Source organism: Rothia sp. P7181 (assembly GCF_048513015.1).
GTDB lineage: Bacteria > Actinomycetota > Actinomycetes > Actinomycetales > Micrococcaceae > Rothia.
Genome location: NZ_JBLXXZ010000009.1, coordinates 1 through 57,671, shown reverse-complemented (window position 1 = coordinate 57,671; position 57,671 = coordinate 1). Strand labels below are relative to the sequence as shown.

The following is a 57,671-nucleotide window of genomic DNA, read 5'->3' as shown; positions in this document are numbered from 1 at the left end:
AATGACAACAAAGAATTGTTCGATCAGTTCTACGAGCAGGCTGAGGATATCCACCACGCGTTAGGGTTCGAACTGAGCTGGTATCGAATGGATGACAAGAAAGCCTCACGCATCAAATACATCATCGAAGGTCTGAATTTTGATGAACCAGCCAATTATCCGCAACTCATTGACGAGATTATCGACAAAATCGTTCGCATGCGAGATGTATTCCGCCTCTACCTATAGAATGCAACCCTAGCCCGAAAACTATCCTCACTCTTTAAACGTATCCATAGTCTGTGTGGAGGCAACTATTAGCACCTACTTTTGGATACAAAAGTATGATGGAACGAACCCCTCGGGTTTCGGGTTCTACCTGATAGACTCCCGAAGCCCGATGTGCTTCTATCGTGGCGTTGGTCGGGCAGGGGAGAGACGCTCGAGCCAGTTTTGAGCGCTTTGATTGGGCTACGCAGGTCAGCAATATCGCTGGAGCCTTTTTATGAGATACTCAACTATATTAGCCTGTTGCTGTTGACCGGGACACGAAAATCCCGTTAGGATGCCAACTATCAAGGTCTATGAAGAGCATCCAGGAAATCTATCATCCCTGCAGATGACTTCTCGGAATCCTCTCATCGCAGTATATGAAGCCTAGGCTATGCCATGATGTCCGAGTATGACACAGCACCAGCAGCGTTGCCGAGACCGTTGACCTGGAGCTTTATCAGAGTTTCCTTGCTTGAGTGCTTTACTTTCAGCTTTGGTGCATCCGGTAGCTTCGGTTGGGACTACTCTCGTTGCAGGCTACTAGATTGTGAGCTTCTTTAGAGAGAAGTTCCCAATGACAGAAAGGAGCTCAGATGAGCTGGATCAATGACAAGAACCCGAAGGTTGAACTTATTAATCTTTTCTTAGACTCGGATCAGCCGATGGATGCAGCACTTGCTTGGGCAAGGAACGTAGCCCAGAGAGCCGGACTTGACGTGAAAAAGGATCAGTCAGGTTCATTCGCGAGATTCGTCAAGCAGACCCCAGCATGGATTTAAAGGTAGCTACCTACCTAGCCCGTGAGGTTGCTCAGAGCTCCAAATAGTTCACATCACAACGAGTCCGACAGGTAGATACTTCACCTCAACCGGCGAAATATCTGTCTGGTACTTCATGTTAAGAGGCAGATAAATGAATATTTACGGCCAATGTCGGGTATTTTATGATGATTTGTTTTACCTAATCTTGCCCATGTATTCAACCTACGTATTCAACAGGCCTGGCAGAGCTCTTGGACAGAGAAATTTGAAGGTGTGTGTTGTCATCGAATTTGGAGCTGGCACTGCCTCATAGTATTTCCGCTCCTAACAGTAACAGTGCCACCCCTTGGATACAGGTAATCAGCAATAATACGCTGATGCTCGAAAAACACTGAGGTTTATTGTTTTAGGGGATGTGCCCTGAACTTTCGAGGTGTAGCTCTAATTCACGCCCCCCCCATAACAGCGAGAAATACTACGTGCGCGGCTACGCAAAATAGGGGAGGGCTGAGAACGAACCTACCCCTAAGAGGTCGCAAACTAACATGTTTGACTAATCGTGCTTCCTAAATGCCAAGAAGTACATGACAGAAGAACACAGACCCATGCTCAAAGAAATCATAAGAACCTTTGGTAAATGAAGATTCTCTATTTCCCGGCTCACTACCAAGAAAAGGCAGGAAAGAGAAAAAACAAGGAAAAAAGCGCCGATGCTCTGAACGCGAATACTTTTCACAATAAACCTCTCTGTTTACTGATTGTTCATCTCGACAGGTGTCTGCCTTAACTGCTACCGCCCTGTCTTTAACTAGACCGGTAAAACCCTATATTTGCCAGCAACAACATACTCTATAGAGACTTTGACCAAGGACTCGCGGTAAATTCTTGTAGCGTCTTGTTGCTTGTTAGGGATGACGTTCTCAGAACATCAGTTGGTTACCATGTTCTAAATATAGAATATCGTTCCAAGTTTCCAGCCATCAATAGGTATAACAAAAATGTTGAGGGGGGGAGAGAACTGGTGTCAGGATTCATCTGACCAGATAAAACTTCGCCTAGTTCTGGTTTGCTGGTTATGGAGTGTGGTTAAATGGTTTCAAAGAAAAATGATTGCTAGACGACTTATCGTACATGTCGGAAAGCAGGGGAAGGGCACTGATGAACGTAGCTACCGACCAAAACACACCACAACCTGAGAATACTGTCCCACCAGCACCGGCAGAGCCTGTGTATGGTGCACCACGGTTAGGTGATGTGCCCGAAGAATACCAAGTACCAGAACAATACCGGCGCCCCTACGGTGCGCACCCTGCGGATAAACGCGGAATCTCATACTTTCCGGCCGTAGTATCGCTCACCAGCGGTGTTTTTGCGCTGGTACTAACCTTTATGCTTCTTGGTGCAAGCGGTCTATCTTATATTCCGTGCATCGTTGCAACAATCTATGCAACGATTGCGTTTAAACGGTTTAAGCAGCGTCCGCAAACAGCATATTATCGAAGCAAATCAAAACTTTACGCGAACCTTGGGTTAGGGTTCGCCATCCTTTCAGCGATTTGTACGACCATCTTTTTGATTGTCTTCCCAGAGCTAGGAAACCTTGACCCAGACTGCGATAATGTCGAGCCTGGTAGCGTGGACGAAATTATTTGCGAAAGCTATGACGACTCGTCACAAGACTTATAACCTCATATACATAAAGAACACCTGCTGTTATTCCCTATCAACGAGAGGGTAACAGCAGGTGTTCTTTTTACCCATGGTGTACATGTGTTAGAACGTATTGTCTAAAGACTATTGTGCACCTAAATATTTCAACGCCTCATCATGTAAGAGAGAGTTCGTCGCCATCGCATTACCGCCAAACGGGCCGTCAACACCTTCTAAAGAGGTAAACCGCCCACCAGCTTCTTGCACAATAGGTACAAGTGCCGCCATATCATAGAGGTTGAGTTCTGGTTCGGCAGCAATATCGACAGCGCCCTCGGCAACCATACAATACGACCAAAAATCACCATAGGCGCGGGTACGCCACACCGTATCAGTGAGTTCAAGGAACTTTTCGCGTTTGCCGGCTTCTTTCCACCCCGTCATTGAAGAATACGAGAAGGACGCATCGGCAAGAGTCGACACTTGCGACACTTTAATCGGGGTAGCCTTCGCTAACGAACGCCCCGTATAAGCACCGGTACCGCGTGCAGCCCACCAGCGTCGTTGCAATGCAGGCGCAGAAACAACACCAACTACCGGTTCCCCCTGATCAATCAGAGCAATCAGAGTCGCCCATACTGGCACCCCACGCACAAAGTTCTTTGTCCCATCAATAGGGTCAATAACCCACTGACGAGGGGACGAACCGCTCTGACCAAATTCTTCACCCAGAACAGCATCACGAGTGCGCACACGAGAAAGCTGAGAACGAATCAGCTGCTCTGCTTCACGGTCTGCGTCGGTTACCGGTGTAAGGTCAGGTTTTGTCTCAACGGTAAAATCATGAGCCTGAAAACGTGACAGCGTCAACCTATCAACACTATCGGCGAGGATATGCGCTAAACGCAAATCGTCAGTATAAGAAACATTAGCCATAAAAATTCTGTCTTTCTGAGAAGAAACTGTTAGTACACAACACCAAGTTCTTTATCGGCGTTTGCAGAAGAATCTTCTGCAACACCAAGAAGCTTCCGAAGAGACTCAAGGCGAGCCTCACCCGCCTCACCAGCATGCCCCTGTTGGACGTATTCTGCTATAGCGCACTCTGTAGCATCATAACCGTGGGTGCAACCTTTAGGGCAGTGGGCGCTCGCTGGTGATAAATCTTCAAAGGCCGACACAATATTTTCAGCGGGAATATGTGCCAACCCGAAAGAGCGAATACCGGGGGTATCAATAATCCACGTACCTTCTGAAGAGTGTGAAGGTCGTAACGCTAAAGCTGAGGATGAGGTATGTCGTCCTCGCCCTGTTACCGCGTTAACATGCCCAGTGTCTCGCTGGGCGCCGGTGAGAGCATTAACAAGTGTAGATTTACCGACACCAGAATGACCCAAAAGCACGGAGACATGTTCGTCTAAAACCTGTGTGAGAGGTTCAATCAACGTTGTATCGAGTCCTTGGGCGTTTTCTTCGCTAGGTGCTAGACCATCAGAAGAACCTGAAAGCATAATCTTTAATGAGGTGTGAGCGTAGTAGTCAAGAATTTCTTGCGGATGCTTCACATCAGTTTTTGTGATGCACAGGATGGGTGTGATGCCTGCATCGAATGCGGCAACAATAGAACGGTCAATAAAGCCTGTGCGAGGTTCGGGGTTTGCTGCTGCAACAACAATAATGAGCTGGGTGGCATTTGCGACCACAACTCGCTCATAGGGGTCTGTGTCGTCTGCACTGCGACGTAGTACGGTGTCGCGTTCTTCAATACGAACAAGACGTGCAAGCGTCCCTTCCCGTCCGGAGGTATCACCGACGAGGGCAACCCTGTCGCCTACAACAATCGCTTGACGGTGTAATTGTTTAGCTCGTACTGCAAGTACTGAACGTTCTTGTGTGGTGCCTTCATCAACTATGGCGGTGTACCGTCCACGGTCTACGGTGATGATACGACCAATCATCGCGTCCTCATATTTGGGGCGTTCTTTGGTGCGTGGGCGGGAACCCTTTTTATTGGGGCGGATACGTACCGCGTGTTCGTCCCAGCTTGTGCGGTATTCTTTAGCCATTGCGCTTTACCTCTTGGGCAAATTCTTCAAGCATGTTGTGCCACATGGACGCAAAGTCGGGGAGTGTTTTTGCTGTGGTTTGGATGTTGTGCACTTGTGTACCTTTAACCGCTAACCCAAAGATTGCGCCGGTTGTTGCCATACGGTGGTCGTCATAGCTGTGGATGAGCGCAGGTTCATGGACGGGTGCGTGGATGCGTATTCCGTCGGGTAGTTCTGTTGCAGAACCACCAGCACGGTTAATTTCGGTGACGAGAGCTGCTAACCGGTCGGTTTCATGGCCTCGTAGGTGTGCAATACCGTGTAGTGTGCTTGTTCCTGGGCGAAGTGCACACAGCGCGGCAACTGTGGGTGCTAGTTCACCGGCATGTGATAGGTCAATCGTTAGTTCAGAGTGATCGTTGGCAATAAATTGTGGTGTGCCTTGGGCGATGAGAGTGCCTTCCTGAAGCCTTGTTTTTGCACCAAAGAGGGGAAGAATTTCTTGCCAATGCGCCCCGACTTGGGTGGTTTTGTTAGGCCAATGCGGGATAGCAACCTGTGTGCCGAGAACTGCTGCTGCAGCGAGGAAAGGCCCAGCATTAGAAAGGTCTGGTTCGATGAGAACATCAAAACCTGCAAATGATCCTGCTTCAACAATCCATGTTGCTGGTTCTTGATATTCGACGTTAACACCAACATTTTTGAGGGTTTCAACGGTCATCTGAATATGAGGTATTGATGGAAGTGACGCACCCGAGTGTTCAAGACGTAACCCATGAGTGAAACGGCAGGCAACAAGGAGCAATGCAGAGACAAATTGTGAAGAGGAGGAGGCGTCGATACGGAGGTTTTGTTCGTGAATATCTCCGGTAGCGTGCACGGTAAAAGGTAGCGCGTTAGTGCCGTTGTCTTCTACTCTGACACCGAGAGAGCGTAGTGCTTCGATAACAGGTGCCATGGGGCGTTTGCGTGCATGCGGGTCACCGTCAAAAGAGAAGGAGCCAGATAGCAGTGCAGCTAATGGTGGAACAAAACGCATGACGGTGCCGGCTAAGCCGACATCAATATTTTTGTGGCAGGGTGTAGTGCTAGAAAAGTTGATGGGGGTGACGCGCAAGTCTGGGCCGAAAGGGGAGTCTGTTGCAATTTCTTCGAATTTGGCGCCTAATTGTTCGAGTGCCGCAATCATCAGCGCGGAGTCACGAGAATGCAATGGCGCTCGAAGAGTGCTGGGGGAGTCTGCTATTGCTGCTAGAAGGAGGTAACGGTTGGTGAGAGATTTAGAACCGGGGATGGCAACGGTTGCTTGGGCGTGCGGATGAGAACCACCGTAGGGGGCGTTCCAGATATGAGGAGATTCTGAAGACGTACCGGGGATGTTTTTCTCAGTCACAGACACACTTTCGTTCACAATTATTGATAGAAGAATAGCTCATGCTATGGATGGGGCTGGTGATATTCTTCAAACCTGTCTTCACCATTCTACGCAGGTTCATGCTAAATACCACTGCCTGTTGAATAGGGTAGGGATGTTCGTTTAACGGAATGTACCTCGCCTACGGTGAGGCGAGGTACATTTTATGAAAAAGTTTAGAGTTTAGTTGTTGAGGAATTCTTCGGTGCGTTCACGAACATCAGCAGAAATCTTTTCAGATTTCTTTGCCATTTTTTCGCTGAACTGGTTAGCGCGCCATGCGAGGGAGGGGTTACCATCGCGGTCTACTGCTGCAATGGCGATAGCGCCAAGAAGAGAACCATTGGTGAGTGCGTGGCGGCGGCGAGAAGCACGTTCTTCTGATGAGTTTGCTTCTGTTGCTTGGTATTCAACGTATGCGTTAAGGATGCCGGTGCCCAGAAGAGTCACGGAGGATAGGCGAGGGAACTTGCCGAGAGCGAAAAGAGTTCCAGCAACGACCTGTGTTCCTGCAATGACCTGTCCAACTAGTTTTTCTTGACCTTTGAATGACTCTAGCTGAGGAACAGCTTTGGAGCTGAGCTCAAGAGCACGGTTGAGGTGCACGGTTGAGTCTGCATCACGTAAACGCTCAACACCGGAGATGATGAAGCTTGATGCCAAAAGTGGGCGTGCAAGGCGACGTACAAAAGACATTTTTCCTCCTTGGAGCGGAATTAATTCCGAGTTTTGCTAAAAGTCTGTCATAACGATACTAAGCACACGAAGTGATATACCTGCTAAATGACGCGCATAAAAATAATGTTCCGTCATAAAGTGACTCGATATGCTAGAAAAGAGACAAAAGAGCAACACACTCAGAAAGTCATTAATGAACACGCCCATAACACCAGAAGCGACGGCTCCTCCTCCTAGCGAGGGGAATCTTCAAGAGCATAAGATACGCTTTGAACGAGAAGCCATGATGTATGTGGACCAGCTGTATGCTGCCGCTCTGCGCATGTCACGAAATCCTGCTGACGCTGAAGACCTCGTACAAGAAACGTACGCTAAAGCTTTCTCTTCTTTCCATCAATACGCTGATGGCACCAACCTAAAAGCCTGGCTATATCGTATTCTGACCAATACGTATATTAACTTGTACCGCAAACGCCAGCGTGAACCGTACCAGACGCACAGTGACACTATTGAAGACTGGCAGCTTGCAAAGGCTAGCTCCCACCAGTCAACGGGTCTGCTCTCTGCAGAAGCACAAGCTCTAGAACACCTGCCAGATAGTGCCGTGATTACCGCATTACAAAACCTGCCAGAAGATTTTCGTATGGCGGTGTACTACTCCGATGTGGAGGGTTTCTCCTACAAAGAGATATCGGAGATTATGAATACTCCCGTGGGAACAGTGATGTCTCGTTTGCACCGTGGACGTAAACTCCTGCGAGACTCTCTCGCCGAATATGCCCATAGCCAAGGTTTAAAGACCCCCACTCAAAAGGAAGCATAAGATGTCTCACTCTTCTTGTTCCGAAAAACTCACTAGAATTTACGAATACCTTGATGGCGCTCTTTCCTGCGAAGATTTGCAAGAACTGCAAAATCATTTAGCAGAATGCCACGATTGTGCACAAGAATACGATCTTGAGTGCGTGATTCGTTCTGTGGTGAAACGTTCTTGCCGGCAGAGCGCACCGTCTGATTTAAAAGCTCGTATTCTAGGGACTATCAATAACCTCAAACAGGGGCATATCCTTGAATGCTCCGAAAAATCTGAATAGAATCCGCGCGAAAGTGGTATCTGTTGTGTCAGCTTAAACGACAGCTCCTCAGCTTGTAATAAGCTGAGGAGCTGAAAAGTATCAAGGTACCTTATGCGTTGGGGCGCTTACCGTGGTTTGCGCCGCCCTTACGACGGTCCTTGCGCTTACGACCGCGCTTGCTCATGAGAGCCTCCTTATAAAAGTTCAACACAAATGATTTAAGAAAATCTTGTGTTTATGTCCTGTCTCAACAAGAGACACCGTTTTCTATTTTGGCATACTCCACCGCTAAATGCACCTCAGACGAAGAATGTTCTTAAGGAAAAGAACATCACATATTCTCTCAAGGGGGCAAAAGCGGGGGGGTATAACGTGGTTTAGATAGGTTCTGGTAATTGCAACCAGTTATACCAGCCACGATGAAGGACAAGCCACGCAATAAGACCGTAACCAGACTGCCCTGGGCGCCCGTCATTAGCCGCTAAGTCATTACGCCACTGCTCATGGTGCAAAAGTGGGTTAAAAGTATCAACGTAGACGTGATTGCGGCGGGTCACAACATCAGCATACGCAGCGTTGAGGTCGGCGATACGACGGTTACGTTCAGTATCTAAGGATGGAGGAGGGCCTACAACCAAAACCTTCACATTGTTTTGGGAAGCCATATCTACCATATTTGCCAAGTTCAAACGGCTTCGCGCACTTGTAATATCAAGGTCGATATCGTAGGTAGAAGGTGCAATCACCAAGCGGTTATCTGCACCTTGAGCAAAACGACGGCTAGCTTCATCAAACCAACGTGCGTTAAGCAGTTCAGAACCTTCCCCAGGGGCGGCAAGGTTATATGCAGAAACCTTTGCAGTGTGCTGAGGTGTGCGGGCAAGAACACGACCAAACCAGCCCAGCGCACGCGGATCGCCTACGCCAGCTAAGAGGTCGTCACCAACGGCAACTAATCGAATATTTCGCTGATCCACAAGAATCTTTCTGTCAAAACTATGGGCGTAAACCTCTTTAGAGGTTCACTCTCTTGTTACTAAGAATAAACTCTATACGCACTTCTGTGTTCTAAATAGAGGTGAGTTGAGAAAAAGAACCTGAAAAAGAACAAAAATGCCACCAGAAAATACTCTTCTGATGGCATTTTTGCTACTTATCCGCAGGCTTCAGAACACACCTTGAGGACGTGTCTCATCGACTGGCAGATCTGTTTAGCTGTCAAAAACATCTTCGATGAGGCTATCAAGCTCTGCCGTATGGCGTTTACCTGTACCAGCAGCAGGAGCCGCAGCAGCTGGACGAGAAGCCAACCGCATACGATACCCAATCTCTGGTAATAGGTATAACGCTATAAACGGCCATTGACCCTGATTAGCTGGTTCATCTTGAGCCCACACAATATCTTCTGCCTGAGAATACTGAGCTAATTGAGCCTGAATCTCTTCTAACGGCAAAGGATAAAGCTGTTCTACACGAATAATTGCAGTGGTACGGTCTGCTCGTCGGGCACGTTCTGCTTCAAGGTCATAGTAGAGACGTCCACTGACAAACACCACACGCTTAACATTCTGAGGACTCAATCCTGCAGTATCTGCTAAGACCGGCTGGAAGCTACCTTGTGTGAAATCTTCCACCGAAGAGTTCGCTGCTTTGAGACGCAATAGCTGTTTTGGTGTGAAGACAACAAGCGGTTTATGCGGGCGAGATAGTGCATGACGCCGTAATAGGTGGAAGTACGATGCAGGTGTTGAAGGAATAGCCACCGTCATATTGTTCTCTGCACAAAGCTGCAAATAACGTTCTTGACGGGCTGAAGAATGATCTGGGCCTTGACCTTCGAAACCGTGCGGTAGAAGTAATACGAGTGAAGAACGTTGCGCCCACTTCTGCTCTGCAGAGCTAACAAACTCATCAATAATGGTTTGTGCACCATTAGCGAAGTCACCAAATTGGGCTTCCCAGACTACTAAGGAATCAGGGCGTTCTACCGAATAGCCGTATTCAAAACCAAGAACACCGTACTCAGAGAGCAGAGAATTATAGATGCTAAAACGTCCTTGGGTGCTGGACAGATGCTGTAGTGGGTTCCATTCACTATCGTTGTGCACATCATGTAAGACGGTGTGTCGTTGCACGAAAGTGCCACGCTGAACATCTTGACCAGACATGCGCACATCAACACCTTCTAGGAGCAAAGAGCCAAAAGCTGCCAGCTCACCAAAGCCCCAGTTAATACCACCGTCTGTAGCCATCGCTTGACGCTGTTCCATCAGCTTTTTGAGCTTCTTATGAGGGGTGAAACCTTCGGGGAAAGCGACAAAAGACGCACCAATACGTTCAATAACTTCAGTGCTAACAGCGGTTGACCCCGGTACACGAACATCATCTTCACTTTGTTGAGCGGCGGGGCGTTCAATATTAGATACTGCTGCCGCATCAGCAGTGACCAAAGGCGTTGTGGACGCTAACGCTGCGTGAGTTTCCGTGAAAATTTGTTCGAGAAGGTCTTGATAATCTTTACGTACTCGTTCGGCTTCGTCATGGGAGATATCTCCACGTCCAACAAGAGCTTCTGTGTAGAGTTTACGGGTGGACTCATGAGAGTTAATCTCGTGGTAGAGCTTAGGCTGAGTCATTGACGGGTCGTCAGCTTCGTTATGTCCACGACGGCGGTAACAGATGAGGTCGATAACAACATCTTTATGGAACATCTGGCGGTATTCAAAAGCCATTTGTCCGGCACGAACTACCGCTTCAGGGTCGTCTGCATTGACGTGGAAAATAGGTGCTTGGACCATGCGGGCAATATCCGTTGAATAGGTGGCAGTACGTCCATCATCAGGCGAGGTGGTAAAACCAATCTGATTATTAACAACGATATGAACCGTGCCGCCTGTGGTATACCCCTGAAGCTGGGACATCTGTAGTGTCTCCATCACAACACCTTGACCCGCAAATGCAGCGTCACCGTGCACGAGAATAGGTAGCACCGGGAAACCTGTGATGCCGTGTTCTTCAAGAACATCCTGTTTTGCTCGGACGATGCCTTCAAGTACCGTATTTGCGGCTTCAAGGTGTGAAGGGTTGGCTGCTAAATAGACTTGCGTTTGGTTGCCGTCGTCAGAGCTGAAAATACCTTCGGTGCCGAGGTGATATTTGACGTCACCGGAGCTGCCGCTGAGACGAGGATCAAGCTCCCCATCAAACTCACGGAAAATTTGTGCGTAAGACTTTCCAGCAATATTTGCGAGAACGTTGAGGCGTCCACGGTGTGCCATGCCGATACCAACGCCAGAGAGCCCGGCGTCGGCTGCTTCAGAGATGACAGAATCTAGCAGAGGAATGAGTGACTCTCCACCTTCGAGAGAGAAACGCTTCTGCCCAAGGTATTTGGTTTGAAGGAAAGTCTCGAACGCTTCTGCTGCGTTGAGCTTCGCAAGAACACGGAATTGTTCTTCTCGTGATGGTTTGGTGTACCCGTGCTCAAGGTGGTCTTGGAACCAACGGCGTTCTTGGGGGTCTTCAATGTGCATATATTCAACCGCCATCGTGGAGCAATATGCTTCACGAAGGAGGGTGAGGATGGTTCGTAGGGGGAGTGAGTCTTTGTCTCCAAAACCGCCTGTTGGCCAGATACGGTCAAGATCCCAAAGAGTGAGGCCGTAATTTTCGATGCGTAGGTCGGGGTGTGAGAGCATCTCATAGCCGAGGGGGTTAGTTTGGGCGATGAGGTGTCCGCGTACACGGTATGCGTGGATGAGTTGCTGAATACGAGCAACTTTAGATACTTCCGCTGAAGGGTCTACTTGGTTATCTACTGCCCACCGAACTGGTTCAAAGGGGATGCGGAGGTCTTCAAAGATTTGGTCGTAGAATCCGTCTCCGCCGAGCAGATAGTGTTCAATCTGTCGTAGGAATTCACCTGAGCCGGCACCTTGAATAACACGGTGATCATAGGTGGAGGTAAGAGTCAAAATTTTAGAGACACCGTGTTGGGCGATAGTTTTTTCTGATGAACCGCGGTACTCGGCAGGGTAATCGAGTGCACCAGCTGCAATAATGCATGCTTGACCCTTGGAAAGACGTGGCACAGAATGGACTGTTCCAATACCGCCAGGGTTCGTCAATGAGATAGTGGTGCCTTGAAAATCTTGGACGCTTAGTTGCCCGTCACGGCCGCGTTTGACGATGTCGTCATAGGCTTCCCAAAATTCGCTGAAGCTAAGTTCTTCGGCGCCTTTAACATTGGGTACGACGAGATTTCGTGAGCCGTCAGGGCGAGGAATATCGATGGCTAAACCAAAATTAATATGTGCTGGGTGGATAGCAACAGGCTTGCCTTTGTCATTTGTTCCGTAGAGGACGTTCATAGACGGTAGGGCAACTGTTGCACGAATGACGGCGTAACCGATGATGTGGGTAAAAGAAATTTTTCCGCCACGCGTTCTTTTAAGGTACTCGTTAATGGCCAGACGGTTATCAATCAGGAGTTTTGCTGGTATGGCTCGAACGGTTGTTGCGGTTGGAACGCTCAACGATTCTTCCATCGTGGTGACAACTGCTTTTGCTGGACCACGCAAAGGAACTTCTTTGTCCTCTTTGGGGGTATTGTTCTTTGGTTCAGCTGTTGTCTTGCGGGGGAGTGTTTTAGCTGCTTGAGGTGTGGGACGGGAAGCAGCTGGTGCTGGTGTTGTAGCACGTTGTGTGGGATGAGATGTTGTAGCGGCAGGAGCTTGTGCTACTGGTTTTTGAGTTGTCTGAGCTGGGGTGGTGTTCGTTTGTTCAGCCTGCATTGCCTGAAAAATAGGCCACCAGCTTTGTGATACGGAGTTTTTGTCGTGCTGGTATTGTTCAAATAGCTCTTCTACGAGCCATTCGTTGCCAGCAAATTCTTCGGGCACGTGGTGCTCTGGCAGTGTGGGCACAGTCTCTACGCCTCTTCCATAAGTGTCATGTTTCATACAGAGCAGCGAGAGCCTCGCGCTAAAACCTCAAAGGTTTTGAAGTGTCAGTGGTGGTTTCTCACTGTTGTATTGTGGGATGCTTGCACCACCAAAAACCTTGGCGGTGTGTGCTTCAACTCAGTTTAGTAATTTTTTACCTGAACTTTCCACCTTGACGCCAATCATTTCACAATAAAATGTGAACTGATGCATATTCAAGTGATATGTATGCTCCATTTCCTCAAGTAGATAGCTATCTCTCACTTTGAAACAGAATGGATGTTCCCCTCCACCTTAAGGCAGCCCCTTTGGTAGAATCTTGTGCCATGGACGAACCTTCTAGTTATCGCCATAGACCCATGACCTATGCTATTGAGCATTCGTATAACACTATGAGCGACCAATATTTCTATGCCTTTTACCCAGCGCTACCATCTCAAAACGCCCGCGCAATGAAGCCGGCGGTGCACTAACGATGGAATGGATATTACTTTTACTAGGGCTTCTACTGATTCTCGGAACAGGGTTCTTCGTTGCCGTAGAGTTCTCCTTAGTTGCACTTGACCAATCAGCAGTGCAAAAAGAAATTGATTCTGGAGATCGTGGCGGCGAAAAAGTGCTCCGTTGCCTCAAATCACTCTCTACACAACTTTCAAGTTGCCAAATCGGCATTACCATCACCACCTTGCTCACCGGCTATACTCTCGACTACGCCATGAAAAGCCTAGTGGTAGATACTATTTCGTCATGGGGACTACCCGATAGCATCGCTAATATCTTGACCCTTATCTTTGCGATGGTTATCGCCACCTTGCTATCCATGATTCTCGGTGAGCTTATCCCTAAAAACCTCGCTATCGCCGAAGCCTATAAAGTGGCACGCGCATTAGCTCCCGCACAACTTGTTTTCACAAAAATCATCGCACCCTTTGTCCGTCTCATGAACGGCTCTGCTAATAAGATTCTTCACCTCTTTGGTATGGAAGCAAAAGAAGAACTTTCTGGTGCTCGCTCACCGGAAGAGCTTTCTTCTATGGTGCGACGTTCCGCAGAACAAGGCGTATTAGATTCTGATACTGCACGGTTCGTTGGTAAAACTCTTTCATTTGCTGAACTCACCGCTGCAGACGTGATGACACCGCGACGTAAAGTTGTCATGCTAGAAGATACTGAAAGCGTCGCTGAAGTTGTGAAAGCCGCACAGAAGACCGGATATTCTCGCTTTCCTATTTATCGTGGAGATCAAGATAACGTTGTGGGCGTTGTCCACATTAAACGTGCTGTAAGTGTTCCGATTGAGGTGCGTGAAACCTTGCAAGCAGGAACCTTGATGGAAAATATACTTCAGGTTCCTGAGACTGTTCATCTGGATTCTTTACTGTTACAGCTACGCAATGGTGCACTCCAGCTAGCTATCGTCTTAGACGAATATGGTGGAACTGCTGGCATGGCGACCTTAGAAGACCTCATCGAAGAAATCGTTGGAGAAGTCTCTGACGAACATGAGCTTCTTGAAACCGAAGACAGGCCACTCATGCTCAGTAATGGAGACTGGTTGTTCTCGGGGCTACTTCGACCGGACGAACTCAACGAGTATATTAACATTCTCCACATTGAGGACGACGCCTCCTACGAAACGATGGGCGGATATGTGATGGATCGTCTGGGGCGTATTCCCAAAGTGGGAGATACTCTTTCCATTGAACAGGGCTCTTTTAAAATTGAGGCGATGGAACAGCGGCGAGTAGATCGGATTCGTTTCATCCCGCAAGGTCCCTACCGTAAAACTACTTTGGCAGCTGCTAACGAGGGTAAAAAATAATGAATGATATTACCGCAATGTTGCTTTTAGTACTGCTTTTAGCTGGTAACGCTTTCTTCGTTGCCGGTGAATTTGCGATTATGTCTACCCGTCGTTCTCAGGTAGAGCCCTTAGCGCAAGCTGGTAATAAGCGAGCGCAAACGGTACTTTATGCGTTAGAAAACGTTTCGTTGATGTTGGCAACCTGTCAACTGGGTATTACGGTTTGCTCGTTGTTGATTCTTAACGTTTCTGAGCCTGCTTTGCATCATATGGTTGCTGGCCCGTTAGAGCATTGGGGTGTTCCTCTTGCTGTGGCGGATACTTTAGGGTTCTTGCTTGCTTTGGTGTTGGTGACGTTTTTGCATGTGATTCTTGGTGAAATGGTTCCTAAGAATGCTGCGGTGTCGTTGGCGGCTGAGGGGGTAGCTTTGTGGATTGCTCCACCTTTGGTATGGTTTTCAAAGCTTTTTGGGCCTATTGTCTGGTTTTTAAATAGCATTGCAGACCGTGCGCTTAAGGCGATGAAGATTGAGCCGAAGGACGAGGTGTCTTCTACTTTTACGTTGGATGAGTTGCAGAATATTGTTGCAGAGTCGACGGCTGAAGGAACTGTTGCTGACGGTTCGGGTGTGCTTTCTGGGGCGTTAGAGTTTTCTGAGAAGAAGGTTTCGGAGATTATGATTCTGCCTTCTGATGTTGTGACGTTGCCTCGTTCGAGTACTCCTGAAGATATTGAGCGCGCTGTTGCTCATACTGGTTATTCTCGGTTTTTGATTGAATCCTCAGAGGGTGGCCCGTATCTGGGGTATGTGCATGTTAAAGATGCGTTGTCAGTGGTGGGGGAGCGTCGTAAGGAGGCAATACCATGGGGGTCTATTCGGCCGATGTCGGTTGTTCCTCCGTCGATGGAAATTGATGATGCTCTTGCTGTGATGCAACGTAAGAGTTGCCATGTGTCGCATGTTGCAACATCGGATGGTACGTCTTATGGTGTCTTGTTCTTGGAAGATGTTTTAGAACAGCTTGTGGGCGAGATTAGAGATACGACTCAGGAACATGTGCGTAAGCGTGATGTGTCTTTGCGTCGTTCGTAAGTTGGTATAAGAGTTTTTAAAGGGGGTAGTCCGGTGGCGGTCTACTCCTTTTGCTCTAGGTGGTGGGTGTTGGTGCTAAAAGTGATGTAGTACTCGTTGTGATGAGCAATGTTTAGTTGATAATGGAGTATGCTAAATGAGAACCGTTTTCAGAGGTCTATAGAGTTTGGAGCTCCCGCTATGAAAAAGTTTTTGACAGGAATCGCATTTCTTTCTATTGCTTCATTGAGTTTAAGTGCGTGTGGAAGCACCGTCGAAAAGAGTGAAGAGTCGGCGAAGAACTCCGAAAAAGGCGTTATTAAAGTTGTGACGAGCACTGATGTGTATGCAAATATTGTTGAGAGTATTGGTGGGGACACTGTCGAAGTAACTCCTCTTATTAACTCAACGAGCGAGGATCCTCATTCGTACGAGGCAACTAGTGCTGACCGTTTGAGTGTTAAAGATGCGCAGTTGGTGGTGCTTAACGGTGGTGGCTACGATCAGTTCCTTGAAAATATGGCTGGTCAAGATCATAAAGACCAGAAAGTGCTGAATGCTGTTGAGATTTCTGGTCTTCAAAAAGATGATGACCACGCTCACGAGCACGACCATGAGCACGGTGACGACCACGCTCACGAACACGGCGACGAACACGCCCACTCTCACGAACACGCTCACGAACATGGGGACGAGCACTCCCACGAGCATGGTGACGACCACTCCCACGAGCACGGACACCATCACCATCATCACGGGGACTTTAACGAACACGTCTGGTATGACTTTGTAGCTATGCAAAAACTTGCGGGAGCTATCGCAGAAGACCTCGCAGAAGAAGCCCCCGAGCACGCTGAACAATACCGCCAAGCAGCCGGAAAATTTAAATCAGAGTTGGGAGAACTCATCTCACAAACTCGAGGAATTAACGCTGAAGGCAAAAAATATATTGCAACAGAACCTGTCCCCGGATACCTACTCACCATGGCAGGATTCTCTGACGCAACACCTTCAGAACTAACCTCAGCCGTAGAATCCGGTAGCGACATTGCACCATTAATCATGAACCAGGTTAAAGAAGAACTCCAAGAAAAACAGGTTGGATTCTTCGCCTACAATGAACAGACATCTTCACCACAAACAGAAGAACTGCTCAAAGACGCTCAGGAAGCACAGATTCCTCATGTATCATTCACCGAAACCCTGCCTGAAGGGAAAGACTACCTAGGATGGATGAAAGAAAACATTGAGAACATCAAAAAATCACTAACTTCCTAAAAATATGCACAACAACATCACAAAGTCCGCCTCTAAGACTGCTATCACCATTCGCGGAGGCGGACTTTCCTACGGGCAAAGAACTCTCTGGAAAGACCTTGACCTCACGGTTGAACAAGGAGAATACTTTGCAGTACTTGGACCCAACGGCTCCGGAAAATCAACATTCCTCAAAGTTGTTTTGGGACTAGAAACCCTCAGCCAAGGAAAAATCAGCATCCTTGGCTCCCCAGCACGCACCGGACACCCCGGCGTCGGATATATTCCACAACAAAAAATGATGCCGGCACACACCCCGTTACGTGCCCGTGACGTTGTCCGTTTAGGTATCGACGGGCACCGTTGGGGAATACTGACCCACGGGCGACGAAAAGTACAAGCACAAGTCGAAGAACTTTTAGAAGCTGTCGGCGCAGAAGAATACGCAAACGTTCCCGTAGGATTACTCTCTGGTGGTGAACAACAACGTATCCGCATAGCCCAAGCACTCGCACATAACCCAAAAATTCTTCTCGCCGATGAAGCTCTACTTTCTCTTGACTTAAACCATCAATACGCTGTTGCTGAACTCATCCACCAATATAATCGCCAACAGCAAGGGACTGTCATCTTCGTAACCCACGAAATAAACCCCATTATTGACCATGTTGATAGAGTCCTCTACCTTGCTAACGGGCGTTTTACGATTGGAACAGTCGAAGAAGTCATGCGCAGTGAAGTGCTGACCAACCTCTATCAGACTCCGGTGAGCGTCATCAAAACAAATGGACGATATATCGTCGTTGGTGGAGAAAACCACGCGCCAGGAGCAACTGTTGAAGAACACACCCATTGCACTAACTCGGGAGAACTCTCATGATTAATACTCTTGCATATAGTTCCTCCCTGTTCTCACAAATCTTTGTTTTTGACAGGTATGGAGAACTGGTTGAACTGCTCATGCCTTCTATTCTGGCAGGCGCAGTACTAGGACTCATCGGAGGGTTTGTTGGCACCTTCGTCATGATGCGTGACCATGCATTCGCCGTTCACGGTATCGCTGAAATGTCATTCGCCGGTGCAGCGCTGTTTCTCCTGCTGGGATATAACGTCGTCACCGGATCTCTTGTTGGCTCAGTGCTCTCTGCTTTATTGATGGGCGTACTTGGTTCGAAAACACATAGTACAAACTCCGTTATTGGTGCATTGATGCCATTTGGGTTAGGAATGGGCATCTTATTCTTGTCCTTATACCCTGGACGTTCTGGTAACAAGTTTTATCTTCTGACCGGACAAATTGTTTCTGTTGATGAGTCACAACTGAACTACATGATAGTGGGTGCCATCTTTATTATTGGTATTCTTATCGCTATCTGGAGGCCTCTCACTTTTGCTTCTTTAGACCCTGACGTTGCTCGCGCTAAAGGCGTACCACTGCAATTTTTGTCGATGGTTTTTATGCTAGTTTTAGGAGTCGCAGTTGCCCTATCTGTGCAGATTGTAGGGTCTCTATTGGTGCTAGCGCTACTGATTACTCCTGCTGCTGCAGCTTTGCAACTAAGTGCTAACCCGTTAAAAGCGTTAGCGTTATCTATTCTTTTTGCCGAGATATCTATTGTTGGTGGCATTATGCTTGCGCTTGCTGGCTCTTTACCGATTAGCCCATACGTTACAAGCATTTCCTTCATTTTGTATCTGATAAGCCGTGTTATCAGCGCAGTACGTCGCCGTTATAGTGGCTCTGGACGTCGAACCGTGAGCGTATCATCACGGGTATAAATATCGTATAAAACGAGAGCTCTGCTAGGGGAGGTCTTTCTTCTGGCATAAGGAACACACACCGGTTACCTCAATAACATGGTCGATATCTGTATAACCGTATTGTGCTCCAATAGCTGTGGCCCAATCCTCAATAGAAGGTGCTTCTAACTCAACTGCAGCACCGCAACGGCGGCAGAGTAAATGATGATGGTGATGTTCTACTTCGCATTTACGGTAGATAGATTCTCCATCTTCGGTTTTGAGTACGTCCACCTCACCGTATTCTGCTAAAGATTGCAAAATACGGTACGTTGTCGCTAAAGAAACAGCCTCTTGACGTGAGATCATGAGCATATGTAATTCTTGCGCTGAGATAAAATCGTCTAAGCCCTCTAACGTTGCTTTAACAATGCGACGCTGCTTTGTATTGCGTACCTCAGGTTTAGCGTTCTGAGATTCAGCCATCATGCTCTAGCCCTTCATATCACCGAAAATATACTTTCAACACCTTACACTAGGGGATATAGATATGCTATATTGCGATATTTATCCCCATCTCTAGAATAATCTGAGAGACTATAAAGCACACTCATATTAGGGTGGATACATGAAACTTACGAAATACACTCATTCTTGTGTTCGTCTTGAACACGAAGGAAAAATACTAGTTCTTGACCCCGGAAACTTCTCGGAAGTATCTGAAGCTCTCGAGGGCGCCGACTATTTATTGATTACCCACGGGCATCCTGACCATTATGACCCTGAACGTGTTGACCCTTATCTTCAAGAACATCCTGAAGTGCGTATCTACGCGCCGGCGCCTGTTGCAGAACAGATGTCTCGCACCCTACCTAACTCCCAGATACAGGCTGTAGCTGGTGCAGAAAGCATCACTCTTGATGGTTTTAATATCAAAACATTTGGTGGTCAGCATGCGTTGATTCATCCGCTCATCCCAATGATTCCTAACGTTGGGTATTTTATCAACGATAACTTATACCACCCCGGTGACAATTTTGTTGTTCCTGATGGAGTCAACGTTAAAACGCTCCTTGTTCCAATCCACGCACCGTGGAATAAAATTGGTGAGGTTATTGACTTTGTGGCTTCAGTACGTGCTCCACGTGCCTACCAAATTCATGATTCCCTCTTAGCAGATTCTGGTCGAACGATGATTGGCACACACACGAAGAACTTTGCCGCACGGTATGGAACAGAATTTTCGTTACTTGAACCCAAAGAGAGCGTAGAAATCTCCTAAAGTTTTGACGAACTGCTCAAAGAAAGGCAGAACACCTGATGACCACCATCTTTACAAAAATTATGACCGGCGAACTACCTGGACACATCGTCTATGAAGATGACCAATGCGCAGCATTTTTGACGATTGAACCAGTGAACCCTGGACATACGCTTGTTGTCCCTCGAGAAGAAATAGACCATTGGGTCGATTTACCTGATGGTTTACGTAACCACCTTTTTGCTGTGGCACAGAAAATTGCACAAGCTCAACGTACAGTATTTGACTCAGAACGTAGCGCTTTGATGATTGCTGGTTTTGAAGTTCCGCATACTCACCTTCACGTGTACCCTGCCAATAGCATGGCAGATTTCTCGCCCGAAGCTATCCAACGTGACGTTCCGCCAGAAGAACTAGCACAACATGCACAGTCCTTACGTGAGGCCTTAGCAGAATAACTCGCGTCCATATGCTGTGGGGTGTGGGTAAAACTGACACTAGTTTTACCCACACCCCACAGCATTGAACAGCACGAACCGGTACAACCGTAGATGAGCTAGTTTCGAGAGGATTTTTCTAACGCTTCACGTAAAGCTTTTTTGATACGTTTTTCGGAGACCGTATATGCTGTGCCCAAATTTTGTGCAAAGAAACTGATGCGTAGCTCTTCGGTCATCCAGCCAACATCTTTTAACTCTTGGGTAACGTGCGTACCAGCTGGTAAAGATTTAACTGCCTCATCATAGGAATCTTCGAGTTCTTGTACAATGAGCATCTGCTGATGATCTCGATGTAGCTGAGACCCTAACTTTTCAAGACGGCGTGAAATACCTTGAAGATAGCGCGGAATATGCGCTAAATGCTGATACCCCGTTTGAGCGACAAACCCCGGGTAAACAAGATTCTCCTGCTGAGATTTCATATCGCTCACAGCATGGATGACCGATAAAGAGGTAGCCTTCTTTAACATTTTCTGTACAGCAGCAGACTCACGAAGAATATCTGCAACAAGCTTCGTAACCTCAAAGACAGTATCTATTAAATCGGCTCGTACACGATCATAAAGTATCTGATACTCAGCTTTCGTCCATGGCGGGTTTTCTGGGGTGAGATGATCGATAGCAGCTGCTAAACAATCTTGAACCAACTGATCTACCGAACCGTGCGGATTCTGGGTAAAAATCAGTTTCTCCTGGTGCGAAAGATGATCGCTAACATAACGAACTACCGACGGTAACTCAAGACTTAGCAGCCGTATGACCGCTTGACGTTGTGAGGAGCAGGCCTCCACCTCCTGCGAAAAAATCTGCAAACCAACGCTCTTTTGCTGATCGGTAAGAGCCGGATACCCCGTAACCTGTTGGGTTGCAATAGTGCGAGTTATTGTTCGCGGAAAATCTTCTTCTGGCCAGTGCAACAGACCTGAACGTTCACGAACTGAACTATCAGAAGCTGTCGAATCTCCTTGGCTCGCAGCGCCAGCTTTCTTCTGTGGTGATGGTTTGGGCACTGAAGACTGTGCGACCGTATGAGCCGTTTTGCCTAGAGCAGTAAGTGTCGCAATATCCTCAACACTAGCTCCTAATGACTGGGCTAACGCGTTTCGTACCTGTTCATGAAGAGAGCTTTGCAAAGCAAGAAGATCTTTTCCTTCTCCTACGATAACGTTCTGATGATTACGCACCTGGAACGTGAAACGTAGATGTTCAGGTATCTTCTGCTGATCAAAGTCTTCGGGCTGCACCGGCACTGAACGCAACTGTTTAAGACACCGCGCCACGGACTGGTCAAAAACATCTTCTATCGGAGAAAATTCTTCGTCTAAAAGTTTTATGACCTGGCGAGCAACGTCTGGTGCTGGAACAAAATTCTTGCGAATCTGTTTTGGTAATGAACGAATTAATGCTGTGACGAGTTCTTCACGAAGACCGGGAATAAGCCATTGGAAAGGTTCTGGGCTGAGCTGGTTCAAAAAGAGTAACGGTATCTGCACCGCAATACCATCAGTATGCGCAGATGATGCTGTATCGACGGGGTGAGGGGCGTACTCATATCGTAAATCGAGGTGTAGCTCACCACCGTCTGTGGTAACGGTCCACGTTCGGGGGAACTGGCTTTCATCGTAATCGGCTGCTTCTTGATCGATGAGGTGGTCGGTCGAAAAATCGAGAAGGTGTTCGTTGCGAGTACGTTCTTCTTTCCACCACCGATCAAAATGTCGTGCTGAGACCACATGGGCAGGAATACGCTGATTGTAGAAATCAAAGAGAGCTTGGTCATCGACACGTAAATCTCGTCGTCGAAGACGCGTCTCTAACTCTTCAATATCGGCTAAAGCGCGCTGATTACGTTTGAAGAAACGATGTCGTGTCTTCCAGTCGCCTTCAACAAGTGCTGAGCGAATAAATATCTCGCGACATAATTCTGGATCAATACGAGAGTACTGAACTTTACGGTCAGCAATAATAGGCAACCCCAGTAATGTTACTTTCTCGTGAGCGAGGACGGCACCAGCAGCAGCCGACCAATGAGGGTCATCATATTGTCGTTTAACGAGGTGCGAGCCGACTTCTTCCACCCATTCTGGGGATATTTTGGCGTTGGTTCGAGCCCATAGTTTTGATGTTTCTACAAGTTCTGCACCAACCACCCATTCTGGTTTTTTTGAGAATAGTGACGAAGCAGGGAAAATATGGAAACGTGTTCCTCTGACTCCACGATATTCTCCGCGTGTGCGCTCATCTTTTAACCCGATATGAGAGAGCAAACCCGAAAGAACACTCTTGTGCAAATTCTCTTCATGCGCTGCCGGCTCAATGATGCGCCCAGCGCTAACCTTAATCTTTGCTTCTTGGGCAATATCGCGTAGCTGCGCAAAGAGATCTTGCCATTCTCGAACTCTCAAAAAGTTGATATGTTCGCGGTGACAAAGCTTTCTAAACTGTGATGAGGAAAGTTCTTCTTGCTGCTCATGCAGATACTGCCATAACAATAAGAAACTGGAAAAATCAGAGTTATCGTCGACAAAACGGCGGTGGAAAGTATCTGCTTGTGCGCGTTGTTCGTAGGGACGTTCTCGAGGGTCTTGAATGGTCAACGCAGCAGCAAGAACCATCATCTCTTTAGCACATCCACGTTTTTGAGCTTCAACTATCATACGGCTCAAACGCGGGTCTAAAGGAAGCTTAGACATGGCACGCCCGATAGCGGTCAGTGGTGAGGAACCGCGACGTCGGCTATGAGAATGTTTCATACTTAATGCGCCGAGCTCTCTCAATAAGGCGACGCCGTCGTTGATGGCTCGATTCTCAGGTTTCTGCACAAATGGGAAACGCTCAATATCCCCAATGGACTGAACTACACCCATAGCGCTCATATTGAGGATGACGGCGGCGAGGTTAGTGCGTAGAATCTCGGGGTCTGTGAATTCTGGGCGTGAAAGAAAATCCTCTTCAGAGTAGAGCCGTATCGCAATACCGGCACTGGTACGGCCACTACGACCAGAACGCTGCCGTGCACTTGCCTGAGAGATTCTTTCAATCGGTAGACGCTGAACTTTGGTGCGTGCTGAGTATCGTGAGATTCTTGCCGTGCCCGTATCAATCACGTAGGTGATACCCGGTACGGTTAGCGATGTCTCTGCTACGTTTGTTGCCAGTACAATACGAGGTTTTGAACCGGTACGGAAAATACGATTTTGCTCTGTTAAAGAGAGCCGAGCATATAACGGTAAAACTTCGTAGCGGGGCAGTTGAGGGGTGTTACGGATAAGCTGTTCAATAGCTTCTTGAGCATCTCGAATCTCTCGTTCTCCGGCGAAAAAGATGAGGATATCCCCGTTTCCTTCACGTGATAGCTCAACGATGCCGTCGAGAATACCGTCGATAGGGTCTCTATCTTCTGTTGCTAGGTCTTCGGAGTCTTCGTCAGGGCGTTCGGTCTCTTCCGATAACGGGCGATACCTGATTTCAACAGGGTAGGTTCTTCCCGAGACTTCGATAATGGGTGGCGCATGAGGGGGTAGCTCGTCGTCGGCGCTGAGTTCTTCTGCACAAAAGTGTCGGCTAAAACGTTCTGGGTCAATAGTTGCCGAGGTGATAATCACCTTCAAATCTGGCCGTTTGGGAAGAATCTGTTTGAGGTATCCGAGGATAAAGTCGATGTTAAGGCTACGTTCGTGTGCCTCGTCGATGATGATAACAGAATACTTTGTTAGCAGCTTATCGTGATGTATCTCTGCAAGGAGGATACCGTCAGTCATTAATTTGATGGCAGAAGTATCGCTCACCTGTGAGGTGAAACGTACCTGATAACCGACGGTGTGACCGAGCTCTTCACCTAACTCTTCGGCGATACGTTCTGCTACCGAGCGCGCTGCAATACGTCGTGGTTGGGTATGACCGACCATGCCGTATTCTGCTAATCCCATTTCTAAACAAATTTTAGGTAGCTGAGTTGTTTTACCTGAACCAGTTTCACCAGCAACAATCACAACTTGGTGAGAGCGAATGGCATCGATGATTTCTTGTCGTTGCGTACAAACTGGAAGGTCTGCAGGGTAGGTGATACTTTCTGGTGCAATAACTCGCCGTGGCTTTGGTGGCTGTTTTGCCCCCTGCGATGATGAACGGCGGGAACGCCGTGTATTCTTTGGGGCACCAGATTTACTTGTACCGCGAGATGAACGAGGAATGTTCTTATGTGACTCTTGTGCTGATGAGCTGCTCATACGGGTCGGGGCGTGATGAATAGTAGCGGCAAGAGCGCTTAAAGAAGGGGCTTGAGGCGAAGTTTTTTTCTCAGACATGGGTACGCAACTTTAGGTGATGTTCACAGTGGGGCGGTAGAAGCCGTAATGGCTTTGTTCTTTGTAACCTTGATTCTTTGTAACGATGAATCACGTCGAATAGTTTTTGTGGTGGCGAGGTATCTTTGGGGAAGAAAAAAGTGCCCCCGAAAGGATTCGAACCTTCGACACCCAGCTCCGGAAACTGGTGCTCTATCCACTGAGCTACGGGGGCACGGTGCTACATCGTCTACGGACGATGGATGCAACGACTATCCACGATACCAGAAGCACCCGAGGAAGACGATATTTGCGATGAACAATTTAGGTGCAATATCAACAACACAAAACATCTAAAAGTGGGGAGGAGACGCCGAATCTACGATTTACCCTATAGAGAAACTTGGCTCACCGATACTTTTAGGTAAACTTATCAGCATGACACCTGAAGAACTCTCAACGGCAATTGCACAAATTCTCTCTAACACCGTTAACGCTGGTGAACTAACCCTCAATGGTGAAGAACAACTTCCCACCGTTAAAGTGGAACGACCAAAGAACCGTGAACACGGCGATTGGGCGACCAATATCGCTCTGCAACTTGCTAAAAAAGTGGGTAAAAATCCTCGAGAAGTTGCACAGATTCTTGCTCAACCCATATCAGATATTTCAGGTGTCGCATCGGTAGACATCGCAGGCCCCGGATTCTTAAACATTGTCCTCGAAGCAGGCGCAGCAGGAGAACTTGCACGCACCATCGTCACAGCTGGAGAAGCCTTCGGACACAACGACACCCTCGCCGGAAAAACCATTAACCTCGAATATGTTTCCGCTAACCCTACTGGACCTATCCACCTTGGTGGTACCCGTTGGGCTGCGGTAGGAGATTCTCTCGCACGTATTCTTGAAGCTCAAGGCGCAAACGTTGTACGAGAATACTACTTCAACGATCACGGCAACCAGATTAACCGTTTCGCACGTTCCCTTCTTGCTTCCGCACGAAACGAACCTGCACCCGAAGACGGTTACGGTGGAAACTACATCTCTGAAATTGCTCAGGACATTCTCAAAACTCACCCTCATGCTCTTGAGAGTGAAGACCCCCAAGAAGTGTTCCGCGCTGAAGGCGTCGAACTCATGTTCTCCCAAATCAAACGCTCTCTGAAAGAGTTTGGTGTGGAATTTGATGTGTTCTTCCACGAGAATTCCCTCTTCGAATCTGGAAAAGTCGATGAGCTCCTCGAAAAGCTCAAAGAATCATCAAACCTGTACTTCGCTGATGGTGCATGGTGGCTCAAATCTACCGATTACGGTGACGATAAAGATCGCGTCGTCATCAAATCTGACGGGAACGCCGCCTATATCGCCGGAGATATCGCCTACTTCCAAGATAAGATTCACCGTGCACAAAACCCCGCAGACATCGCCATTTACATGCTTGGTGCAGACCATCACGGGTACACTGCACGTCTTAAAGCTGCTGCCGCCGCACTTGGCGATGATCCACATCGCGTCGAAGTGATGATTGGTCAGCTCGTCAATCTCGTCAAAGATGGAAAACCTGTACGTATGTCTAAACGTGCCGGAACCATCGTCACCCTTGAAGACCTCGTCGAAGCAGTTGGAGTAGACGCCGCACGCTACACACTGACACGCTACTCTGTGGATTCAAATATTGATATTGACCTTGATCTGCTCACCAAGCAGAGCAACGAAAACCCCGTATTCTACGTTCAATACGCACACGCTCGTACCTGCGCTGTCGCACGTAACGCAGAACTTGCCGGGGTAAACACCGACCTCTTTGACCCGCAAGCGCTTGACTCTGAACTCGACGCTCAGCTCCTTGGTGTACTCGGAGAATACGCTAACACCGTTAAAGAAGCAGCGCTCTTCCGTGAACCTCACCGTGTAGCACGTTACGCCGAAACATTGGCTGGAACATACCACCGCTGGTACGGTTCTTCACGTGTCGCACCACGTGGTGACGAAGAAATTACCGCCGTACATAGCAGTCGCTTGCTCCTTAACAACGCCACCGCACAGGTGCTTCACAACGCGCTATACCTGCTGGGTGTAACCGCACCAGAAAGAATGTAACGTGAGCGACCAAACACCTCTTTACGTGCCGTCGTGGCTACAAATGCCCGAACACCCAGAAGTTCTTGAACCTACCATTTGGGAGCAAAACTTTTCACGGGCAGAATCTGGCGAACTACTCGTTGACGGAACACCGGTTGAACAGCTGCGTGAACGTTTTGGCACTCCACAATACGTTTTTTCGGAGTCTGTTTTTCGTCGGCGCGCTCGCACCTTTAGAGTTGCTTTTGAGCAAGCTTTTGAAGCAGTCGGGGCGCCGGTATCTATCTACTATGCTGGTAAGTCTTTTCTGTGTAGCGCTGTTGCTCACTGGGCAGATGACGAAGGGCTTTACCTTGATACTGCTTCGGGCGGGGAACTCGCTTTAGCTATCCGTGCCGGTGTGCCGGCACATAAAGTTGCTTTACACGGTAATAACAAGTCTGACGCTGAGATTCGTCGTGCTTTAGAGTACGGTGTTGGTCGTATCGTCGCTGATTCTGTGCCTGAAGTTCAGCAGATTGCTCGGATTGCTGAGTCGATGGGTGTTATTGCGCCGGTACTTTTACGTTTGACCCCTGGTGTTCATGCCTCAACTCATGATTTCATTGCAACCGCACACGAAGATCAAAAATTTGGTCAGTCGTTGGTGTCTGGGACAGCTGAACTGAGCGGGTTAGATTCGCAGACGTTAACCGGTTTGGGTATCGGTCAAGAAGATTCTTATGCCACGGTTGCAGCGGTGTTAGCTCATCAAAGCCAACACCTTGATTTTCGTGGTGTGCATTGCCATATTGGGTCGCAAATTTTTGAGGCAGATGGTTTTATCGCTGCTGCCACAAAGGTGCTTGAATATATGCAATATCTGAATCAGCGTCTAGGTATCAACCTTGCTGAGCTTGACTTAGGTGGCGGTTACGGTATTGGGTACATCTGCTCAGATACTCCGCGTGAAGCTGAACATATTGCTCAAGAACTAGCAGATTCTATTGCGCAAACGTGTGCGCGTCTGTCGATGGCTATTCCTCATATGAGTTTTGAACCGGGACGTTCTATTTCTGGTCCTTCTGGAATGACTTTATATACGGTAGGAACGGTCAAAGATGTTGCTGTTGAAGACGAGAATGGTCAGACGCGTGTCCGCCGGTATGTGTCGGTAGACGGTGGTATGAGTGATAACGCTCGTCCAGTCTTGTATGAAGCAGACTATACGGCAGTTTTAGCGAATCGTGCTCCCACGGGGGAGCAGGTGCTTTCTCGTGTGGTCGGTAAGCATTGCGAATCGGGAGATGTCGTGGTGCGTTATGTTTATCTTCCACAAGATATCCGTGCCGGCGACATGTTGGCTGTTCCGGCAACTGGCGCGTATTGCTATGCGTTGAGCTCAAACTACAACTATTTGACGCGTCCGCCGGTGGTTTCTACAGCGACTGATCAAGAGCCATCTGTGATTGTTCGCGGTCAAAGCGAAGATGAGATGCTCTCTTATGATGTAGAAATAACACAATAGTTGATGTTGATTCATATAACGACATAAAAGAACGCACTGCCGTAACGCTTGGATATCTCTAAGCTAAGGCGTGCGTTCTTTTGTAGAACCTGCAAAAATAACGATAGTTGATGAGCGCTTCTCTCCTGTGATGGGGAAGGAGACGATACACCCCTTATCCATAGAAAGATTGGTGAGTTGTACCCGATGAAAAAGATTAAGGTAGCCCTTTTAGGAGCGGGTACTGTTGGTTCTCAAGTTGCTCGTATTCTTTTAGAGGACGCTGTTTCCTTAGGGCAGCGTATCGGTGCTGATATTGAGCTTATTGGTATTGCTGTACGTGATGTAACGAGTTCTCGTGATTGGAATGCTCCTGCATCGTTGTATACAACTGATGCGGAATCATTGATTGACGTTGCGGATGTTGTGATTGAGCTTACCGGCGGTATTGAGCCGGCGCGTACTCGTATTCTTCGTGCTCTTAACGCTGGTAAGTCTGTGGTCTCTGGTAATAAGGCTTTATTGGCGCAGCATGGTGCTGAGCTTCAAGCGGCAGCGAAGGCTAGCGGTGCTCAGCTTTCGTATGAGGCAGCTGTTGCTGGTGCTATCCCTATTCTGCGTCCGTTACGTGATTCTCTTGCAGGGGATCAGATTCAACGTGTTTTGGGCATTATGAATGGGACGACTAACTACATTCTTGACCAGATGGATACCACTGGGGCGCAATTTTCTGATGCTTTAGCGCAGGCACAAGAGCTTGGTTATGCAGAGGCTGATCCGACGGCTGATGTTGAAGGTCTTGATGCTGCTGCTAAGGCTGCAATTGTGGCGTCGTTGGCATTTCATTCTGAGTTTACGCTGGCAGATGTACATTGTGAGGGTATTAGTGCTATCAGTGCGGAGGACGTTCAGGCTGCCGCATTAGATGGGTATGTTATTAAACTTTTGGCTATTTGTGAGCGTCAAGGTGAGGGGATTAATATTCGTGTTAGTCCTACGCTTGTTCCGCGTGAGCATCCTTTAGCGTCTGTGCATGATGCGTATAATGCGGTGTTTGTTCAGGCTCGTGATGCCGGTGAGCTGATGTTTTATGGGCCTGGTGCAGGCGGTGCTCCGACTGCCTCTGCCGTGTTAGGTGATTTTGTGTCGTTAGCGCGACGTATGGTTCTTGGTGGTGCTGGCGTTCCAGAATCTACCTATGCTGGTTTGTGTGCTGTTGGTATGGACGAAGTGGTGACTCGTTTCGCTATTGGTTTGCGGGTTGAAGATAAGCTCGGTGTTCTGGCTAATGTTTCGCGTATTTTTGCTGAGCATGGGGTTTCGTTGCAGGCTGTGCGTCAGGTGAAAGATCGTTCGGGGGATTCTGCGGTGATTCGTTTGGTTACTCACCGTGCAAGTGATATTTCGGTACGCCGGACGATGGCTGTTGTGGATTCTCTTGAGAGTGTTCGCGAGATTATTTCTGTTGTGGCGGTAGAAGGGGAGTAATTTTTCCTTGTGTGCTGTTGTGTTTGTGGAGAAAGTGTGACTTCTATGCCTGTTTCTTCTGGTATTTCACGTGGTTTCGTGGCGGATTATATTCCGGTGGGTCGGCGCGTTAGTGTTCGTGTTCCTGCTACGAGCGCTAACTTGGGCCCGGGCTATGACTCGTTGGGTGTGGCATTGTGTCATTACGATGAGTTGGAGGTGACTCGCATTTCTGAGGGCTTAGAATTTGATATTTGTGGTGCTGGTTCTCAGAGTGTGCCTCGTGATAGTTCTCATCTAGTGGTTCGTGCGATGATGAGGCTGTGGGAGGCTGTCGGTTTAGAGGGGTTGCCTGGTCTTCATCTTCGGGCGAAGAATAATATTCCTCATTCTCGAGGTTTGGGATCTTCTGCTGCTGCCATTGTTTCTGGTGTGTATGCGGCTAATGCGTTGTTGCCTGAGTCTTTGCGTAAGGGTGCTGCCGAACTTTTGACGATTTGTTCGGATATGGAGGGGCACCCCGATAATGTTGCTCCTTGTTTAGAGGGTAATTTTGCGTTGTCGTATGGCGAGTTGGGGCAGTGGCATACGTTGAATGTTGCTGTGCATGAAGAAATTTTTCCGGTGGTTGCGATTCCAGAGTATGAGGTGTCTACTGCTAGTGTTCGGGCGTTGATTCCGGAGGTTGTGAGCCATCGTGATGCTGCGGTAAATTCTGCGCGTACGGGGTTATTGACTCAATCTTTGCATGCTTATCCGGAGCATCTTTTTGCGGCGACCGAGGATTTGTTGCATCAGCAGTATCGTGCTGATGCGATGCGTCCGTCGTATGAACTGGTGTGTTTTTTGCGTGAGCGTGGGTACTGTGCGGTGATTTCTGGTGCTGGGCCGACGGTGATGGTTTTGGGCCGTTCGATGTCGGAGCGTAGTGAGGTGATGGATGCTATTGCTGAGGGCCTTGAGCGTTCTGATATTGGCGAATATGGGTCAGAAAAGCTTTTTTGGCGTGTATTACCTGTAGATATTGATCGAGAAGGTGCTATAGTTACTGGAGAAGAAACCGTTATCTGACCTCTTATGGTGAAGAAAAATGGTGTTTCTTTGACACAAGGCGGGATAGCTAAGAAGCAGCTATTTCGTGTTTTATGTTGTAAAGTGCTGATATTTTGTAATGGAAGACTTTACGATTCGTATGCGTTTTCAAGCATGTGCATAGCCGTGCGCTTGGACGTCTAACTTTCACATGACATTCTCTTGAGAAACTCTTTTCCTTGTTTTCTTGGAATATTGTGTCTGCCCTATCACCAACTTTTTCGATGTCGGTGTGTGGTGTGTGCGGATGCATGTGGGTTAACTATTCACTGGGCTATCTGATGTCTGGTGTGGCACTTATTCTGTTGTGCCGATCATTACCGAATCTTATTTCGAATATCGAGGGGGAAGGAACCTTCTTGGCTGAAACTACCGACCGTACCGCTGGTGCGGAGGAAACTAAATCGCCGTCTTTGAGCACTCTCAAACTTACTCAGCTTCAATCTCTAGCAGTACAGCTAGGTATTACGGGTGCACGACGTATGCGTAAATCTAATCTTGTTGAAGCTATTTCTAACCATCAGCGTGGTGGTGCAATGGCTGAGCGCGAAGAGCAAAGTGCTGAATCTCAGGAGCAGAAACCTGCTAAAGCTCAAAAAACTACTCGTAAGCGTACCGTCCGTGGTGCAAAGAAGGTTGAGGAATCTTCTGCTGCTGAGGTAGAGACTTCTAGCGAAGCGGGTGAAGCAGATTCTGCTCAGCCGTCAAAGAGCGAGAAGAGCGAAAAGAAAACTACGCGTCGTCGTTCTTCCCGTAACGCTCAGGAGAAGAACCTTTCACAGTCTTCTGAAGAATCTTCAGTTCAGGAGCAAGAGAATGGGGAAGCGGGGGAATCTGAGAAGACTACTCGCCGTACTCGTACTCGTACTGATCGTCGCCGTAAGGGTTCTGAGCAGAAGCATGATGAGAAGAAGAACGTTTCTTCTGAAGAGGTAGAGAATACTTCTGCTGAGGATGTTTCTGTTGCCGATGAGAGTTCAGAACGTTTTGAGGATGATGAGCGTCCTCAGCGTAAGCGTACTCGTAATCGTCATGACCGTAACGACCGTGACCGCGGAGACCGTAACGACCGCGACCGTGACCGCGAGCGTGGAGACCGTGACCGTAACGACCGCGGCGAGCGCGAAAATTCACATGGTCCTGATGAAGACCGCCGTGGACGCAACCGAAACAACCGACGCGAACGCCAAAACGAACGTCGCAACCGAAACAACCGACGCCATCACAATGATTACGACGAACCAGAAATCAGCGAAGACGATGTACTCGTTCCTGTCGCCGGTATCTTAGACGTCCTCGAAAACTATGCGTTTGTCCGTACCTCCGGATACCTCCCCGGACCTTCTGACGTCTACGTCTCTTTGAACCAAGTCAAACGATACGGGCTACGTAAAGGCGATGCTATTGTCGGTGCTATCCGCGCTCCTCGTGAAAACGATAAGCACAACAACCGTCAAAAGTTTAACGCGCTACTACAGCTGACCTCTATCAACGGTCTTGACCCTGAGACTTCAAAGAACCGTCGTGACTTTAGCAAACTTACCCCGCTATACCCTCAAGAACGTCTACGTCTTGAAACCGATGCGAAGAAACTGGGCACCCGTGTGGTTGACCTCATCGCACCGATTGGTAAAGGCCAGCGTGGATTGATTGTCTCGCCTCCTAAAGCAGGTAAGACTCTCATGCTTCAGTCCATCGCTAATGCGATTACGACTAATAACCCTGAAGTTCACTTGATGATGGTGCTTGTTGATGAACGTCCTGAAGAGGTCACCGACATGCAGCGCACTGTCAAGGGTGAAGTGATTGCTTCGACCTTTGACCGTCCCGCAGACGACCACACAACCGTTGCTGAACTCGCTATTGAACGCGCAAAGCGCCTTGTTGAACAGGGGCTGGATGTTGTCGTTCTACTTGACTCGATGACTCGTTTGGGACGTGCCTACAACCTTTCAGCGCCGACTTCTGGTCGTATCCTCTCTGGCGGTGTAGACTCTGCGGCACTGTACCCACCTAAGAAATTCTTCGGTGCAGCACGCAACATTGAAGAAGGCGGCTCCTTGACCATTCTTGCCACCGCATTGGTTGAGACTGGTTCTAAGATGGATGAGGTCATCTTCGAAGAGTTCAAAGGCACTGGCAACATGGAATTGCGTCTATCTCGTCAGCTGGCAGATAAGCGAATTTTCCCTGCGGTGGATGTTACCTCTTCGGGTACTCGCCGTGAAGAGAATCTTCTTTCACCAGAAGAAATTAAGATTATGTGGCGTTTGCGTCGTGTTCTTGCTGGTCTGGAACAAGAGCAGGCTCTTGGCGTACTCACCTCAAAGCTACGCGAAACCCAATCAAATGTTGAGTTCCTTTTGACTGTTCAAAAGTCCGGTTTGGGAACGAATACAGGAGACTAGAGATAGTTGGTGTGTGCCGTCTTTGGATGAGACGGCACACACGTATCATATCGACCACTATTATTTGCACTAAAAGTCGAGGGATGGACGCTCTCGCGGATAGTAAAGAAGGCATATTTTGTACGAAATTCAGTCTCTGCTTGATGAGCATGCTGATCTTCAGAAACAACTAGCAGACCCAGCAGTTCACGCAGATCAGGGTAAAGCCCGTAAACTGGGGCGACGCTATTCTGAGTTGAACGGTATCGTTGAGGCTTATCATCGTGTCAACACTTTGACTGAAGACTTGCAAGCAGCTCAAGAAATGGCTTCCGAAGACCCAGACTTCGCTGAAGAAGTCCCTGTTCTACAACAACAACTTGACGAGGCCTCCGAAAAATTACATCGTCTTCTCATTCCTCGTGACCCTGACGATGGACGTAACGTCATCCTTGAAGTCAAAGGCGGAGAAGGCGGAGACGAAGCAAGTCTTTTCGCTGCAGACTTGTTACGCATGTATTCTCGTTATGCTGAGTCTAAGGGTTGGAAGACCGAGATTATTTCTTCGACGAGCACCGACGTCGGCGGTTATAAAGATGTTCAGGTTGCTATTAAAGGGCAGTCAACAGACCCTGCAGAGGGCGTTTGGGCGCATCTCAAGTACGAAGGCGGTGTGCACCGTGTTCAGCGTGTTCCCGCTACTGAGTCTCAAGGACGTATTCACACTTCAGCTGCCGGTGTTTTGGTGTTTCCTGAAGTGGATGAGCCTGAAGAAATTGAGATTAACCAGAATGATTTGAAGATTGACGTGTATCGTTCTTCTGGTCCTGGTGGTCAGTCAGTGAACACAACAGACTCTGCTGTGCGTATTACTCACTTGCCTACTGGCATTGTGGTAGCTATGCAGAATGAGAAGTCTCAGATTCAAAACCGTGAAGCGGCGATGCGTGTGTTGCGTGCTCGTCTTCTGGCATGGCAGCAAGAACAGATTGATGCTGAGAATGCTGAAAAGCGTCATTCTCAGGTGCGTACCATGGATCGTTCTGAACGTATCCGCACCTATAACTTCCCTGAGAACCGTATTGCTGATCACCGTACTGGATATAAGTCCTATAACCTTGATGCGGTACTTAACGGAGACCTCGAAGCGGTCGTTCAGTCTGCTATTGCCATGGATGAAGCGGCTCGTTTGGAGCAGTTAGGTCAGGAAGAGAACTAGATTCTTGAGTTCAGAGTTTATGCTTATGCCCGATGAGGAGCTTGATTCCGCTCTTCGTCGGGCATCGGCGCACTTAGCAGAAGCTGGAATTGATCAGGCTGAGGTTGATGCTCAGCTACTTGTAGCGCATCTTCTTGAACAAGAAACCGGAGAGGTTATTTCTCGCGGGAGAGTTCAAGCCTTAGCGTTAGTGGGTGCGCCTGTTCCTGCCGGATACGAGAAACTGGTGTCTTTGCGGGCTGAGCGGATTCCGCTACAGCATCTTACCGGTGTTGCGTATTTCCGTTCTCTTAAATTGTCTGTTGGGCCTGGTGTTTTTATTCCTCGTCCTGAAACAGAACTTCTTGTCGAACACGCTTTAGGGCGTGTGGATAGGTTACGTTCTGTTATAGATTCTCCTATCCGTATTCTTGATTTGTGTACTGGTTCTGGTGCTATTGCGGCGGCTTTGGCAACAGAACGACACCATGTAGATGTGACAGCTGTTGAGCTGAGCGATTTGGCGTATGCTTGGGCAGAGCGTAATCTTCAAGGAACGGGCGTTCGCTTGGTGCAAGCTGATGCCAGAGATGCTCTCGAGGGAGAAGAGGGGAGTTACGATATTGTTGTGAGTAATCCTCCGTATATCCCTGAGAACGCTATTCCGTGTGATGTGGAAGTCCGTGAACACGACCCTCATATGGCGCTTTATGGTGGTAGTGAGGATGGTATGAGAATTCCGCGGGCTATTGCCTCTCGGGCTTTTGAACTTCTGAAGCCTGGTGGGTATTGCATCATGGAGCATGCTCAGACTCAGCGTGAGGTGATGGTTGAGACTTTTGAGTCTTTAGGGTTCAATGCTATTGAATCTATTGACGATTTAGCCTCTCGTGCACGACATACTGCCGGTGAGAAACCGAATTATTCGCAGAATAATTAAGAGAATATCCGTAGAGTTCTTTGAGAACATGAGAGAATAAACCACGTGAAAGCTACCCTGTATTCAACCGATACTGAACAGAACCGTACTGAGGCGCTTGCTGCTGCTCAGAAAGCTATTAAAGAGAAGAAAACGATTGTTCTTCCTACCGATACCGTGTATGGTATCGGCGCTGATGCGTTTTCTCCTGAAGCGGTTACTAAGTTACTCTCTGCTAAGGGGCGTTCACGGCGTATGCCTCCGCCGGTGTTGATTTATAGTTCTTCTGTTTTACCCGGTCTTGCTGATGAGGTCTCTGCTGATGCTTCTGCTTTGGCAGAAGCGTTTTGGCCCGGTGCACTCACCATTATTTGTTACTCTCAGCCGTCTTTGAACTGGGATTTGGGGGATACTCAAGGAACTGTCGCTCTTCGTGTTCCTGACGATGAGGTTGCTATTGATGTGCTTCGTTTAACGGGCCCGTTAGCGGTGTCTTCTGCGAATAAGACAGGTCGTCCTGCCGCGGTGGACGCGCAAGAAGCTTTAGACCAGTTAGGTGATGATGTTGAGCTAATTCTTGATGCTGGTTCTCGTGCTCTTGACGGTGAGGGTGCTGAGCATACTGTTCCGGTGGCTTCTACTATTGTGGATTGCACGGGGGAGCAGGCTGTCGTTGTTCGTGAGGGTGCTATTTCTCTTGATGCTTTACGTGAAGTTGTTCCGGAGATTGTCACGAAAGCTGAGTTAGAGTCTCGTAGCCAGTTGAAAGATCCTCAAGAGAATCATGATGAATTCTCTGAACTTGATGATGACTTTTTAGAGCCTGATGAGTCGTCGGATACTCCTAGTTATCGTCAAGCACCGGTGCCGGCTTCGGGTAGTTTACATGAACGTCTTGTTTCGGAGTCTTCACCGGTATCTGGTATTGATCAGCGTCGTTCTTTGGCTCAGCCGGTGCGTTCTGTCCGTCAGCCGTTAGATACAACTGTGACGAAGCCGTTGAGTACTGCTCAGGCTCATTCGTTGGTGTTTGACGGTGCTGAAGATGAGAGTTCAGCGAATTAATGTGTTCTCCTCATAAAAATATGGGGTGCTTCTCACGTTGGTGAGGAGCACCCCATATTTTTATGATGTTGAAGAGGAACGGTATTTTCGGTCCTTTTTACGTCCGAGGGCAAGATGAGCGCTTCTGAGAACTTCTTGGATTCTTGGTTCTGGAATGAGCCCATGATGACGTGCCCACGAGTCATCTATTCTTTGTCCGAACCACATGACTTCTACACGGCGTACAGTGCCTTGAAAACGGTCGTCTAAAAGGCGTGAGAAAGCGTAGCCGCTTCTAATGATGCCTTGGCATAGTTGATGAGGCAGGGTGAATGGGCGTCGTCGACCAGCATCAATGAGAACGGAGGAGCAGGTGCTTCCTTCCCACGGCTGAACAACGATTGCTGGTAGTCGTTGAGGGAATTGACCGACCATGGACACGAATTCTGCTAATGCGTAGGATGATGAAACAGGTGAGGATTGCTGACCTGTTCCGGCAACGGAGCCGAGGAATGAAGACGCAATTTTTGCAAAGGATTCTGTGGTTTTACGTCCTGAGCCTTGCACACTGGTTGCACGGATAATACATATTTCTGGTGTGCGAGCGTGCTGTTGTGATTCTTCTAAGAGCATGAGGAGTACTTTTTCTCCGAGTGCTTTTGAGAAAGAATATGCTGAGAAAGGTGAGGTTTTGATTTCGTTGTTGAGTACAGGGGAGGAACCTTGTACTGCGGCAGATGACATGTGAAGTATTCTTTTGACGCCGGTACGTTGGGCTGCAATAGCGATAACTGCTGGTAGCAGGGCGTTGGCTCCGATGAGAGGTGCTAACTCTTGTTGGTGTGGGGCAGCTAATCCTGATGCGTTAATGACGACGTCTGCTCCAGCAAAAGAATCAGCCAGAGAGTTGATGATTCCTTCGAGCCTATAGGCTTCTTTGATGAGTGCTTGCGGATTTGTCTGTGATGTTGCAAGACGAGGAGCTTCGATAGGGTCGCTGTCGATGCCGTCTGCTTGTAGACGTGCAATAATGGACGACCCGACGAATCCGCTTGCTCCAATAACTTTCCAGCTTGCCTCAGCCACAATGTCCCCTTTCTAGACCCGTCGATGAGGTTAATGACGGGCTGATATACCTAACATAATCATAAGTGGTGCAAAATCACTAACAGACACAGCAACCTTTTAGGTATCTTATGGGTGATAAAAGGGGTGTCACCGTCTGATGTTCAGTAAACTAGCTAGAGTTGTTCAATACTGATAAGTAGAGAGCATCGACGATTTGAGCTCTTAGCAGGTGCTTAGAGTTGTATGAATCTTAGAAAGGTTATGGTCTAGAGGTAATGTCGCATCTTCATAGCTCCCAACGAGTACCTAACTCAGCGACGAGTTCTCAGGACCATATTGTAGCGGTCGTTGTGACCTATAACAGGTTGGATCTTCTGCGTATGACCATGGAGGGAATACGACAGGGTGCTTGCCGTCCTGATTGTGTTGTGGTGGTAAATAATGATTCTGCTGATGGGACGGCTGCATATTTAGATGACCTTGAATATGACATTCCTTTAGATATTATTCATTTATCTAAAAATACTGGTGGCGCTGGTGGCTTTGCTGTTGGTATTGATCGTGCGTTGTTTACTCATCAGGCAGATTTGGTGTGGGTGATGGACGACGATACTCAGCCTTTAGAAAATACTCTTTTAGCCAGTTATCGTGCGTGGCGTGATTATTCGGTGATTCGTTCGGAACGCCCTGCTTTTGTTGCTTCTCGTGTGGTGTGGAAGAACGGTCTTGACCATCCGATGAATACGATGCGTACCATGTTTGGGGCTACTCGTCGTCAACATCAGTTGGCGCAAAAAGTGGGTGGGCGTCCAATTCGTTCTGGGTCTTTTGTGTCGTTGCTCATGGACGCTGCTGTGATGCGTCGTGTGGGGTTGCCTTGGGCTGATTTTTTCATCTGGAATGATGATTTTGAGTATTCTACGCGTTTGGCTCATCATCGGCATGCTATTGCTGTGGCTGATTCTGTGGTGGTTCACCATACTAAGACTTTCGGCACAACAGATGCTGACCCCGGGAAACGTTTTTATAATGATGTGCGTAATAAGATATGGGTGTTTACACGTTGTCGTACGCTCACTCCTTTAGAAAAAGTGCTGTACAGCGGTTCTACGGTAAGACTGTGGTGTAGTACTTTATTGCGTACTTCAAAGAAAAAAAAGTACGCCGGCTATTTCTATCATGGTATTAAAAGTTCTTTGAAGCCTTTTCGTTCTAATCAGGACGTGCTTGCTGGGGCGTATGATTTTTCAGATGTTCGTCAGCAGTGTGTGTCGTGTTCTTCGCCTGAGCAGAAGTTTTCGGTGTTGATGAGCACTTATTCTCGTGATGATGCACGTTTCCTTGACCGTGCTATTGCCTCGAATACGGTTGAGCAGAATCGAGCTCCTGATGAGTTTGTTTTGGTCAAAGATGGTGTTCTAACACCTGAGTTAGATGAGGTCATTGAGCGTTGGTGTGCTCGTTCTCGAAAAGGTGAGGTGTGCCCGATTAAGGTGGTTTCGTTACCTCGTAATGCGGGTCTTGCAAATGCTTTGAACGAGGGGCTTAAAGAATGTTCCTATGATGTAGTGGCTCGTGCTGATGCTGACGATATTTCTTTACCGCATCGTTTTGAACGTCAGCTTCCTGAGTTGGTTGGCAAGAATGTTGCGGTGCTTGGTTCGTCGATGTTTGAAGTATCTTTGGATGCTTCTTATATTGAGTCTGAACGGCATGCTGTTCTTGGTTCTGAGCAGATTCGTTCTGCTTTTGCTCATCGAAATCCGATGTTTCATCCTACGGTGATTTTTCGCAAGTCTGCAGTGGAAGCTGTTGGGGGTTATGAGGAAGTCCCTGGAGCTGAGGATTATTGGTTGTGGAGCCGTATGAATGCTGCTGGCTTTGAGTTCCAGAATATTGCTGATTCTTTGGTGAAATATCGTACTGGTGCTGGTGTGTATACCCGTCGTGGTGGTGTGGGTGCTTTTACTAAGGATGTGAAAGTGCAACAGACTCTTTATAACGGCGGTATGATTAACAAGACTGATTTTGTGACGAATTTAGGTGTTCGTCTAGTGTATCGTTTTGTTCCTGTTGGATTACGTAAAAAGGCTTTTCGGTCGTTGATCGGTAGCGGGCAGGCTGATAATAACCTGCGGAAGGAAAAATGTTCATGACGGATATGTCCAGTGATATGGTGCATGATTCTTCTGCACGCCCTGAGCGCGACCATAAACAGCGGTGGATTTATTATCGTATGGCCTTGGACGCTGGTGCTTGGATTGCCGCTTTATTCATTGGGTTCTTCTTGAGGTATGGAAGTTTTGAGCTGATTAACCCATTCGGTTTTTCTGTGGTTACTGCGATAGCTCTAAGTATTCAGCTTGGAGTTGGGTATGCCGTTGGTTTGTACAGTAATCGTTTACCGTATGGTTCTTTTGCAGAGACGAAGCTTCTGGGGTATACCGTTTTATCTGCTGTGGCAGTTATTCAGGCTGTTCTTATTCAGTTTTCGTGGCATATTGGTGTGCCTCGCTCAGCAATATTAATTGTTGCGCCTTTTGCTCTGATTATTATGTCAGTGTTCCGTTATTTTAAGAGGATGCTTCAGGAATATCAGAATCTTTCTCCTGTTGATAAGGCAGTTCCTGTGATTGTGTATGGTGCAGGTTTTCTTGGGCAACAATTAGTGACGAACCTGTTATCGGACCCGAGCTCTCTCTATCATCCTGTTGCACTTGTTGATGATGATCCTTCGTTACGTAATCAGCGTATTCAGGGTGTTCCTATTCGAGGAACCCGTGAAGATCTTCGTCATTTGGTGACGAGGCTTGGCGCATCTGCCGTTATTTGTGCAAAGAAAGAATTGCCGCTGGGGTATCAGACGGTTGCGGAGGAGATGCGAAGTTTGGGTGTGGATTTTTTGCATTATGCTGGAGTGACGGCTGGAGTGAATGGGAATCTCCATTATGAATACCCTTTAATGAGAAATCCTGAGCTTGAAATAGATCGTAGAATTATTGAGGCTGTACGCGGAAAAGTCGATTACAACGTTGAGCGCCAGGATATTTTTCAATATTTACAGGGTAAGCGTGTTCTTGTGACTGGTGCTGGTGGGTCTATTGGATCTGAGTTGTGCCGTCAGATTATGGAGTATGAGCCAGAAAAATTAATCATGCTCGATCGTGATGAGACCTTGCTTTTAGACGCCCTTTATGGAATTAAATATTCTGGTTCTTTAGCTGATGACGGTATCGTGGTTGCTGATATTCGTGACGTTGAGGCTGTGAACAATGCTTTTGAAGAACATCGTCCACATGTGGTTTTTCATGTTGCTGCGTTGAAGCATGTGGCTGCTCTTGAATCGAATCCGAAAGAGGGCTGGAAGACTAACGTTCAAGGAACGCTTAACATTCTTGAAGCTGCATCTAAAGTAGAGGTTGATGTTTTTGTGAATATCTCTACTGATAAAGCTGCTGACCCGAAGAGTGCTTTGGGGCAGTCCAAACGCACCGCTGAAAGACTGTGTAGCTGGTACGGGCAAACTACTGGAAAAAAATATGTTTCCGTTCGTTTCGGTAACGTTTTTGGTTCCAGAGGTTCTGTTAAACCGCTATTTATCAAGCAGATTCGCAATAATAAACCGTTAACGGTGACAGATGCTAAAGCTACCCGTTTTTTCATGTTGGTTGATGACGCCTGTGCATTGGTCCTTCTTGCTGGTGCCTTGGGCAATAGTGGCGAAGTTCTCGTTCTGGATATGGGACAGGCTGTTCCTATCGAGAAAATTGCTCGGCAAATACTTGAGGTGTATAAGTGCCCTGACCTTGATATTCAATACACCGGATTACGGGATGGCGAAAAGTTAGAGGAAGTTCTTTTCAGCAAAGAAGAGAAAAACGTTTCGAATGAGAAGAATAAACATATTTCTCATGCTCATGTTCCGCCGTTTGCACCAGCAGATTTAGACTATGAGCAGTGGTGTCAAAACTATATTAATCACCGTGGGTATGGGCGAAAATAGGATGACCTGCTATCCTCTCGTGTCTTTTCAGAATGGGGTGTTGTCGTGGAAAACATTATGATGTGGGTTCCTGCCTTCGTTGCTTTTATGGTGAGTCTTTTCTTGCCACGGGCAATTATTCCTTTGCTGAAAAAATGGAACATGGTGGATATTCCAACTGAACGTTCTTCGCATCACCGTCAGACGTTGAGGGGGATGGGTATTGCCGCTGCTGCTGGCACTTGTATCGCTTATATTCTCGCGATTGTTTTCGGCATGATTTCTATTGACCGTTCTGTTGCGCTTTCTGTTTTGGTGGGAATGCTTGGCTCAGTAATTCTTGGTTGGCTCGAAGATTATCGAGGCGTTCCTATTCTTTGGCGTTTTGGTATTCAACTTGCTATCGGCGTGGTCGTGACATCTTTGCTGACCTATTCTTTGCATACATCGTGGGTGTGGGTTCCTCTAGCGGTTTTGGCCATTGCCGCTTATATCAACGTTGCAAACTTTATGGACGGCTTGAACGGTATTTCTGGGTTGCACGGTTTTATTGTTGGCGGATTTTATGCTTATGCCGGTTGGGTGAATGATCTCAATTGGTTGTTTATTGGTGGCTCTGCTTTATCACTGGCGTATTTAGCATTTTTACCGTGGAATCTTAGAAGTGTTAATAATGTTTTCTTGGGGGATTCTGGTTCTTACTTTTTAGGTGGTTCTATTGCGTCAATGGCTGTTGGCGCTTTTCTCTCTGGAGTGTATTTAGAGTATTTGTTATCTCCTGTTTTGGTGTATTTGGCGGATACGGGTGTGACTCTTTGGCTGCGTATCTATCGTAAAGAGAAGTGGTATTGTCCGCATCGCCAACATGCTTATCAGCGTTTGACCGATGTTGGTTTATCCCATATCCAAAGTGCTTTAGTGGTTTCGTTGTTGACTATTTTTATTTCGGTTCTTGCTATTGTGACGTTGCCGTATGAAACTCAGGAAGCTATTTGGGCCGGTTTACTGACTTTTGTGTTGCTTGGTATGTATTTGTATTCTCCTCAGCTGGTGAAGAAATTTAAAAAAGATAGCCTTGAAAAGAGTCCGGGGCAAGGGTCTGTTGATGGGCAGTAATAGCTCTGTCTGGAAAAACATTTTCTTTTCGGTGAGTAAAATTGTTATTCCAGTAACGATCACAGGTATTATGGTGGGAGCACTTATTCAAGGGCGCTGGGGTTTTCTAGCTTTCTTGGTAGGTAGTCTCATCGTTCAGATATGGTTTAGCATAGATGTTCTTGTTGCTCATCGTGCTGAGCGTGTTTCGATGACAAATGTGGCACGCCAAATGGTGGTGTGCTACGTCATTAAAGTAATGATTGGTGCAATGTTGCTACTGATTGTTCCTTTGCCACAAGCGATGACGAATGGTTGGATGCTATCTGGCGCTTTGATTACTACATTGGTGTGGTTAGTGATGACAATGAAGAGCATTATGGCAATGCGTATCTTGTATTTTGCTAATCATGATTAAGGTAGATAGTCAGAATAAGTGTGAAGGAAATAAAAAGTGAGTAAAGCGCAGAATCCTTGGTGGCGTGGCGATAAAAAGCTTCGTACTACGGGAGAGCTTGTTGCAGGTGGCGGAATTGCTGGGGCAATCATGACTTTGCTCTATGTCATATTGGGCATTGCTATCTGGAGTTTGGTAGGCTTTGTGCTGGATCACTTTTTAGGAACTCGATGGTTAGTTTTTGCTGGTGCCCTTGTTGGCGCAATCGGAGGGTTCTACCTCGTTTGGTATCACATGACGAACCGTAACTGACCACATCATTGAGTCACACATAATTTTTCAATAACATACTTATATGTACACGGTCATTTTGACCAATACTTTGATGCAAGAAAGGACTTGCCTTGATCGTAAACGGGCTTGTTACCGCCGCGGGATATGTTCCTCCCACGGTTGAAGATACTCATCTTCCCGATATTTTCACGATTGGTTCGTTTGGTTTCGGCAAGCAGATGCTGCTGGTGATACTTTCCGTTGTCATCGTCGCAGCATTTTTTATGCATGCAGGTCGCAAGCGTGCGATGGTTCCCGGACGTGAGCAATTTATCGCAGAGAGCGGTTACCTTTTTATTCGTAACTCTCTAGCAAAAGAACTCATTGGCGCTCACGCATATAAGCCTTTTGTGCCATTGCTCTTTACTGCTTTTTTCTTCATCTTGGTTAATAACCTTTTTGGTTCTATTCCTGGTATTCAGCTACCTCCAATGTCTCACGCTGGCGCAGCGTATGTGATGGCAGGCTTCGCATGGTTTACATGGGTTGGCGTAGGTATCAAACGTAAGGGCTTTGGCACGTTCTTCAAAGATCTCACCATGCCTTCTGGTGTTCCTCCTATCTTGTACATCATTCTTGTACCGATTGAGTTCCTCTCAAATCTTTTGATTCGCCCTGTAACTCACGCCCTTCGTCTTTTTGCGACGATGTTCGGCGGACACATGGCGATTTTGGTTGCTGCATCTTTGACTCAGTACCTCATTGTTGAGGTGGGGGGATTCGGTTCTCTTGCAGCTGTAGGTTCTGGTGCTCTCGGTTTATTCTTCTACTTCCTTGAACTGATGATTCAGTGTATTCAGGCGTACATCTTCACGTTGCTTCTAGCTGTTTATCTACAAGGTTCAGTTTCAGAAGGACACTAAAAAAGTTTTCTCAAGTTCATCTAGAGCTTGAAGGATATAGCATCCCGTAACATGCGGGTAATCACCACATAATCAAAACTCTGCTCGTTGAACAAAACACATAACGGGCACTGTTGAAAGGAAACAACATGGCAATCGCAGGCTCCCTGAGTGTTATCGGCTACGGTCTTGCATCTATCGGTGGCGGTATTGGCGTTGGTCTAATCTTCGCTGCTTACATGACTAGCGTTGCTCGTCAGCCTGAGTCACAGCGCACTCTTCAGCCAATGCTCTTCATGGGCTTCGCTTTGGTTGAAGCACTTGCAGTTTTGGGTCTCATTCTCGCGTTCATTATGTAATAAAGGCTCACGCCTTATTCTCTAATCTATAGAACAGGAATTTTCCCTATGTCATATTTGATGGCTGCTGGAGAGGAGCACAGCGTTAGCCCTCTCTTCCCGAATGTTTGGGAAATGGTCATTGTCTTCATCGGGTTCCTGATCCTCCTCCTCATCGTTACCAAATACGTTATCCCGATGTTCGAAGAGATCTATCAGGAACGTAAAGAGGCTATTGAGGGCGGTCTTGCTAAAGCTGAAAAAGCTCAGGCAGAAGCGGCCGCAGCACGCGAAGAGTACAACCAACAGCTTGAAAGCGCTCGTTTGGAAGCACAGAAGATTCGCGAAGAAGCTCGTACTGAGGGTGAAGCAATTCTTGCTGAGTTCAAAGAACGTGCAACTGTTGAGGCTCAGCGCATTACCGATAATGCACAGAAGACTATCGAAGCTGAACGTGTAGCTGCTCTAGTTTCTCTTCGCTCAGAGGTAGGAACTTTAGCAACATCTTTGGCTGGCAAAATTGTTGGCGAATCCCTTAACGATGATGAGCGATCAGCTCGTGTAGTAGATCGTTTTCTTGCTGACCTTGAAACCGAGCAGCAGAACGCAGGTGTAGCTCGGTAATGGCAGGAGTATCTACTGAATCACTGAAGAAGGTGGAAGCGGTTCTTGCTGCACAGCGTGCAGTAAGTCCTGACTATCTTGCTAAAGAGCTGTTTGCTGTTGTTGACGTCCTAGACGCTGATGGCGGTCTGCGACGAGCACTGACCGACCCTTCTCGTAGCGAACAAGCACGCGAAGGAATCGTTCAGAAAGTATTTCGCGGTAAGGTCTCGGAGCCGGCACTGAACGTTTTTGTAGCGGCTGCAACTGCACGTTGGTCTGCTGAACGTGATTTAGCTGATGCTCTCGAGCATGTGGCTGTTGATGCAACAGCTCAAGCTGCAGAGGTACGCGCAGGCGCCAACGCTTTGGAGACGGTTCTTGATGAACTACTCACTTTCATCAACACTTTGAATTCTTCTGCACCAGCACAGATCGCTCTTAACGACGACCGTGCACTACCAGAAGCAAAGAAAAAACTTGCTCTCACTCTTGCTGGTTCTCCAGCAACAGCTGAAGGCCAGTTGTTGATTGAACGTGTGAGCGTCGCACCTCGCGGAATGACACCTGCACGTTTGGCAGAAAAATTCGTTGAAATTATCGTCAAACGTCAAAAACGCTCGGTTGCACGTGTTGTATCAGCCCGACCTCTAACCGACGCACACATCGAAAAGTTGCGCCGTGGGCTTTCACAAGCCTATGGACAAGAACTGAAGCTAGACATCACCGTTGATCCTCAGGTAATAGGTGGACTCAAGGTTCAAGTTGGAGACGACATTATTGACGGCACCGTCCAGTCACGTCTGAACGAACTCAACCGCTCTATCGTTGCCTAAGACCACGGATTGCATACGCAATAGTGATTTAGCAGATACAGATGGAAGGTGCGGTTCTTCTCACCACGGTGGTTAGAAGAACGTACCAACCGTAAAGCAAGTTTCGGTTTTCACCCACGACCTGTGGGGGAGAACCACACATTAGGAGAGCAGGGACAAAAGATGGCCGATTTGACCATCAACGCCGACGACGTCCGTAACGCGCTAAACGAGTTTGCAGCGTCTTACGAACCCGGCAAAGTAGAACGAGTAGAGGTGGGTCGAGTATCGTCAGCATCTGACGGTATCGCCCGCATTGAGGGTCTTCCCTCCGTCATGGCTAATGAGTTGCTTCGTTTTGAAGACGGCACTCTTGGCTTGGCGCAGAACCTAGACACCCGCGATATTGGTGCTATTATCCTTGGCGATTTCACCGGTATCGAAGAAGGACAAGAAGTACACCGCACCGGTGAAGTTCTTTCCGTACCCGTAGGCGACGCATACCTTGGTCGTGTTGTTGATCCTCTGGGTAACCCCATCGACGACATGGGACCTATCGAAGCTGAAGGTCGCCGTGCGCTAGAACTACAGGCACCTGGTGTTACCCAGCGTAAGTCTGTGCACGAACCATTGCAGACCGGCCTTAAAGCTATTGACGCAATGATTCCTATCGGTCGCGGACAGCGTCAGCTCATCATTGGTGACCGCCAGACCGGTAAGACCGCTATCGCCGTCGATACCATTTTGAACCAGAAAGCTAACTGGGAATCTGGCGATCCTCAAAAGCAGGTTCGTTGTATCTATGTAGCTGTCGGTCAGAAAGCATCGACTATCGCTGCAGTACGTAGCACCCTTGAAGCACGCGGCGCTTTGGAATACACCACCATCGTTGCTTCTCCTGCATCTGATGCAGCAGGCTTCAAATACCTCGCACCTTACACCGGTTCTGCTATTGGTCAGCACTGGATGTACGGTGGCAAGCACGTTTTGATTATCTTTGACGACTTGTCAAAGCAGGCAGAAGCATACCGTTCTGTTTCCTTGCTTCTACGCCGCCCACCAGGACGTGAAGCATACCCCGGCGACGTCTTCTACTTGCACTCTCGTTTGCTCGAGCGTTGCGCAAAGCTCTCTGACGAGCTAGGCGCTGGTTCGATGACTGGTTTCCCCATCATCGAAACCAAAGCAAATGACGTCTCCGCGTTCATTCCTACGAACGTTATTTCCATTACCGACGGACAGATCTTCTTGCAGTCTGACCTCTTCAACGCAAACCAGCGTCCTGCAGTTGACGTAGGTATCTCGGTTTCTCGTGTGGGTGGTGCCGCACAGACCAAGGCCATGAAGAAAGTCTCCGGTACTCTCAAACTCGACCTTGCACAGTTCCGCGCAATGGAAGCTTTCGCAATGTTCGCTTCTGACTTGGACGATGCGTCCAAACAGCAGCTCACTCGCGGTGCTCGTTTGACGGAGCTTTTGCGTCAGCCTCAGTACACCCCGTACGCGGTTGAAGAGCAGGTTGTTTCTATCTGGGCAGGTACGAACGGATACCTTGATGACGTTGAGGTCTCTGACGTACTCCGTTTTGAGAAAGAGTTCATCGACTACCTCCGTCGTTCCACTGGCGTCTTGACCGCTATTAGCGAGTCCGGAAAGCTTGAAGACGACACTGTAGCTGCATTGAAGAACGCGGTTGCTGAAGTCAAGCGTAACTTTTCCTCTGAAGGTACTAGCCACCTCGTAGACGCTGGTCATGAGGAGCATAAGCCAGTATCTGATGCGGACGTATCTCAGGAAACCATCGGTTAGCGATAATCCTGATGTGGTTGTGCTGTTCTGAGCCTAACAGCGTAGAACAGCACAACTGCTAGGACTGAAAGGAAGCTCTATGGGAGCCCAAATTAGGGTTTACCGCCAGAAGATTAATTCGACCTCGTCGATGAAAAAAATCTTCAAGGCGATGGAGATGATCGCGACCTCTCGTATCAATAAGGCACGTAAGAGCGCAGACGCTGCAAGCCCTTATGCTGCTGCTTTGACAAAGGCTGTTACTGCTATTGCTACTCAGCACCCCATTCAACACCCGTTGTTGACTGATACGTCTGTTAAGCATCGTCGTTCAGCTATTTTGGTGATGACGAGTGACCGTGGCTTAGCTGGATCATACTCTTCATCCGTTTTGAAAAAAGCGGAGGGTCTGATTGAGAAGTTGCGTAGCGAAGGTCGCGAGGTTCAGCTTTACCTTGTTGGCCGTAAAGCAAAATCATATTTTGAATTCCGTGAACGCCCGTATGAGCGTGCATGGGAGGGTAACACCGATAACCCCAACGTCGAAATGGCTATCGAAATGCGTGAAGCTTTGCTTGATGCGTATGAGCGTCCTTTCGAAGAGGGCGGTGTCGATGAATTGCATATCGTGTACACCGAATTTTTGTCGATGGTAACTCAGGAAACAAAGATTCTTCGTCTACTACCGATTGCTGTTAAAGAAGCACGTCGTATGGGTGAAGAAATTGTTCCAGGTGTTCGCCTTGATGAAGAGCAATTTGAACAGGACGCTATGTTCGAGTTTGAACCTAGCCCTCAGGAAGTGCTGGACGCGTTGATGCCTCGTTATGTGGCGTCTCGTCTCTACGCCTGCTTATTGCAAGCTGCTGCTAGCGAACTTGCTTCTCGCCAGCGTGCGATGAAGTCTGCTGGTGATAACGCAGATGAACTTGTCAAGAAGTACACTCGTTTGATGAACAACGCTCGTCAGGCTGAGATTACTAACGAGATTTCTGAGATTGTCGGTGGCGCTGACGCCCTCGCCGCATCTTAACAGAAGACCAACCAATAACTTTCTCTTATTAGGTAAGTGAGAACTATGACCTCCACTGTAAATGAATCGGCAGCTACGCCGACTCAGGGCGCTACTGGCCGCATCGTGCGCGTCATCGGCCCTGTTGTCGACGTTGAGTTTCCTGCCGGTCAGGTACCGGATATTTACAATGCGCTCACCGCTGATTTAACTCTCGGTGGCACTACTACTACGATTACTTTCGAGACCGCTCAGCACTTGGGCGACTCTATCATCCGCGCAATTTCTTTGAAGCAGACCGACGGTTTGGTGCGTGGACAGGCTGTTGTTGACACTGGAGCACCTATTTCTGTTCCTGTGGGCGACGGCGTGAAAGGACACATCTTCAACGTTCTCGGTGACGCTCTTGACGTCGATAACTCCGAGATTAAGGCTGACACTTACTGGCCTATTCACCGTACTGCTCCTGGCTTCGCAGAACTTGAAGGTTCTACCGAAATGCTTGAGACCGGTATTAAGTCCATTGACTTGCTGACCCCTTATATTAAGGGCGGTAAGATTGGTCTGTTCGGTGGTGCGGGCGTTGGTAAGACCGTTTTGATTCAGGAAATGATTACCCGTGTGGCTCGTAACTTCGGTGGTACTTCTGTATTCACCGGTGTGGGTGAGCGTACTCGTGAAGGTAACGACCTCTGGGTTGAAATGGAAGAAGCCGGCGTTCTTAAAGACACCGCGCTTGTGTTCGGCCAGATGGATGAGCCTCCGGGAACTCGTCTTCGTGTGGCTTTGACTGGTTTGACCATGGCGGAATACTTCCGTGATGTGAAGAATCAGGACGTTCTGCTCTTCATCGACAACATCTTCCGTTTCACTCAGGCAGGTTCTGAGGTATCCACCCTTCTCGGTCGTATGCCTTCTGCTGTGGGTTACCAGCCTAACCTTGCTGATGAGATGGGCTTGTTGCAGGAGCGTATTACCTCAACTCGTGGTCACTCTATTACCTCTATGCAGGCTATTTATGTTCCTGCGGATGACTACACTGACCCTGCTCCAGCGACAACCTTCGCTCACTTGGATGCAACAACTGAGCTTTCTCGTGAGATTGCTTCTCGTGGTCTGTACCCTGCTATTGACCCGCTTTCCTCAACCTCACGTATTTTGGATCCGCAGTACATCGGTAACGAACACTACGATACTGCTATCCGTGTGAAGGCTATTCTTCAGGAGAACAAGGAACTTCAGGACATCATCGCGATTCTTGGTGTGGACGAACTTTCTGAAGAGCAGAAGGTTGTTGTTTCTCGTGCACGTCGTATTGAGCAGTTCCTCTCTCAGAACACTTACACTGCGAAGCAGTTTACCGGTGTTGAGGGTTCAACTGTTCCGTTGAAGGACACCATTGAGTCCTTCCAGATGATTTGCAACGGCGATGTAGACCACATCCCTGAGCAGGCGTTCTACAACATTGGTGGTATGGACGATGTCTTCCGCCGCTACGAGGAAATCAAGGCACAGACTGGAGCCAAGTAATGACGGCACTAAAAGTCGAGGTTGTATCTCGTGAACACCGTGTGTGGGAGGGCGAGGCGAAATATGTTCGTGCTCGCACTGTCACCGGTGATTTGGGTATCCTTCCGGGGCATATCCCGACGTGTGTTCTTCTTGCTGAAGATGGTGAGCTGTACATTGAGCCGGTTTCTGGTGAGCCGATGACGACCACTCTTCAAGAGGGGTTTTTGACGGTTTCTAATGACCGCGTCACTATTGCTGCTAAGCACGCGAAGGTCTAAATAAACCTCATATGAGAAGAGGTGTTTGTTTCTTCTCCTTCTGTTCAGAAGGGTTAAGAAACAAACACCTCTTGTTTTAATGGTGGTGCTCTAACACTGTGAGTCTAAGAGCATGATGAATTTTTATATGGTGTTATATTTTGGGGTTTAGAAGAGTCGGTTTTCTGATTGGTCTACTCCGCGCATGGCGTCGTAGTCGAGGCTGATACAACGGATACCGCGGTCTTCTGCGAGGGTTCTCGCTTGCGGTTTGATGCGTTGAGCTGCGAATACACCTTTGACGGGGGCAAGTAGCGGGTCACGATTGAGTAGTTCGAGGTATCGGGTGAGCTGTTCAACACCGTCGATGTCGCCTACACGTTTGAGCTCTACTGCAATGGATGCGCCATTGGCGTCTCGTGCCATGATGTCAACAGGGCCGATAGCGGTGGGGTATTCTCTGCGGACGAGAGTATATCCAGCACCGAGGGTTTCGATTTGTTCGGCAAGGAGGCGTTGTAGATCGGATTCGACGCCGTCTTTGACGAGTCCGGGGTCGATGCCGAGGTCGTGGGAGAGTTCTCCGATGACCTCGTAGATTCTGATGAGAAGACGGTCGTCGCTTTTGGCTGCTTGTACCGTCCATAATTGTTGTATTTCGGGGTCTGCCAGTTCGGTGAATTGGCTGCTTCGGGTGAGTTTTTCTCCCTCTAGGACGTGCATATTGACCGGTGGGTTCATCCAGTTCAGGGGCTTATAGGAGCCTCCGTCGGAGTGGATGAGTACCGAGCCGTCATTTTTGAGCATGAGTAGGCGTGTGGCACGGGGGAGGTGGGCACGTAATCTGCCCTCATAATCTACGGAACATTCTGCTATAACAAGTCGCACGCACATAACTCTAACAGTTTGTGTGGGCGCTGGGTGTCGATTCTGTGGGTGTGTATTTGAGTGTGAGCCGGATATGTACGATAGTAGTATTTATGTCCCGCAATTCTTCTCGTCGCCGTAATGGCAATTCTGGCCGTGCTCCTAGTAAGTGGCAGCGTGCCGCTGTTTCTTCTGGCCGTGATATTTCGAGGATTCTTGATCCGTCTCCGACGGTTGAGGTCGCTTCAGATGGTCACTGGTATGTGCAGTATATGCCGGCGGTGAATGCTCGCAAGAATTATATTTGTCCTGAATGTGGGCGAACTATTAGCCCCGGTGTTGCACATTTGGTGGTGTGGCAAGAAAATCATCTTTTTGGTAAGGCTCAGGCTATTGCTGAGCGTCGGCATTGGCATCAGCGGTGTTGGCAGACTCGTCGCCGTTGATATTTTAGGTGTAATCCTGCAATAGAACGGGGTGTGGGGTATGAAGAATCGTTCTTCATACCCCACACCCCGTTGTATTGGTGTTATACGGTTTTAGTTTTTGTCTTGTCTTGGTACGAGTATTTCTTGAACGAGGATGAGACAAGACGCCGCAACAGGGATGCCGATGAGTGCACCGAGTACGCTCCAGAGGCTTCCGCCTGCAGCCACTGCAATGATGGCGATACCGCCGGGGACTGCAACAGCTTTAGACATGATGCGCGGTGAGATGAAGTACGCTTCAACTTGTAGGTAGATAAAGTAGCAGATAGCGAATGCCAGAGAGACTTGCCATCCAGCGGTCAGTGAGAATACGGAGACGATAATTCCTGCGGAGACTCCACCAATAAGGGGGATAAAGGCAAGGATGACGACGATGAGTGAGAAAAGCTCAGGGAAAGGAACCCCTACGATGAGCATGACGGTTAGCGCAAAAGTGCCGTTGAGTAAGGCTACGGCTGCTTGCCCGAGAACATAGTTACCAACGGATTCGGTGATTTTGTCGGTGAGTTTGCTGACGGTTTCACGCTTTGAGGCGGGAGTGAGTCGAACAAACCATGCTTTCATCAGGGGTAGTGATGAGAGGAAGTAGAGGCTCAAGAAGAGCACAATAATTGTTCCGGTAAGAATGTTGGCAACGGTTGAGCCAGCGTTGACGAGGGTGTTGAAGAAGGAACTGACAACGTTGGAGTCTGAGGTGAGTCCTTGGAATGTTTTTGATACTTCGTTTGTGACCCAGTTACGTATACCAAATTTTTCATCGATGGAGGTGAAAAATGGTGAGTTGAGGAAGTCTGCGAAGTCGTTGGGGAAAGAATTGACGAATTGGATGGTCTGTCGCGCAATTTTTGGGACCACCCATGAGATGAGTCCGACAACGACGAGGGCGAAAGTGACGACGACGGCGGGTACGGCGGCTGCACGTGGAAGGCCGAGACTTTCTAGCTTGCGTACGGCGGGGTCGAGTCCGAGGGCGATAAAGAGTGCCCCAACAATCCAGCCGGCGAGTGGGCCGATATTGGTGAGGAAGTAGAGTGCTAGTAGTGCTGCACCAACACCGACGGTTAGGAGGAAGCCGACACGAACAGGGTTAGCGATAGCGATAGCGGGCGCTTCGAAGGTGTTGGGTGAAGAGTCGGTTTCTTCTGCCGTGTTTTCGATGGTGTCGATGCTGGTTTCTTCTGTTAACGTTTCGGGTTCTTCTGGTGGTTCAAAGCGTGGGCGAGGTTGTGGGCTAGGTAAGCCTACGCATTTATTTTTGCATTGGTTGAGTTTTTCTTTGAGATGTTTGAAAGTTTTCTCGACTGCAGATTCTTTGGTCATAATTTTTTTATTTTCGTCTTGATATACGGTGTATCTGAGACAACTTTATACCTTATTCCTGAGAGTAGGATTCAGCCGACGGCTAGAAACACTGCTTTATGACGAGAAAAAACGGTAGATTTTAGATAACACAACATTCTTTTATTTGTAGGAGGTAAACTGTGGCTTCTTCTCATGAACCTTTTATTCCGTCGTCGGTACGTCGTGCACCTGACTTATCTCAGTTGGCTCAACAGCCGGCTTCTGCTGAGTCTTCTGCACCTGCTGGTGATACTGCGGTGAGTTACCGGTATGAGGTCACCAGTGGCGAGGATTTTCAGAAGTATGTTCAGATGTCTTCGCAAGGTGCTGTTATTTTTGTGCTGTGGTCTGCACAGTCTGCCGCTTCGGAGCAGACGTTGCGTGCCGTTGAGGAAGTCGTCAATTCTGCTGGCGGTAATTTGTTGTTGGCGTCGGTGGATGTGGGTGCTCACCCTGAGATTGCTCAGGCGTTTCAGGTGCAGAGCGTTCCGGCAGGTGTAGCAGTCCTTGCGGGGCGTCCGGCACCTTTGTTTAATACTCCGATTGATACTGCGCAGGCGACAGATGTGTTGCATCAGGTTCTTCAGATTGCTGCAGAGCACCAGCTTCCGGGCGGTTTCGCTCCTTCTGCGGGTGAGGTTGCCGAGAAGCCTTTGCCTCCGTTACATCAAGAGGCGTTAGACGCTATTGATCGTGGTGATTATGCTGCTGCTCAGCAAGCGTATCAGCGTGCTTTAGCGGAGAACCCGGGGGATAAGGACGCTAAGCTGGGGCTGTCTCAGGTGAATCTGCTATCGCGGGTGTCTGCCTATGATACGGTGCAGGTGCGTGCTCAGGCTGCACAAGAGCCGTTGAACGTTGAGGCGGCGTTGGCTGTTGCTGACCTTGATATTTCGGGTGGGCATGTTGAGGACGCGTTTAATCGTCTTATTAACGTGTTCAAACAGGTGGACACTTCGGCTCAGAACACGGTGCGTGAACGTCTGGTAGAGCTTTTTGATGTGGTTGGTTCTGCTGATCCTCGCGTGGTTAAAGCGCGCACTGCTTTAATGACCGCCCTCTTCTAAAAGAGAGCGCCACACACCGCCTAACCGCTTGCACCGGTACGGTGTTGGGTGCGTAGTATGAGTGATGAATATTTGCTGTGGTTGACAAGAACACCTAGACTGTGAACCACAGCATTTATTATTTTAACTGTTAGATGATGTGCCGAAATAGTATGCGCTCGCAACGAGAGGAACGCTTCGTGACAGATAAGATTCCGTGGAATACACCTTCTCAACCAGACACCGAAGAACGCGACCTTACCCAAGTGAGCGAGCAGATTCCAACACCAGAGCATTCTGCTCCGTCACAATCCATGGCGTTGAGCTTACGCCATCTGGTCAAAGAATACCGAGACAAAGTGGCTGTAGACGGTATTAATCTGAACATTCCGCGTGGCTCCTTCTTTGGGCTGGTGGGACGTAACGGTGCTGGTAAAACGACCACACTGAACATGGCAACAGGGTTGTTGCGTCCTACCGCTGGAACAGCTCATATTGGCACAATAAACATTTGGGAAGACCCTATTGCCGCTAAAAAGCAGGTGGGTGTTCTTCCTGATAGTGTGCGTCTTTTTGATAAGCTCACCGGCGAACAACTCTTATATTATGCGGGCATGTTACATGGGCTAGACCGTCAGACGGTTAAAGAACGTAGTGCCGACTTGTTGAACGTCCTTGAAATGGGTGATGCTGGTGGGCGTCGCGTCTGCGATTATTCTGCTGGTATGACAAAGAAAATTGGGTTAGGGTGCGCGCTGATTCACGCCCCTTCACTTCTGATTCTTGATGAGCCGTTTGAGGCGGTAGACCCTGTTTCGGCGTCGAACATTCAGGATATTTTGCGCGGGTACATTCAATCGGGTGGAACGATTGTGCTCTCGTCACATGTGATGGATTTGGTGGGTCGCCTATGCGACCACGTGGCAGTGATGAACGAGGGACGTATCGTTGCCTCTGGCACGTTAGATGATGTGTGCGCCGGCAAGACTTTAGAAGAGCGGTTCATTGAACTAGTTGGTGGACGTGTTGTTTCGGAGGGAATCTCATGGTTAAAGTCCTCCTCAAACTAAAATGGGCAGATTTTCTTGCCTCTTTTAAACGTAATATGTGGGCCATCATTGGCACCATTATTGCGCTACTTTATGGGTCTGGTCTTCTTGCCTTATGGGCTTTTGCGTCACTGACAGCCGGCACAGAATCACCCCAACAGCAGATATGGGCGCTGTGCTTTGGTGTGGTGTTTAGCCTTATCTGGCTGGTGGTGCCCTTGTTCTTTGCGTGGGTTGATAATGCGCTTGACCTCGATAAGCTTGCCCCGTACCCGTTGTCGGCACGAGATATTCAATGGGCGCAACTGTGGGGCAACCTCATAGGTGTTCCCGGCTTTTTAACAGCTCTTGCCACGCTCGTGACTGCTGGTGCTTTCATTCATCAGCCGTTAGTGCTGGTTAGCTATGTTTTGTGTGCTCCGGTGGGGCTACTGTTAATGATGATGATGTCTCGCCTGATTAATATGGTGGGACAGCGCATTTACCAGAATCGTATGCTGCGTAACGTGATGTCGGTAGTCACGGTGATTCTAATGATTTGTTTAGTCCCGTTTCTCATGCTGATTGCTGGTGCTGTGGCATCTATCTGGGATTATCTTCCAACCATTCTTAACATTTTGGCGTGGAGCCCGCTGGGCGTTATATGGGCTGTTCCCGGTGATGTTCTTGACGGCGCATGGGGGATGGCTGCCGGTCGCTGTGCTCTAACTGTTGTGTATGTTGCGGCTGGTTGGGTGCTATGGAATAAGTTGCTCACTCATGAGATGGAATATTTGGGTGCTTCAACAGCGAAAACCGGTACACGCACTAAAGAAGCAGGGAATATCGGTATTTTTGCGCATTTTCCAGCCCATACACGTTGGGCTGTTGCTGCTCGCACCATACATTCTTTCTTCACCGATTCTCGTATGAGCGCATATATGGTGATTCCGCCTGCATTCTATGTGCTGATGGCTTTTGGTGAAGCGTTCTCAGCTTCTGCCGGCAGGGATAGCGGCGCTTTTTCTGATATTGGGCCATTGTTTATTGCGTTGATGGTAGGCTCTACATTCTATTATTTGGTGGCGTATGATGATTCTGCGTTGGCTACACATCTTATTTCTCCACTGCGTGGAAAAGATGACCGCTGGGGCCGTTTCTATGGTTTGAGCATTCTCTTCTTGCCGATTCTGCTCTTCTGTTTAACGTTTTTCTTGTGGTATCGTGGCGCTAGTTTTGTGGAGTTCTTCGCTCTTGCTGGTGGTTCGGTTGGTGCTTTTTGTACGGCTGCTGCTATTAGCTCATTATTTGATGTGACGTTGCCGCCGCCGACTCCGCCACCTGGTTCTGGCCCGTTCAAAACACCGCAGAATACGGGCGGTGCTGGTTTGGTTCTGGCACGTTTAGGTGTCTCGTTATTGATTTTTGCGGCGCTGATACCAACCTTTGTGCTGTACGGTGTCTACTTGTTGACGGGGCAAGCAATGTGGGCATGGTGCACGAGCGCAGTGTCGCTGGTGTATGGTGTGCTGTGCGTGTGGGGTGTGATGCGTGTGAGTGCTCGCCGGTATGAGCGTCATGCTCCTGAGTGTTTTGCTCAGTTGAAGCGGTAACATACTTTTCTTTTGTGTAGTATGTGGTTATTGATGTATTTATTGCTGTTTGTGAGGAGGAGAGATGTCTTCTATTCCTGGAGTTGAAGATCCTTTTGCGCCGGATACGCGTGGTGGCACTGCGTTGTTGGAGCGTGAGCTGACGGAGACTGTTGAGCCGGGTGACCATGAGCGTTTTAGCCATTATGTGCGTAAAGAGAAGATTATGGAGTCTGCTCTGACGGGTAATCCTGTGCGTGCGTTGTGCGGTAAGGTGTGGACTCCGGGGCGTGACCCCGAGAAGTTTCCGGTGTGCCCGCAGTGTCAGGAAATTTATGATGGTTTGCGTCCGGGTAAGGATGATGGCGACGGCGAGAATTAGCTGAAGCTGTGAGGTGACCCTATCTAGCTATGTGGCTGGGTAGGGTCATTTTTTGTGTGCGTTTTTGTGACGAAGTGTAGGTGCTGAAAATTTTAGTTTTGTATATAATAACTACACACTCCCAAAGGATGTGTAGTTTATATGTTCTTGTTATTTTACTATTGATAAGGTGTTGTGATATATGGGATATATTCCGTATGAGATTAAAAATGAGATTCGTTTGGTCAAAAACAATATTTGTTGGCTCAAAAACAATATACTGCGCATTTTTGAAAAACTTTTTTTATTTTGTGGTCTTATGCCTATTGTGGTTTATGGTATGCTTACGCCAGTTCATGTATTATTTTCATTTATTGTTTTCCTAAATAAGCATGGCAGTGTAATAAATTACGTACTTATACTCCTTTGGATGATTTTATTTAGTTTTATATTTTTATTTCCAATATATATTTTATTCTATAGATTTT

52 protein-coding genes and 1 tRNA gene (1 of these 53 running past the window's edge) are annotated in these 57,671 nt (G+C 48.2%); 40 read left to right on the top strand and 13 right to left on the bottom strand.

All coding sequences use genetic code 11. From position 1 onward, the window contains the following. The 3 genes from ACN08Z_RS05900 to ACN08Z_RS05890 form a co-directional block, all read left to right on the top strand. A protein-coding gene (locus ACN08Z_RS05900) for a DUF4268 domain-containing protein (protein ID WP_419103642.1) crosses the window boundary here: on the top strand, positions 1-228 show its final stretch. It extends 693 nt beyond the left edge of the window; 228 of the gene's 921 nt are visible here — the last part of the coding sequence; its start codon lies off the left edge, out of view; it ends in the stop codon at positions 226-228. A gap of 617 nt (positions 229-845) precedes the next feature. Continuing rightward, positions 846-1,031 carry a hypothetical protein gene (locus ACN08Z_RS05895; RefSeq protein ID WP_419103641.1) on the top strand — a complete coding sequence of 62 codons (186 nt, stop codon included), beginning with the start codon at positions 846-848 and terminating at the stop codon, positions 1,029-1,031. A 1,140-nt stretch (positions 1,032-2,171) separates the two neighbouring features. After that, entirely contained in the window at positions 2,172-2,699 is a 528-nt protein-coding gene (locus ACN08Z_RS05890) for a hypothetical protein (protein ID WP_419103640.1), read from the top strand. A 108-nt stretch (positions 2,700-2,807) separates the two neighbouring features. On the opposite strand, the gene hisN is transcribed toward ACN08Z_RS05890, so the two are convergent. From hisN to ACN08Z_RS05870, 4 genes are all read right to left on the bottom strand, one after another. Continuing rightward, positions 2,808-3,599: a histidinol-phosphatase gene (gene hisN, locus ACN08Z_RS05885; protein ID WP_419103639.1), complete on the bottom strand. Its 792-nt coding sequence runs from the start codon at positions 3,597-3,599 to the stop codon at positions 2,808-2,810. 29 nt (positions 3,600-3,628) lie between these two features. Further along, a complete protein-coding gene (gene rsgA / locus ACN08Z_RS05880) occupies positions 3,629-4,729 on the bottom strand; it encodes a ribosome small subunit-dependent GTPase A (protein WP_419103638.1) in 1,101 nt (366 codons plus the stop codon). Beyond that, entirely contained in the window at positions 4,722-6,104 is a 1,383-nt protein-coding gene (gene aroA / locus ACN08Z_RS05875; RefSeq protein ID WP_419103637.1) for a 3-phosphoshikimate 1-carboxyvinyltransferase, read from the bottom strand. The genes rsgA and aroA overlap by 8 nt, the downstream gene beginning before the upstream one ends. Before the next feature lie 204 nt (positions 6,105-6,308). After that, positions 6,309-6,821: a DoxX family protein gene (locus tag ACN08Z_RS05870; RefSeq protein WP_419103636.1), complete on the bottom strand. Its 513-nt coding sequence runs from the start codon at positions 6,819-6,821 to the stop codon at positions 6,309-6,311. A gap of 175 nt (positions 6,822-6,996) precedes the next feature. On the opposite strand from ACN08Z_RS05870, the gene ACN08Z_RS05865 reads away from it, so the two are divergent. Together ACN08Z_RS05865 and rsrA are read left to right on the top strand one after the other, a co-directional pair. Next, positions 6,997-7,626 (top strand): sigma-70 family RNA polymerase sigma factor, encoded by a 630-nt coding sequence (locus ACN08Z_RS05865; protein WP_419103635.1) that lies wholly within the window; start codon positions 6,997-6,999, stop codon positions 7,624-7,626. A 1-nt stretch (position 7,627) separates the two neighbouring features. Then, entirely contained in the window at positions 7,628-7,897 is a 270-nt protein-coding gene (rsrA, locus tag ACN08Z_RS05860) for a mycothiol system anti-sigma-R factor (RefSeq protein WP_419101501.1), read from the top strand. A 91-nt stretch (positions 7,898-7,988) separates the two neighbouring features. On the opposite strand, the gene ACN08Z_RS05855 is transcribed toward rsrA, so the two are convergent. The 3 genes from ACN08Z_RS05855 to ACN08Z_RS05845 all read right to left on the bottom strand — a co-directional run bounded on the left by ACN08Z_RS05855 (position 7,989) and on the right by ACN08Z_RS05845 (position 12,804). After that, the gene (locus ACN08Z_RS05855; RefSeq protein ID WP_095343185.1) at positions 7,989-8,063 is read right to left on the bottom strand and encodes a 50S ribosomal protein bL37; all 75 of its coding nucleotides are present in this window, start codon (positions 8,061-8,063) and stop codon (positions 7,989-7,991) included. A gap of 193 nt (positions 8,064-8,256) precedes the next feature. Beyond that, entirely contained in the window at positions 8,257-8,856 is a 600-nt protein-coding gene (locus tag ACN08Z_RS05850; protein WP_419101500.1) for a GDSL-type esterase/lipase family protein, read from the bottom strand. 234 nt (positions 8,857-9,090) lie between these two features. Continuing rightward, positions 9,091-12,804: a multifunctional oxoglutarate decarboxylase/oxoglutarate dehydrogenase thiamine pyrophosphate-binding subunit/dihydrolipoyllysine-residue succinyltransferase subunit gene (locus ACN08Z_RS05845; protein ID WP_419103634.1), complete on the bottom strand. Its 3,714-nt coding sequence runs from the start codon at positions 12,802-12,804 to the stop codon at positions 9,091-9,093. Between the two features lie 344 nt (positions 12,805-13,148). Here ACN08Z_RS05845 and ACN08Z_RS05840 point away from each other — a divergent pair, with 344 nt between their 5' ends. The 6 genes from ACN08Z_RS05840 to ACN08Z_RS05815 all read left to right on the top strand — a co-directional run bounded on the left by ACN08Z_RS05840 (position 13,149) and on the right by ACN08Z_RS05815 (position 18,735). Next, positions 13,149-13,295: a hypothetical protein gene (locus ACN08Z_RS05840; RefSeq protein ID WP_419103633.1), complete on the top strand. Its 147-nt coding sequence runs from the start codon at positions 13,149-13,151 to the stop codon at positions 13,293-13,295. Positions 13,296-13,297: 2 nt separating this feature from the next. Beyond that, on the top strand, positions 13,298-14,644 hold the full coding sequence (locus ACN08Z_RS05835) for a hemolysin family protein (RefSeq protein WP_419103632.1): 1,347 nt from the start codon (positions 13,298-13,300) through the stop codon (positions 14,642-14,644). Beyond that, complete coding sequence (locus tag ACN08Z_RS05830; RefSeq protein WP_419103631.1) at positions 14,644-15,720, top strand: hemolysin family protein; 1,077 nt, start codon at positions 14,644-14,646, stop codon at positions 15,718-15,720. Before ACN08Z_RS05835 ends, ACN08Z_RS05830 begins: the two co-directional genes overlap by 1 nt. A gap of 180 nt (positions 15,721-15,900) precedes the next feature. Continuing rightward, positions 15,901-16,977 carry a metal ABC transporter solute-binding protein, Zn/Mn family gene (locus ACN08Z_RS05825; RefSeq protein ID WP_419103630.1) on the top strand — a complete coding sequence of 359 codons (1,077 nt, stop codon included), beginning with the start codon at positions 15,901-15,903 and terminating at the stop codon, positions 16,975-16,977. 4 nt (positions 16,978-16,981) lie between these two features. Then, on the top strand, positions 16,982-17,836 hold the full coding sequence (locus ACN08Z_RS05820) for a metal ABC transporter ATP-binding protein (protein WP_419103629.1): 855 nt from the start codon (positions 16,982-16,984) through the stop codon (positions 17,834-17,836). Then, entirely contained in the window at positions 17,833-18,735 is a 903-nt protein-coding gene (locus ACN08Z_RS05815) for a metal ABC transporter permease (RefSeq protein ID WP_419103628.1), read from the top strand. The genes ACN08Z_RS05820 and ACN08Z_RS05815 overlap by 4 nt, the downstream gene beginning before the upstream one ends. A gap of 24 nt (positions 18,736-18,759) precedes the next feature. On the opposite strand, the gene ACN08Z_RS05810 is transcribed toward ACN08Z_RS05815, so the two are convergent. Next, positions 18,760-19,185, bottom strand: coding sequence for a Fur family transcriptional regulator (locus ACN08Z_RS05810; protein WP_419103627.1), 426 nt, complete (start codon positions 19,183-19,185; stop codon positions 18,760-18,762). 139 nt (positions 19,186-19,324) lie between these two features. On the opposite strand from ACN08Z_RS05810, the gene ACN08Z_RS05805 reads away from it, so the two are divergent. Further along, positions 19,325-19,978 (top strand): MBL fold metallo-hydrolase, encoded by a 654-nt coding sequence (locus ACN08Z_RS05805; protein ID WP_419103626.1) that lies wholly within the window; start codon positions 19,325-19,327, stop codon positions 19,976-19,978. A gap of 38 nt (positions 19,979-20,016) precedes the next feature. Continuing rightward, entirely contained in the window at positions 20,017-20,415 is a 399-nt protein-coding gene (locus ACN08Z_RS05800; RefSeq protein ID WP_419103625.1) for an HIT family protein, read from the top strand. 98 nt (positions 20,416-20,513) lie between these two features. On the opposite strand, the gene hrpA is transcribed toward ACN08Z_RS05800, so the two are convergent. Together hrpA and ACN08Z_RS05790 are read right to left on the bottom strand one after the other, a co-directional pair. After that, the gene (gene hrpA / locus ACN08Z_RS05795; RefSeq protein WP_419103624.1) at positions 20,514-24,764 is read right to left on the bottom strand and encodes an ATP-dependent RNA helicase HrpA; all 4,251 of its coding nucleotides are present in this window, start codon (positions 24,762-24,764) and stop codon (positions 20,514-20,516) included. Between the two features lie 141 nt (positions 24,765-24,905). Further along, a tRNA-Arg gene (locus ACN08Z_RS05790) sits at positions 24,906-24,978 on the bottom strand. A 203-nt stretch (positions 24,979-25,181) separates the two neighbouring features. Here ACN08Z_RS05790 and argS point away from each other — a divergent pair. The 8 genes from argS to ACN08Z_RS05750 all read left to right on the top strand — a co-directional run bounded on the left by argS (position 25,182) and on the right by ACN08Z_RS05750 (position 36,439). Next, positions 25,182-26,843 (top strand): arginine--tRNA ligase, encoded by a 1,662-nt coding sequence (gene argS / locus ACN08Z_RS05785; protein ID WP_419103623.1) that lies wholly within the window; start codon positions 25,182-25,184, stop codon positions 26,841-26,843. A 1-nt stretch (position 26,844) separates the two neighbouring features. Then, positions 26,845-28,332 carry a diaminopimelate decarboxylase gene (gene lysA, locus ACN08Z_RS05780; RefSeq protein ID WP_419103622.1) on the top strand — a complete coding sequence of 496 codons (1,488 nt, stop codon included), beginning with the start codon at positions 26,845-26,847 and terminating at the stop codon, positions 28,330-28,332. Between the two features lie 186 nt (positions 28,333-28,518). After that, positions 28,519-29,799: a homoserine dehydrogenase gene (locus ACN08Z_RS05775; protein ID WP_419103621.1), complete on the top strand. Its 1,281-nt coding sequence runs from the start codon at positions 28,519-28,521 to the stop codon at positions 29,797-29,799. Between the two features lie 45 nt (positions 29,800-29,844). Continuing rightward, positions 29,845-30,849, top strand: coding sequence for a homoserine kinase (gene thrB, locus ACN08Z_RS05770; RefSeq protein ID WP_419103658.1), 1,005 nt, complete (start codon positions 29,845-29,847; stop codon positions 30,847-30,849). A gap of 380 nt (positions 30,850-31,229) precedes the next feature. Next, positions 31,230-33,278, top strand: a complete 2,049-nt coding sequence (rho, locus tag ACN08Z_RS05765) for a transcription termination factor Rho (RefSeq protein WP_419103620.1) — start codon at positions 31,230-31,232, stop codon at positions 33,276-33,278. A 118-nt stretch (positions 33,279-33,396) separates the two neighbouring features. Beyond that, positions 33,397-34,476: a peptide chain release factor 1 gene (gene prfA, locus ACN08Z_RS05760; RefSeq protein WP_419101483.1), complete on the top strand. Its 1,080-nt coding sequence runs from the start codon at positions 33,397-33,399 to the stop codon at positions 34,474-34,476. 4 nt (positions 34,477-34,480) lie between these two features. After that, a complete protein-coding gene (gene prmC, locus ACN08Z_RS05755) occupies positions 34,481-35,395 on the top strand; it encodes a peptide chain release factor N(5)-glutamine methyltransferase (protein WP_419103619.1) in 915 nt (304 codons plus the stop codon). 45 nt (positions 35,396-35,440) lie between these two features. Then, positions 35,441-36,439, top strand: a complete 999-nt coding sequence (locus ACN08Z_RS05750) for an L-threonylcarbamoyladenylate synthase (protein WP_419103618.1) — start codon at positions 35,441-35,443, stop codon at positions 36,437-36,439. A 60-nt stretch (positions 36,440-36,499) separates the two neighbouring features. Here ACN08Z_RS05750 and ACN08Z_RS05745 read toward each other — a convergent pair whose 3' ends face one another. Further along, positions 36,500-37,504, bottom strand: coding sequence for an NAD-dependent epimerase/dehydratase family protein (locus ACN08Z_RS05745; protein WP_419103617.1), 1,005 nt, complete (start codon positions 37,502-37,504; stop codon positions 36,500-36,502). A gap of 257 nt (positions 37,505-37,761) precedes the next feature. On the opposite strand from ACN08Z_RS05745, the gene ACN08Z_RS05740 reads away from it, so the two are divergent. The 13 genes from ACN08Z_RS05740 (at position 37,762) to ACN08Z_RS05680 (ending at position 50,481) form a co-directional block, all read left to right on the top strand. Then, complete coding sequence (locus ACN08Z_RS05740; RefSeq protein WP_419103616.1) at positions 37,762-39,642, top strand: glycosyltransferase; 1,881 nt, start codon at positions 37,762-37,764, stop codon at positions 39,640-39,642. Further along, positions 39,639-41,489 carry a polysaccharide biosynthesis protein gene (locus ACN08Z_RS05735; RefSeq protein ID WP_419103615.1) on the top strand — a complete coding sequence of 617 codons (1,851 nt, stop codon included), beginning with the start codon at positions 39,639-39,641 and terminating at the stop codon, positions 41,487-41,489. Before ACN08Z_RS05740 ends, ACN08Z_RS05735 begins: the two co-directional genes overlap by 4 nt. A gap of 45 nt (positions 41,490-41,534) precedes the next feature. Further along, positions 41,535-42,584, top strand: coding sequence for an MraY family glycosyltransferase (locus ACN08Z_RS05730; protein WP_419103614.1), 1,050 nt, complete (start codon positions 41,535-41,537; stop codon positions 42,582-42,584). Then, positions 42,574-42,981 carry a hypothetical protein gene (locus ACN08Z_RS05725; protein WP_419103613.1) on the top strand — a complete coding sequence of 136 codons (408 nt, stop codon included), beginning with the start codon at positions 42,574-42,576 and terminating at the stop codon, positions 42,979-42,981. The genes ACN08Z_RS05730 and ACN08Z_RS05725 overlap by 11 nt, the downstream gene beginning before the upstream one ends. 36 nt (positions 42,982-43,017) lie before the next feature. After that, positions 43,018-43,272 (top strand): hypothetical protein, encoded by a 255-nt coding sequence (locus ACN08Z_RS05720; protein WP_419103612.1) that lies wholly within the window; start codon positions 43,018-43,020, stop codon positions 43,270-43,272. Positions 43,273-43,364: 92 nt separating this feature from the next. Beyond that, positions 43,365-44,156: a F0F1 ATP synthase subunit A gene (atpB, locus tag ACN08Z_RS05715; RefSeq protein ID WP_419103611.1), complete on the top strand. Its 792-nt coding sequence runs from the start codon at positions 43,365-43,367 to the stop codon at positions 44,154-44,156. 128 nt (positions 44,157-44,284) lie between these two features. After that, positions 44,285-44,494, top strand: a complete 210-nt coding sequence (atpE, locus tag ACN08Z_RS05710; protein ID WP_419101473.1) for an ATP synthase F0 subunit C — start codon at positions 44,285-44,287, stop codon at positions 44,492-44,494. Between the two features lie 48 nt (positions 44,495-44,542). Then, positions 44,543-45,097, top strand: a complete 555-nt coding sequence (locus ACN08Z_RS05705) for a F0F1 ATP synthase subunit B (protein ID WP_419103610.1) — start codon at positions 44,543-44,545, stop codon at positions 45,095-45,097. Continuing rightward, positions 45,097-45,912: a F0F1 ATP synthase subunit delta gene (locus ACN08Z_RS05700; protein WP_419103609.1), complete on the top strand. Its 816-nt coding sequence runs from the start codon at positions 45,097-45,099 to the stop codon at positions 45,910-45,912. The genes ACN08Z_RS05705 and ACN08Z_RS05700 overlap by 1 nt, the downstream gene beginning before the upstream one ends. Before the next feature lie 162 nt (positions 45,913-46,074). Then, positions 46,075-47,700 carry a F0F1 ATP synthase subunit alpha gene (atpA, locus tag ACN08Z_RS05695; protein WP_419103657.1) on the top strand — a complete coding sequence of 542 codons (1,626 nt, stop codon included), beginning with the start codon at positions 46,075-46,077 and terminating at the stop codon, positions 47,698-47,700. Positions 47,701-47,779: 79 nt separating this feature from the next. After that, entirely contained in the window at positions 47,780-48,712 is a 933-nt protein-coding gene (locus tag ACN08Z_RS05690) for a F0F1 ATP synthase subunit gamma (RefSeq protein WP_419103608.1), read from the top strand. A gap of 45 nt (positions 48,713-48,757) precedes the next feature. Continuing rightward, entirely contained in the window at positions 48,758-50,221 is a 1,464-nt protein-coding gene (atpD, locus tag ACN08Z_RS05685; protein WP_419101469.1) for a F0F1 ATP synthase subunit beta, read from the top strand. Continuing rightward, positions 50,221-50,481 (top strand): F0F1 ATP synthase subunit epsilon, encoded by a 261-nt coding sequence (locus ACN08Z_RS05680; RefSeq protein WP_419101468.1) that lies wholly within the window; start codon positions 50,221-50,223, stop codon positions 50,479-50,481. The genes atpD and ACN08Z_RS05680 overlap by 1 nt, the downstream gene beginning before the upstream one ends. Positions 50,482-50,628: 147 nt before the next feature. On the opposite strand, the gene nucS is transcribed toward ACN08Z_RS05680, so the two are convergent. Next, positions 50,629-51,348, bottom strand: coding sequence for an endonuclease NucS (nucS, locus tag ACN08Z_RS05675; RefSeq protein WP_419103607.1), 720 nt, complete (start codon positions 51,346-51,348; stop codon positions 50,629-50,631). 92 nt (positions 51,349-51,440) lie between these two features. On the opposite strand from nucS, the gene ACN08Z_RS05670 reads away from it, so the two are divergent. Further along, positions 51,441-51,773, top strand: coding sequence for an ATP/GTP-binding protein (locus tag ACN08Z_RS05670; protein ID WP_419101466.1), 333 nt, complete (start codon positions 51,441-51,443; stop codon positions 51,771-51,773). A 93-nt stretch (positions 51,774-51,866) separates the two neighbouring features. Here the strand turns inward: ACN08Z_RS05670 and ACN08Z_RS05665 are convergent, their stop codons facing one another. Then, on the bottom strand, positions 51,867-53,135 hold the full coding sequence (locus ACN08Z_RS05665; RefSeq protein WP_419103606.1) for an AI-2E family transporter: 1,269 nt from the start codon (positions 53,133-53,135) through the stop codon (positions 51,867-51,869). 161 nt (positions 53,136-53,296) lie between these two features. Here ACN08Z_RS05665 and ACN08Z_RS05660 point away from each other — a divergent pair, with 161 nt between their 5' ends. The 5 genes from ACN08Z_RS05660 to ACN08Z_RS05640 form a co-directional block, all read left to right on the top strand. Further along, a complete protein-coding gene (locus ACN08Z_RS05660; RefSeq protein WP_419103605.1) occupies positions 53,297-54,223 on the top strand; it encodes a co-chaperone YbbN in 927 nt (308 codons plus the stop codon). Positions 54,224-54,516: 293 nt separating this feature from the next. Then, on the top strand, positions 54,517-55,272 hold the full coding sequence (locus tag ACN08Z_RS05655) for an ABC transporter ATP-binding protein (RefSeq protein WP_419103656.1): 756 nt from the start codon (positions 54,517-54,519) through the stop codon (positions 55,270-55,272). Next, positions 55,248-56,843 carry a hypothetical protein gene (locus ACN08Z_RS05650; protein ID WP_419103604.1) on the top strand — a complete coding sequence of 532 codons (1,596 nt, stop codon included), beginning with the start codon at positions 55,248-55,250 and terminating at the stop codon, positions 56,841-56,843. The genes ACN08Z_RS05655 and ACN08Z_RS05650 overlap by 25 nt, the downstream gene beginning before the upstream one ends. 64 nt (positions 56,844-56,907) lie before the next feature. Then, on the top strand, positions 56,908-57,204 hold the full coding sequence (locus ACN08Z_RS05645) for a DUF3039 domain-containing protein (protein ID WP_419101461.1): 297 nt from the start codon (positions 56,908-56,910) through the stop codon (positions 57,202-57,204). Between the two features lie 181 nt (positions 57,205-57,385). Beyond that, the coding region (locus ACN08Z_RS05640) for a hypothetical protein (RefSeq protein WP_419103603.1) at positions 57,386-57,671 on the top strand (286 nt) is incomplete at its 3' end.

Coding starts and splice junctions, on each gene's coding strand:
- ACN08Z_RS05670 (WP_419101466.1), top strand. CDS start 51,441: ATGTCCCGCAATTCTTCTCGTCGCCGTAATGGCAATTCTGGCCGTGCT.
- rsgA (WP_419103638.1), bottom strand. CDS start 4,729: ATGGCTAAAGAATACCGCACAAGCTGGGACGAACACGCGGTACGTATC.
- ACN08Z_RS05650 (WP_419103604.1), top strand. CDS start 55,248: ATGGTTAAAGTCCTCCTCAAACTAAAATGGGCAGATTTTCTTGCCTCT.
- ACN08Z_RS05820 (WP_419103629.1), top strand. CDS start 16,982: ATGCACAACAACATCACAAAGTCCGCCTCTAAGACTGCTATCACCATT.
- ACN08Z_RS05840 (WP_419103633.1), top strand. CDS start 13,149: ATGGACGAACCTTCTAGTTATCGCCATAGACCCATGACCTATGCTATT.
- ACN08Z_RS05680 (WP_419101468.1), top strand. CDS start 50,221: ATGACGGCACTAAAAGTCGAGGTTGTATCTCGTGAACACCGTGTGTGG.
- hisN (WP_419103639.1), bottom strand. CDS start 3,599: ATGGCTAATGTTTCTTATACTGACGATTTGCGTTTAGCGCATATCCTC.
- ACN08Z_RS05690 (WP_419103608.1), top strand. CDS start 47,780: ATGGGAGCCCAAATTAGGGTTTACCGCCAGAAGATTAATTCGACCTCG.
- ACN08Z_RS05800 (WP_419103625.1), top strand. CDS start 20,017: ATGACCACCATCTTTACAAAAATTATGACCGGCGAACTACCTGGACAC.
- ACN08Z_RS05655 (WP_419103656.1), top strand. CDS start 54,517: ATGGCGTTGAGCTTACGCCATCTGGTCAAAGAATACCGAGACAAAGTG.
- ACN08Z_RS05825 (WP_419103630.1), top strand. CDS start 15,901: ATGAAAAAGTTTTTGACAGGAATCGCATTTCTTTCTATTGCTTCATTG.
- ACN08Z_RS05725 (WP_419103613.1), top strand. CDS start 42,574: ATGGGCAGTAATAGCTCTGTCTGGAAAAACATTTTCTTTTCGGTGAGT.
- ACN08Z_RS05705 (WP_419103610.1), top strand. CDS start 44,543: ATGTCATATTTGATGGCTGCTGGAGAGGAGCACAGCGTTAGCCCTCTC.
- thrB (WP_419103658.1), top strand. CDS start 29,845: ATGCCTGTTTCTTCTGGTATTTCACGTGGTTTCGTGGCGGATTATATT.
- rsrA (WP_419101501.1), top strand. CDS start 7,628: ATGTCTCACTCTTCTTGTTCCGAAAAACTCACTAGAATTTACGAATAC.
- ACN08Z_RS05815 (WP_419103628.1), top strand. CDS start 17,833: ATGATTAATACTCTTGCATATAGTTCCTCCCTGTTCTCACAAATCTTT.
- ACN08Z_RS05835 (WP_419103632.1), top strand. CDS start 13,298: ATGGAATGGATATTACTTTTACTAGGGCTTCTACTGATTCTCGGAACA.
- ACN08Z_RS05830 (WP_419103631.1), top strand. CDS start 14,644: ATGAATGATATTACCGCAATGTTGCTTTTAGTACTGCTTTTAGCTGGT.
- atpE (WP_419101473.1), top strand. CDS start 44,285: ATGGCAATCGCAGGCTCCCTGAGTGTTATCGGCTACGGTCTTGCATCT.
- ACN08Z_RS05805 (WP_419103626.1), top strand. CDS start 19,325: ATGAAACTTACGAAATACACTCATTCTTGTGTTCGTCTTGAACACGAA.
- hrpA (WP_419103624.1), bottom strand. CDS start 24,764: ATGTCTGAGAAAAAAACTTCGCCTCAAGCCCCTTCTTTAAGCGCTCTT.
- ACN08Z_RS05775 (WP_419103621.1), top strand. CDS start 28,519: ATGAAAAAGATTAAGGTAGCCCTTTTAGGAGCGGGTACTGTTGGTTCT.
- ACN08Z_RS05865 (WP_419103635.1), top strand. CDS start 6,997: ATGAACACGCCCATAACACCAGAAGCGACGGCTCCTCCTCCTAGCGAG.
- ACN08Z_RS05645 (WP_419101461.1), top strand. CDS start 56,908: ATGTCTTCTATTCCTGGAGTTGAAGATCCTTTTGCGCCGGATACGCGT.
- ACN08Z_RS05665 (WP_419103606.1), bottom strand. CDS start 53,135: ATGACCAAAGAATCTGCAGTCGAGAAAACTTTCAAACATCTCAAAGAA.
- ACN08Z_RS05895 (WP_419103641.1), top strand. CDS start 846: ATGAGCTGGATCAATGACAAGAACCCGAAGGTTGAACTTATTAATCTT.
- argS (WP_419103623.1), top strand. CDS start 25,182: ATGACACCTGAAGAACTCTCAACGGCAATTGCACAAATTCTCTCTAAC.
- ACN08Z_RS05810 (WP_419103627.1), bottom strand. CDS start 19,185: ATGATGGCTGAATCTCAGAACGCTAAACCTGAGGTACGCAATACAAAG.
- ACN08Z_RS05870 (WP_419103636.1), bottom strand. CDS start 6,821: ATGTCTTTTGTACGTCGCCTTGCACGCCCACTTTTGGCATCAAGCTTC.
- ACN08Z_RS05890 (WP_419103640.1), top strand. CDS start 2,172: ATGAACGTAGCTACCGACCAAAACACACCACAACCTGAGAATACTGTC.
- atpD (WP_419101469.1), top strand. CDS start 48,758: ATGACCTCCACTGTAAATGAATCGGCAGCTACGCCGACTCAGGGCGCT.
- ACN08Z_RS05740 (WP_419103616.1), top strand. CDS start 37,762: ATGTCGCATCTTCATAGCTCCCAACGAGTACCTAACTCAGCGACGAGT.
- atpA (WP_419103657.1), top strand. CDS start 46,075: ATGGCCGATTTGACCATCAACGCCGACGACGTCCGTAACGCGCTAAAC.
- ACN08Z_RS05735 (WP_419103615.1), top strand. CDS start 39,639: ATGACGGATATGTCCAGTGATATGGTGCATGATTCTTCTGCACGCCCT.
- ACN08Z_RS05700 (WP_419103609.1), top strand. CDS start 45,097: ATGGCAGGAGTATCTACTGAATCACTGAAGAAGGTGGAAGCGGTTCTT.